Source organism: Nakamurella flavida (genome assembly GCF_030811475.1).
In the GTDB taxonomy this organism is placed as follows: Bacteria; Actinomycetota; Actinomycetes; order Mycobacteriales; family Nakamurellaceae; genus Nakamurella; species Nakamurella flavida.
In genome coordinates this window covers 2,903,358-2,960,376 of the sequence record NZ_JAUSQV010000001.1, presented here as the reverse complement: position 1 = coordinate 2,960,376, position 57,019 = coordinate 2,903,358, and the positions used below count along the sequence as shown (strand labels likewise).

General features: G+C 72.8%; 50 protein-coding genes and 1 tRNA gene (2 of these 51 only partly in view). 29 read left to right on the top strand and 22 right to left on the bottom strand.

Annotated features, from left to right (window positions below; all coding sequences use genetic code 11):
• The 4 genes from J2S58_RS13080 to J2S58_RS13065 form a co-directional block, all read right to left on the bottom strand.
• Positions 1–1,357: the 5' portion of a hypothetical protein gene (locus J2S58_RS13080; RefSeq protein WP_205256687.1), read on the bottom strand. It extends 209 nt beyond the left edge of the window; the window shows 1,357 of its 1,566 coding nt (coding positions 1–1,357); it begins with the start codon at positions 1,355–1,357; its stop codon lies beyond the left edge, outside the window.
• 61 nt (positions 1,358–1,418) lie between these two features.
• Positions 1,419–3,743, bottom strand: a complete 2,325-nt coding sequence (locus J2S58_RS13075; RefSeq protein ID WP_306828506.1) for a heavy metal translocating P-type ATPase — start codon at positions 3,741–3,743, stop codon at positions 1,419–1,421.
• 93 nt (positions 3,744–3,836) lie between these two features.
• Entirely contained in the window at positions 3,837–4,052 is a 216-nt protein-coding gene (locus tag J2S58_RS13070) for a heavy-metal-associated domain-containing protein (RefSeq protein ID WP_205256688.1), read from the bottom strand.
• A 56-nt stretch (positions 4,053–4,108) separates the two neighbouring features.
• Positions 4,109–4,429 (bottom strand): metal-sensitive transcriptional regulator, encoded by a 321-nt coding sequence (locus J2S58_RS13065; RefSeq protein ID WP_344470323.1) that lies wholly within the window; start codon positions 4,427–4,429, stop codon positions 4,109–4,111.
• Between the two features lie 100 nt (positions 4,430–4,529).
• Between J2S58_RS13065 and J2S58_RS13060 the strand changes: the two genes are divergently transcribed.
• Positions 4,530–6,530 (top strand): glycoside hydrolase family 15 protein, encoded by a 2,001-nt coding sequence (locus J2S58_RS13060; RefSeq protein WP_205256689.1) that lies wholly within the window; start codon positions 4,530–4,532, stop codon positions 6,528–6,530.
• 42 nt (positions 6,531–6,572) lie between these two features.
• Here J2S58_RS13060 and J2S58_RS13055 read toward each other — a convergent pair whose 3' ends face one another.
• A complete protein-coding gene (locus J2S58_RS13055; RefSeq protein ID WP_205256690.1) occupies positions 6,573–8,486 on the bottom strand; it encodes a hypothetical protein in 1,914 nt (637 codons plus the stop codon).
• A gap of 257 nt (positions 8,487–8,743) precedes the next feature.
• Between J2S58_RS13055 and J2S58_RS13050 the strand changes: the two genes are divergently transcribed.
• Both J2S58_RS13050 and J2S58_RS13045 read left to right on the top strand, forming a co-directional pair.
• Positions 8,744–10,912, top strand: a complete 2,169-nt coding sequence (locus J2S58_RS13050) for a TPM domain-containing protein (protein ID WP_205256691.1) — start codon at positions 8,744–8,746, stop codon at positions 10,910–10,912.
• A 121-nt stretch (positions 10,913–11,033) separates the two neighbouring features.
• The gene (locus tag J2S58_RS13045; protein ID WP_205256692.1) at positions 11,034–11,675 is read left to right on the top strand and encodes a DUF2231 domain-containing protein; all 642 of its coding nucleotides are present in this window, start codon (positions 11,034–11,036) and stop codon (positions 11,673–11,675) included.
• A 43-nt stretch (positions 11,676–11,718) separates the two neighbouring features.
• Here J2S58_RS13045 and J2S58_RS13040 read toward each other — a convergent pair whose 3' ends face one another.
• A complete protein-coding gene (locus J2S58_RS13040) occupies positions 11,719–12,930 on the bottom strand; it encodes a discoidin domain-containing protein (protein ID WP_306828502.1) in 1,212 nt (403 codons plus the stop codon).
• A 309-nt stretch (positions 12,931–13,239) separates the two neighbouring features.
• On the opposite strand from J2S58_RS13040, the gene J2S58_RS13035 reads away from it, so the two are divergent.
• The 5 genes from J2S58_RS13035 to J2S58_RS13015 all read left to right on the top strand — a co-directional run bounded on the left by J2S58_RS13035 (position 13,240) and on the right by J2S58_RS13015 (position 16,439).
• Positions 13,240–13,500 carry a mycoredoxin gene (locus tag J2S58_RS13035; protein WP_205256953.1) on the top strand — a complete coding sequence of 87 codons (261 nt, stop codon included), beginning with the start codon at positions 13,240–13,242 and terminating at the stop codon, positions 13,498–13,500.
• Between the two features lie 106 nt (positions 13,501–13,606).
• Positions 13,607–13,918 carry an EthD family reductase gene (locus tag J2S58_RS13030; RefSeq protein ID WP_205256694.1) on the top strand — a complete coding sequence of 104 codons (312 nt, stop codon included), beginning with the start codon at positions 13,607–13,609 and terminating at the stop codon, positions 13,916–13,918.
• Between the two features lie 49 nt (positions 13,919–13,967).
• On the top strand, positions 13,968–14,954 hold the full coding sequence (locus tag J2S58_RS13025; RefSeq protein WP_205256695.1) for an acyl-CoA/acyl-ACP dehydrogenase: 987 nt from the start codon (positions 13,968–13,970) through the stop codon (positions 14,952–14,954).
• Between the two features lie 90 nt (positions 14,955–15,044).
• Positions 15,045–15,800, top strand: a complete 756-nt coding sequence (locus J2S58_RS13020) for a VIT1/CCC1 transporter family protein (protein ID WP_205256696.1) — start codon at positions 15,045–15,047, stop codon at positions 15,798–15,800.
• 90 nt (positions 15,801–15,890) lie between these two features.
• A complete protein-coding gene (locus J2S58_RS13015; protein WP_205256697.1) occupies positions 15,891–16,439 on the top strand; it encodes a dihydrofolate reductase family protein in 549 nt (182 codons plus the stop codon).
• Between the two features lie 37 nt (positions 16,440–16,476).
• On the opposite strand, the gene J2S58_RS13010 is transcribed toward J2S58_RS13015, so the two are convergent.
• The 3 genes from J2S58_RS13010 to dcd form a co-directional block, all read right to left on the bottom strand.
• Positions 16,477–18,687, bottom strand: a complete 2,211-nt coding sequence (locus J2S58_RS13010; RefSeq protein WP_306828495.1) for a (Fe-S)-binding protein — start codon at positions 18,685–18,687, stop codon at positions 16,477–16,479.
• 169 nt (positions 18,688–18,856) lie between these two features.
• Positions 18,857–20,485: a purine-cytosine permease family protein gene (locus J2S58_RS13005; RefSeq protein ID WP_344470407.1), complete on the bottom strand. Its 1,629-nt coding sequence runs from the start codon at positions 20,483–20,485 to the stop codon at positions 18,857–18,859.
• 225 nt (positions 20,486–20,710) lie between these two features.
• Positions 20,711–21,292, bottom strand: a complete 582-nt coding sequence (gene dcd, locus J2S58_RS13000; RefSeq protein WP_205256700.1) for a dCTP deaminase — start codon at positions 21,290–21,292, stop codon at positions 20,711–20,713.
• A 91-nt stretch (positions 21,293–21,383) separates the two neighbouring features.
• Here dcd and J2S58_RS12995 point away from each other — a divergent pair, with 91 nt between their 5' ends.
• The 3 genes from J2S58_RS12995 (at position 21,384) to J2S58_RS12985 (ending at position 22,129) form a co-directional block, all read left to right on the top strand.
• Positions 21,384–21,584, top strand: a complete 201-nt coding sequence (locus J2S58_RS12995) for a hypothetical protein (protein ID WP_205256701.1) — start codon at positions 21,384–21,386, stop codon at positions 21,582–21,584.
• A 63-nt stretch (positions 21,585–21,647) separates the two neighbouring features.
• Positions 21,648–21,718, top strand: a tRNA-Gly gene (locus J2S58_RS12990).
• A 108-nt stretch (positions 21,719–21,826) separates the two neighbouring features.
• On the top strand, positions 21,827–22,129 hold the full coding sequence (locus J2S58_RS12985; protein ID WP_205256702.1) for a DUF1905 domain-containing protein: 303 nt from the start codon (positions 21,827–21,829) through the stop codon (positions 22,127–22,129).
• Here J2S58_RS12985 and J2S58_RS12980 read toward each other — a convergent pair whose 3' ends face one another.
• On the bottom strand, positions 22,130–22,669 hold the full coding sequence (locus J2S58_RS12980; protein WP_205256703.1) for a DinB family protein: 540 nt from the start codon (positions 22,667–22,669) through the stop codon (positions 22,130–22,132).
• A gap of 75 nt (positions 22,670–22,744) precedes the next feature.
• The gene (locus J2S58_RS12975; RefSeq protein ID WP_306828490.1) at positions 22,745–24,028 is read right to left on the bottom strand and encodes an MFS transporter; all 1,284 of its coding nucleotides are present in this window, start codon (positions 24,026–24,028) and stop codon (positions 22,745–22,747) included.
• Positions 24,029–24,194: 166 nt separating this feature from the next.
• Between J2S58_RS12975 and J2S58_RS12970 the strand changes: the two genes are divergently transcribed.
• The 6 genes from J2S58_RS12970 (at position 24,195) to J2S58_RS12945 (ending at position 30,498) form a co-directional block, all read left to right on the top strand.
• Positions 24,195–25,184, top strand: coding sequence for a LacI family DNA-binding transcriptional regulator (locus tag J2S58_RS12970; RefSeq protein ID WP_205256705.1), 990 nt, complete (start codon positions 24,195–24,197; stop codon positions 25,182–25,184).
• A gap of 191 nt (positions 25,185–25,375) precedes the next feature.
• Positions 25,376–26,341, top strand: coding sequence for an alpha/beta hydrolase (locus J2S58_RS12965; RefSeq protein WP_205256706.1), 966 nt, complete (start codon positions 25,376–25,378; stop codon positions 26,339–26,341).
• A 68-nt stretch (positions 26,342–26,409) separates the two neighbouring features.
• Positions 26,410–27,813, top strand: a complete 1,404-nt coding sequence (locus tag J2S58_RS12960; RefSeq protein WP_205256707.1) for an ABC transporter substrate-binding protein — start codon at positions 26,410–26,412, stop codon at positions 27,811–27,813.
• 6 nt (positions 27,814–27,819) lie between these two features.
• Positions 27,820–28,773 (top strand): carbohydrate ABC transporter permease, encoded by a 954-nt coding sequence (locus J2S58_RS12955; protein WP_205256708.1) that lies wholly within the window; start codon positions 27,820–27,822, stop codon positions 28,771–28,773.
• Positions 28,770–29,594 (top strand): carbohydrate ABC transporter permease, encoded by an 825-nt coding sequence (locus J2S58_RS12950; protein WP_205256709.1) that lies wholly within the window; start codon positions 28,770–28,772, stop codon positions 29,592–29,594. Before J2S58_RS12955 ends, J2S58_RS12950 begins: the two co-directional genes overlap by 4 nt.
• A gap of 40 nt (positions 29,595–29,634) precedes the next feature.
• Positions 29,635–30,498 carry an SGNH/GDSL hydrolase family protein gene (locus tag J2S58_RS12945; RefSeq protein ID WP_205256710.1) on the top strand — a complete coding sequence of 288 codons (864 nt, stop codon included), beginning with the start codon at positions 29,635–29,637 and terminating at the stop codon, positions 30,496–30,498.
• A 124-nt stretch (positions 30,499–30,622) separates the two neighbouring features.
• Here the strand turns inward: J2S58_RS12945 and J2S58_RS12940 are convergent, their stop codons facing one another.
• A complete protein-coding gene (locus J2S58_RS12940; protein WP_205256711.1) occupies positions 30,623–30,820 on the bottom strand; it encodes a hypothetical protein in 198 nt (65 codons plus the stop codon).
• A gap of 108 nt (positions 30,821–30,928) precedes the next feature.
• Positions 30,929–31,315, bottom strand: coding sequence for a hypothetical protein (locus tag J2S58_RS12935; RefSeq protein WP_205256712.1), 387 nt, complete (start codon positions 31,313–31,315; stop codon positions 30,929–30,931).
• A 194-nt stretch (positions 31,316–31,509) separates the two neighbouring features.
• Here J2S58_RS12935 and J2S58_RS12930 point away from each other — a divergent pair, with 194 nt between their 5' ends.
• The 7 genes from J2S58_RS12930 (at position 31,510) to J2S58_RS12900 (ending at position 40,373) form a co-directional block, all read left to right on the top strand.
• Entirely contained in the window at positions 31,510–32,160 is a 651-nt protein-coding gene (locus tag J2S58_RS12930; protein WP_205256713.1) for a response regulator transcription factor, read from the top strand.
• Positions 32,157–34,064 carry a sensor histidine kinase gene (locus J2S58_RS12925; protein WP_205256714.1) on the top strand — a complete coding sequence of 636 codons (1,908 nt, stop codon included), beginning with the start codon at positions 32,157–32,159 and terminating at the stop codon, positions 34,062–34,064. The genes J2S58_RS12930 and J2S58_RS12925 overlap by 4 nt, the downstream gene beginning before the upstream one ends.
• Before the next feature lie 240 nt (positions 34,065–34,304).
• Positions 34,305–35,957, top strand: coding sequence for a serine hydrolase (locus J2S58_RS12920; RefSeq protein ID WP_370881870.1), 1,653 nt, complete (start codon positions 34,305–34,307; stop codon positions 35,955–35,957).
• A 183-nt stretch (positions 35,958–36,140) separates the two neighbouring features.
• The gene (locus tag J2S58_RS12915; RefSeq protein WP_205256715.1) at positions 36,141–36,380 is read left to right on the top strand and encodes a hypothetical protein; all 240 of its coding nucleotides are present in this window, start codon (positions 36,141–36,143) and stop codon (positions 36,378–36,380) included.
• Between the two features lie 107 nt (positions 36,381–36,487).
• Positions 36,488–38,419 carry a copper resistance D family protein gene (locus J2S58_RS12910; RefSeq protein ID WP_205256716.1) on the top strand — a complete coding sequence of 644 codons (1,932 nt, stop codon included), beginning with the start codon at positions 36,488–36,490 and terminating at the stop codon, positions 38,417–38,419.
• Between the two features lie 128 nt (positions 38,420–38,547).
• Complete coding sequence (locus J2S58_RS12905; protein WP_205256717.1) at positions 38,548–39,330, top strand: hypothetical protein; 783 nt, start codon at positions 38,548–38,550, stop codon at positions 39,328–39,330.
• 197 nt (positions 39,331–39,527) lie between these two features.
• Complete coding sequence (locus J2S58_RS12900; RefSeq protein ID WP_205256718.1) at positions 39,528–40,373, top strand: class F sortase; 846 nt, start codon at positions 39,528–39,530, stop codon at positions 40,371–40,373.
• Between the two features lie 4 nt (positions 40,374–40,377).
• Here J2S58_RS12900 and J2S58_RS12895 read toward each other — a convergent pair whose 3' ends face one another.
• On the bottom strand, positions 40,378–42,027 hold the full coding sequence (locus J2S58_RS12895) for a bifunctional 3'-5' exonuclease/DNA polymerase (protein ID WP_205256719.1): 1,650 nt from the start codon (positions 42,025–42,027) through the stop codon (positions 40,378–40,380).
• A gap of 3 nt (positions 42,028–42,030) precedes the next feature.
• Positions 42,031–42,330, bottom strand: a complete 300-nt coding sequence (locus J2S58_RS12890; RefSeq protein ID WP_205256721.1) for a hypothetical protein — start codon at positions 42,328–42,330, stop codon at positions 42,031–42,033.
• A gap of 193 nt (positions 42,331–42,523) precedes the next feature.
• Here J2S58_RS12890 and J2S58_RS12885 point away from each other — a divergent pair, with 193 nt between their 5' ends.
• Positions 42,524–44,386: an acyl-CoA dehydrogenase gene (locus tag J2S58_RS12885; protein ID WP_205256722.1), complete on the top strand. Its 1,863-nt coding sequence runs from the start codon at positions 42,524–42,526 to the stop codon at positions 44,384–44,386.
• Between the two features lie 94 nt (positions 44,387–44,480).
• On the opposite strand, the gene J2S58_RS12880 is transcribed toward J2S58_RS12885, so the two are convergent.
• Positions 44,481–45,551, bottom strand: coding sequence for an isopenicillin N synthase family dioxygenase (locus tag J2S58_RS12880; protein ID WP_205256723.1), 1,071 nt, complete (start codon positions 45,549–45,551; stop codon positions 44,481–44,483).
• A 223-nt stretch (positions 45,552–45,774) separates the two neighbouring features.
• Here J2S58_RS12880 and J2S58_RS12875 point away from each other — a divergent pair, with 223 nt between their 5' ends.
• From J2S58_RS12875 to J2S58_RS12865, 3 genes are read left to right on the top strand one after another with little or no spacing between them, the layout of a single operon-like run.
• Positions 45,775–46,932 carry a zinc-dependent alcohol dehydrogenase gene (locus J2S58_RS12875; RefSeq protein ID WP_205256724.1) on the top strand — a complete coding sequence of 386 codons (1,158 nt, stop codon included), beginning with the start codon at positions 45,775–45,777 and terminating at the stop codon, positions 46,930–46,932.
• 48 nt (positions 46,933–46,980) lie between these two features.
• Positions 46,981–48,024 carry a Gfo/Idh/MocA family protein gene (locus tag J2S58_RS12870; RefSeq protein ID WP_205256725.1) on the top strand — a complete coding sequence of 348 codons (1,044 nt, stop codon included), beginning with the start codon at positions 46,981–46,983 and terminating at the stop codon, positions 48,022–48,024.
• On the top strand, positions 48,021–49,034 hold the full coding sequence (locus tag J2S58_RS12865) for a Gfo/Idh/MocA family protein (protein ID WP_205256727.1): 1,014 nt from the start codon (positions 48,021–48,023) through the stop codon (positions 49,032–49,034). The genes J2S58_RS12870 and J2S58_RS12865 overlap by 4 nt, the downstream gene beginning before the upstream one ends.
• 4 nt (positions 49,035–49,038) lie before the next feature.
• Here the strand turns inward: J2S58_RS12865 and J2S58_RS12860 are convergent, their stop codons facing one another.
• Positions 49,039–50,532, bottom strand: a complete 1,494-nt coding sequence (locus J2S58_RS12860; RefSeq protein ID WP_205256728.1) for a fused MFS/spermidine synthase — start codon at positions 50,530–50,532, stop codon at positions 49,039–49,041.
• A gap of 65 nt (positions 50,533–50,597) precedes the next feature.
• Between J2S58_RS12860 and J2S58_RS12855 the strand changes: the two genes are divergently transcribed.
• On the top strand, positions 50,598–50,957 hold the full coding sequence (locus J2S58_RS12855) for a TraR/DksA family transcriptional regulator (RefSeq protein WP_205256729.1): 360 nt from the start codon (positions 50,598–50,600) through the stop codon (positions 50,955–50,957).
• Between the two features lie 5 nt (positions 50,958–50,962).
• Here J2S58_RS12855 and J2S58_RS12850 read toward each other — a convergent pair whose 3' ends face one another.
• The 5 genes from J2S58_RS12850 to J2S58_RS12830 form a co-directional block, all read right to left on the bottom strand.
• Entirely contained in the window at positions 50,963–52,513 is a 1,551-nt protein-coding gene (locus tag J2S58_RS12850) for an amino acid permease (RefSeq protein ID WP_205256730.1), read from the bottom strand.
• Between the two features lie 264 nt (positions 52,514–52,777).
• Positions 52,778–53,746: a TerD family protein gene (locus J2S58_RS12845; protein ID WP_205256731.1), complete on the bottom strand. Its 969-nt coding sequence runs from the start codon at positions 53,744–53,746 to the stop codon at positions 52,778–52,780.
• Positions 53,747–53,763: 17 nt separating this feature from the next.
• Positions 53,764–55,197 (bottom strand): Si-specific NAD(P)(+) transhydrogenase, encoded by a 1,434-nt coding sequence (gene sthA / locus J2S58_RS12840; protein ID WP_205256732.1) that lies wholly within the window; start codon positions 55,195–55,197, stop codon positions 53,764–53,766.
• A 290-nt stretch (positions 55,198–55,487) separates the two neighbouring features.
• A complete protein-coding gene (locus J2S58_RS12835) occupies positions 55,488–55,637 on the bottom strand; it encodes a hypothetical protein (RefSeq protein WP_205256733.1) in 150 nt (49 codons plus the stop codon).
• Positions 55,638–55,844: 207 nt separating this feature from the next.
• Positions 55,845–57,019, bottom strand: partial view of a dihydrolipoamide acetyltransferase family protein gene (locus tag J2S58_RS12830; protein ID WP_205256955.1) — the 3' portion only. The gene runs 250 nt beyond the window's last position; only the last 1,175 of its 1,425 coding nucleotides appear in the window; the start codon falls outside the window, past its right edge; it ends in the stop codon at positions 55,845–55,847.

Here is a 57,019-nt window from a genome sequence, read left to right as displayed (position 1 = left end):
CCTCCCCGAGCAGGGCGAACATCCCGCTCCGCGAGTAGGTCGGGAACCCGGCCCGCTGTGCCCGGCGGACCAGGTCGACGTCGGCCGGCCAGGGTCGGCCCGGGCGGGTGTCGGTCCACAGGCCGTCGACCTCGATCGCGCACCCGGTGACCCGCATGGCGCGCAGCAGATGGCGGGACCGGACCCGGTCCGGCTCCAGATGATCGACCCCCGCCCGGAGCGCGCTGAGCGGCAACGGCCCGAGCGCGCGGAGCATGCGGACCACGGTGCGCGCCATCCGGCGATCGCGGTACGTCGGTAGGTGCCGCCACTGGGTGATTCCCAGTCGGCTCGCCGCGGCCTCCCGGCCCTCGACGTACTTGGTGAACCCGCTGGCCGTCGTGGCCAGCAACCCGCCCCAGGTCAACGCGACCACGATGGGCGTCTTCAGCTGGGTGAAGAGGTCGTCGGTGCCGATGTCCGCGTCGCTCTCCAGCACGGCGGACGCGACGACGGCGATGCCCATCAGGGTCCACAGGGCGGCCAGGGCGCGCCCGGCCTCCCCGGCCTTGGCCCGGCCGACAGCGTCCGAACCCGGGTGCTCGCCGACCGCGTACGCCCAGCGGGCGGCGACGAGCACGCAGACGGCGTGCACCGCGAACGCCATCAGGAACAGCCGCTCCGTGGGGGTGAACTCGTTGTCCTGCAACGATTTCCACGCCAGATAGGCCGCCGCGCCCAGGTCGCCGTTCACCACCAGCGCGAAGCCGACCCATCCGGCCTGGTCCCGCCGGGCCGTGCCCACCGCGGCCAGCAGCACGCCGACGAAGAGCCCGAATCCGACCCACCCCATCGAGGTCGGGAGCGCGCCGCGACACGAGCCGTCGAACAGATCGAGCGCCACCCACCCGAACAGCAGCGAGGCGGTGAGGACGACACCGGCGGTCAACCGCAGGGCCACCCCTTGGACGACCCGGCTCCAGATCGGCCGACGGTGCTTGGCCCACCGGTCGGCGGCCAGCAGGATCGCGGCCGGCACGACCAGGACGAACACCACGAACAGCAGCAGCAGCGTGCGCGCCCCCTCCAACGGGGTGTCGGAGAGGACGATCTCGACCTCGCCGAGCGAACAGTCGGAGACGTCGGGGAGCGCGCTGCGGACGACCACGAACCCGACGAACAGCAGGGCGAGCACAGCAGCCGGCACCGCCAACCACGGGCTGTTGAGCAGACCCAGCCGGCGGGCGCGATAGCGGACCACCCAGCGGGCGAACCGGCGCGACGGGCGGTTCCACGTCAGGTCACCGGCGCACTCGGCGTCCCCGGCGTCCCCGGCCAGGGCATCGACGGGGCCGAGACCGTGCTGCTGCTGACCCACGTCCGACAGCCCCCGGTCACCCCACGGCCCGGCCGTTCTCCGGACTCAACGTGATGGGACGTTACCGTTCGTGATTGAGGTCGGTGTCAACTCCGCCGGATACGGACGATCCCCGGGCGGCGACCGGACGGGGCCGGAAGCCGCGCAGCCGCAGGCTGTTGGTCACCACGAACACCGAGGACAGCGCCATGGCCGCACCGGCCAGCATCGGGTTGAGCAACCCGAGGGCGGCCACCGGCAACGCGGCCACGTTGTAGGCGAACGCCCAGAACAGGTTGCCCTGGATGACGGTGAGGGTCCGGCGGGACAGGGCGATGGCGTCCACCGCGACCTGCAGGTCGCCCCGCACCAGGGTGAGGTCCGAGGCCTCGATGGCCACGTCGGTCCCGGTGCCCAGGGCGATGCCCAGATCGGCGGTGGCCAGGGCGGCGGCGTCGTTCACCCCGTCGCCGATCATCGCCACCACGGCCCCGCCGGCCTGCAGATCCGCCACCACGGACGCCTTCTGCACCGGCAGCACCCCGGCGATCACATCGGCCGGATCGATGCCGACCCGCGCGGCGACCGCCCGAGCGGCCGGGGCGGAGTCACCGGTCAGCAGGACCGGGCGCAGCCCCAGCGCGCGGAGGCCCCGGATCGCCCCGGCCGAGGTCGGCTTCACCGTGTCCCCGACCACCAGCAGACCGCGCACCAGGCCGTCCCAGGCGACGGCGACCGCGGCGAGTCCGTCGGCCTCGGCACGATCCCGGGCGTCGCGCAGCTCCGGCGGGAGGGCGAGCGACCAGTCGTCCAGCAAGGCGGCCCGACCGACGACCACGGCCCGACCCTCGACGACCCCCTGCACGCCGAGGCCGGGCCGGTTCGCGAAACCGTCCACCCCGGGCAGGGGACCGGCAGCAGCGGCCGCAGCGGCCACCGCCCGACCGACCGGGTGCTCGGAGGCGGCTTCCAGTGCCCCGGCCGTGCGGAGCAGCTCGGCCGTGTCGACCCCGGCGACCGGGACGACCGTGTGCAGGGTCATCACCCCGGTGGTCACCGTGCCGGTCTTGTCCAGCACCACCGTGTCCACCCGCCGGGTCGACTCGAGCACCTCGGGTCCCCGGATGACGATGCCGAGCTGCGCCGCCCGGCCGGTGCCGACCATCAGCGCGGTGGGCGTGGCCAGGCCGAGGGCGCACGGGCAGGCGATGATCAACACCGCGACCGCGGCGGTGAACGCGGCGGTCAGTCCGCCGCCGGTGAGCAGCCACCCGGCCAGCGTGCCCAGCGACAGGAGCAGGACGATCGGCACGAACACCCCGGAGATCCGGTCGGCCAGCCGCTGGACCTGGGCCTTCCCGTTCTGCGCGTCCTCGACCAACCGGGCCATCCGGGCGAGCTGGGTGTCGGCGCCGACCTGGGTGGCCCGGACGACGAGCCGCCCGCCCACGTCGACGGACCCGCCGGCGACGACGTCACCGGGCCCCACCTCCCGCGGGACCGACTCACCGGTCAGCTGGGCGACGTCGAGGGCGGACGACCCCTCCACCACCTCGCCGTCGGCGGCCAGCCGTTCGCCCGGACGCACCACGAACTCGTCACCGACCGCGAGCTCGTCGACGGGCAGCCGGTGCTCCCGGCCGGCCCGCAGCACGGAGACCTCCTTGGCCCCGGACTCCAGCAGGGTGCGCAGGGCCGCCCCGGCCTGCCGCTTGGACCGCGCCTCGGCGTACCGGCCGGCCAGCAGGAAGGTGGTCACCCCGGCCGCCGCCTCGAGATAGATGGCGTCGGTCCCGGCGCCGGCGGTCACGCCGAAGGTGAAGGCGTGCCGCATGCCCGTCATCCCGGCGTGCCCGAGGAACAGGGCGTAGAGCGACCACCCCAGGGCCGCCAGGGTGCCGAGGGAGACGAGCGTGTCCATGGTGGCGGCGCCGTGCCGCAGATTGGTCCAGGCGGCACGGTGGAAGGCGGCACCACCCCAGACGACCACCGGAGCGGCCAGCACCAGCGAGAGCCACTGCCAGTTGGCGAACTGCCACGGCGGCACCATCGCCAGCACCACCACCGGCAGGGTCAACGCGGCGGACACCAGCAGTCGGAACCGCAGCGCCGCCGTCGCCGACGGGCCGACCCCGGCCGGCTGCGGATCACGCCGCTCCCGATCGATCACCCGGGCCTCGTACCCGGCGGCCTCGACCGCCGACAGCAGAGCCGCGGGCTGCACCGACTCGGGCACGAGCACCCGGGCCTTCTCGGTGGCGTAGTTGACGGTCGCGGCGACGCCGTCGACCTTGTTGAGCTTGCGCTCGATGCGGTGGGCGCAGGACGCGCACGTCATCCCGGTGATCGCCAGTTCGACCTGGCGCAGGCTCTCGGTGGGACGGGCGGGGGTGGCGGAGACCGTCACGGGTCCTCCTCGGGGCAGTGCAGTGCGGGATCAGGCAGGGCAGATGGTGGACAGGGGTGCGGGAGGCACCGAGCCGGCAGGTCCGGACGGTGGTCAGCCGGCCAGGTGGTAACCGGCCTCCTCCACGGCACCGCGTACCTGGTCCTCGGTGACGGACGCGCCGACGACCGTCAGCAGGCCGCCGGCCAGGTCGACGGAGACGGACTGCCCCCCGGCGAGCTCGGTGACCTCCTCGGTGACCGAGGCGACGCAGTGCGCGCAGGTCATCCCGACGACCCTGTACTCGTGGACGGACTCGTTCTGCGCCATGGGTTCTCCCTGGATGTCGAGGTCCGCCGGACAGCTGTCAACGGCGGGTGGTGCGGTCAGGAACGGACGAGACGGGCGATGGCCTCGGAGGCCTCGCGCACCTTCTCCTCGGCCTCCGCGCCACCGACGGCGGCCGCCCGGACCACGCAGTGGCTCAGGTGGTCGTCCAGCAGACCCAGGGCGACCGACTGCAGTGCCTTCGTCATCGCGGAGACCTGGGTGAGGATGTCGATGCAGTACTTCTCGTCCTCCACCATGCGCTGCAGGCCGCGAGCCTGGCCCTCGATCCGGCGGAGGCGCTTGAGCACGTCGTCCTTGTTGCCGAGATAGCCGTGCCCCGCATGCCCCGTCGTCACCGCGGTCGCGTCCTCGTCCACGTCTCGACCATACCCCCCAGGGGTATCGACGGCAACGGAGCCGCTGGGCGGCGGGTGGCCGGCCCTTCTCCCCCGGCGTCCGGTGATCGACAATGCTCCGATGACGGACTCCGCCACCACCTCGATCCCGCCGCTGTCCACGCAGGACATGACGCCACCGGGTGACGGCCACATGGATCTCGGCCACCACCCGCGGACCGAGGACAGCGCCACCGTCTTCACCTCGTCCGGCAACTTCCCGAACATCGCGGACTACGCCTTCCTGTCGGACTGCGAGGTGAACTGCCTGATCGCCCCGTCCGGCGCGGTGGAGTGGATGTGTGTGCCGCGCCCGGACTCCCCCAGCGTGTTCACCCAGCTGCTGGACCGCTCGGGCGGCTCGTTCCGCATCGGTCCGTTCGGCGTCCAGGTGCCCACCGCGCGCCGCTACCTCCCCGGCACCCTCGTGCTGGAGACCACGTGGCAGACCCCGACCGGCTGGCTCACCGTCCGGGACACCCTCGTGGTGGGGCCCTGGCACAACATCGCCGAGCGGTCCAAGACCCACCGGCGCTCGCCCACCGACACCGACGCGCGTCACGTCCTGCTGCGCACCATCAAGTGCGTCAACGGCACCGTCGATCTCTCGGTGTCCTGCGAGCCGGTCTTCGACTACGCCCGGATCGGTGCGACCTGGGCCTACCCGGGTGAGGACTACGGCACCATCGTGGCCACCGCCGACGGCCAACCCACCCTCACGCTGACCAGCTCGCTGCGCATGGGCGTGGAGGGCCGGCTGGCCATGGCCCGCAGCACGATGAAGGCCGGGGACAGCCACTACGTGGCGCTGTCCTTCTCCGACCTGCCCGGCCCGGTGGACCAGGCCGACGCCGAGCAGCAGCTCTGGCGGACCGGGGAGTTCTGGCGCGACTGGCTCAGCCGCGGCACCTTCCCCGACCACCCCTGGCGCTCGTACCTGCAGTCCTCCGCCCTGGCCCTGAAGGGACTGTCGTACGCGCCCACCGGCGCCCTGCTCGCCGCGGCCACCACCTCGCTGCCGGAGACCCCCGGGGGCGCCCGCAACTGGGACTACCGGTTCTCCTGGATCCGTGACTCCACGTTCGCCCTGTGGGGGCTATACACGCTCGGCTTCGACCGGGAGGCGAACGACTTCTTCTTCTTCATCCACGACGTCACCCGGGACAACCCCAACGACCTGCAGATCATGTACGGCGTCGACGGGCAGCGGACGCTCACCGAGTCGACCCTGGACCACCTGTCCGGGTACGACGACGCCCGACCCGTCCGCATCGGCAACGGCGCCTACGACCAGCAGCAGCACGACGTGTGGGGAGCCCTGCTCGACTCGATCTACCTGCACACCCGGTCGCGCGAGGGGCTGGCCGAGGAGCTCTGGCCCATCGTCCAGGCCCAGGTCGAGCAGGCCGCCGCGCACTGGCGGGCGCCGGACCGCGGCATCTGGGAAGTGCGTGGCGAGCCGCAGCACTTCACCTCGTCCAAGATCATGTGCTGGGTCGCCCTGGACCGCGGGGTGCGCCTGGCCCGCATCCACGACTCGCACGACACCGCCGACAAGTGGCAGAAGATCGCTGACGAGATCCACGAGGACATCTGCACGAACGGCGTCGACGAGCGCGGTGTCTTCGTGCAGCGGTACGGCTCCGACGCGCTGGACGCTTCCCTGCTGCTGGCCCCGCTGCTGCGCTTCCTGCCGCCGGAGGACGAGCGCATCCGCCGCACCGTGCTCGCCATCGCCGACGAACTGACCCACGCCGGACTCGTGCTGCGCTACAAGGTCGACGAGACCGACGACGGGCTGGCCGGCGAGGAGGGCACGTTCACCATCTGCTCGTTCTGGATGGTGTCCGCGCTGGTGGAGATCGGCGAGCTGAACCGGGCCCACCAGCTGTGCGAACGGCTGCTCGCCCTGGCCTCCCCCCTCGGGCTGTACGCCGAGGAGCTCGACCCGGCCACCGGACGGCACCTGGGCAACTTCCCGCAGGCGTTCACCCATCTCGCCCTGATCAACGCCGTGACCCACGTGATCCGGGCGGAGCAGAGCCAGAGCGCGTTCGGGTTCAACCCGGCCAACCGGCACTGAGCCGCGCTCCCGCCGGACCGGACCGGTCCGGCGGGAGGACCGTCAGCGGTGAGCGCCGCGGGGCCGGCGGCCGAGCAGGAGCAGACCGGCGCCCACGAGGACCAGCACCAGGGCCGGCACCACCGCGGTCAGCGACACCCCGGTGGAGGCCAGGGCAGCATCCGTCCGGGCAGCCGCGGCGGGCCGGTCCGTGGCTCCGCCCCAGCGGTCCGCTCCGGCCACCCTGGTCGTCACCACGCGCCAGGGGCCGCCCGACCCGTCACCCGGCCGGGCCGCGCCCACCCCGGCATCCCGCCCGTCGGCCAGGACCTGCAGGCTCACCTGCCGGGTCGACGTGACGGTCGTGGTGGCGGTGCTGGTCACGGTCGGGGTGCTGGGCGTGGTCTGGGTGCTGGGCGTGGTCTCCGTGCTCGGCGTCGTCTCGGTGCTCGGTGTGCTGTCGGTACTGGGCGTGGTGTCCGTGCTCGGCGTGGTGTCCGTGCTCGACGTGGTCTCCGTGCTCGGCGTCGCCTCCGTACTCGGCGTGGTGTCCGTGCTCGGCGTGGAGGTCGGCGGGCACGGCGTGGTCGTCGAGGCCTGCCGCGTCACCCGGATCACGGTGGGGTCGGCCGGACGCGCGGGCAGCGCGACGAAGCCCTGGGGATCGATGGCCGGGTACCCGGGAATCGTGCCGATCTGGACCATCTGCAACCGGGTGCCGCCGGCCGTCGCCCCCTGCACCTCGATGTCCAGGCAGCCGTCCGCTCCGGTCGCGAGCAGCGGGGGAGACGCGATCGCGTACGGGTACCCGCCGGGATCCTGCACCGCGAACGGCACATCGGCCAGGCCGGCGCCGGTGTCGGCGTCGACCAGGCACAGGCCCACCCAGGCGGTACGGGCGCGGATCATCACGAACTCGTACGTGGACGGGTCGTCCGTCGGGCCTGTCCGGATGTCCGTGGGACCGGAATCGAACGGCAGGTAGTCCTGCACGGTGCCGACCAGGGCGACCCGGACCGGGGCGCCCGGCGGGATGCCCGGCAGCTGCACCGCCGCCCCCTCCCCGGGGGTGCTGAACGGGGACGGCCCCACCCGCACCGTCACCCCGGTGGCGACATCGGTGACGTCGAAGAAGGCGCCCTCGACGGGAAGGGCCCCGGTTCCCTGGTCCAGCGGGACGAGGAAGAGGGCGGAGTCCGTCTCCCCGTCCTGCGGCTGCAGCTGGACGACCGGTCGCTGATCACCCAGCGGGGCCGGAAAGGCCACGAAACCCGTGGGCGCGATCCGCGGGTACCCCGGAACGTCGTTGCTCTGCACCATCACCAGCCGGGTCCCGCCCGGATAGGCCCCCTGCACCTCGACATCGATGCAGCCGTCCGTACCGGTGGCCGAACCCGGGGACACGGCCGGGTAGGCGGTACCGCCGTCGTCCTCGATCCCGAACTCGATGCCGGACACCCCCGCGCCGGTCACCGCGTCGACGACGCACAGACCCACCCAGGCCGTGGACGACCCCAGCACCACGAACCGGAAGCTCCCCGGCTCCTGCGGGGTACCCGTCCTGATCTCCGTCGCACCGGAGTCGTACGGCAGATGCCCGGCCAGGGTCCCGACCTGTCGGATCCGGACCAGCGCACCGGCGGGGATGCCGGGCAGCAGGGTCGGCCGCCCCTCCTCCGCCGCAGGGAACGGGGTCGGACCGACCTGCACGCTCACCCCCGTGGCCACGTCGGTGACAGAGAAGACGGCGCCGTCCACCTCGAGCGCCGCGGTGCCCTGCTCCCGGGCGTCCAGGTAGAGCGCGGACACGTCGCCGGGCGCCGCCGACGCCGTCCCGGCCGCACCGAACGTGCCGAGGGACACCCACCCCAGCACCACGGCCGCGGCGAGCAGCAGGGCGGCCGCCCGACGCCCGCGCGCCGCGCCGCGACCGCGTCCCGGCGGGACCGATGCAGGAGGATTCTCTCGATCCGACACGTGTGCCCCCAGGACGTCACCCGAAAGAACGTCTGCCGCCCCGAAGACGCCAGTACGCACCCCCCGATCCGGTCGATCGAATCCTCGACCAACCCGGCCGGGGGATACATCGCTGGTGACCTGGATCACAAAGATGAGAAGAGGGCAGGTCGCCTGGGTATGGCGGCGGGGCGGCCCGCCACCCTCCGGTCGCTAGGGTTCGTCGTGGTGCCTGGAGGTGGACTGTCCTCCGCCGGGGCGCCCGAGGAGGAACGCTCATGCCGCAGTCGCCCAGGTCCATGCCGTCGACGGGTCGCTGGGGCCGCGCCTGCGCGGTCGCCGCTCTCCTGGGCCTGGCCGGGCTGGCGCCCGCGCCCTCGGCACTCGCCGACCGGATCTCCGGTGACGGGTCCGTCGCTCTGCATGCCGCGGCCGAACCACCGTTCCGACTGGCCGAGCGCATCACCGACGAGTCCGGGGTGCTCTCCGGCAGCGAACGCACCGAGGTGCAGACCGCGCTGACCCAGCTGCAGGACGAGGATCAGATCCAGCTCTGGGTCGTCTTCGTCGACGACTTCGCCGGGCAGACGGGCACGGACTGGGCCGAAGCCACCGCCGACGTGTCCAACCTGGGTGCGAACGGTGTCGTCCTGGCCGTCGCACCGGGCTTGAGGGAGTACGGCTTCGCCGTCGGTCCAGGTTCCTCGCTGTCGCTGAGCGCGCAGCAGGACATTGCCGTCCAGGACATCGAACCCCAGTTGAGCAACGAGGATTGGTCGGGCGCAGCCATCGCCGCTGCCGACGCGTTGCGCTCGCAGATCGGTGGTTCTACCTCGGGATTCAATCCTGCCCTGATCGCAGGGGGGGTGGTCGTCGTCGGCGGTGGTGGGTACCTGCTGTACCGACGGGGCCGGAAGAAAGCCGGCACCGCGGCCGCCGACGGCACCGATCCCACCACCCCGGTGGGCGAGCCGGAGGAGCCTTACCAGCAATTGTCCGACCGCAGCGTGAGCACCCTGATGGCCACCGACGACGCCGTCCGGCAGAGCGAGTTCGAGCTGAACGCGGCGCGCGACCAGTTCGGCGTCGAGGCCACCGAGACGTTCCGGGTGGCCTTCGAGCAGGCCCGCGCCGAGCTCACCGCGGCCTTCGAGATCCGCCAGCGGATCGACGACGAGGTCGAGGAGAGCGAGGCCGAGCGGCGCGCGATGATGGCGCAGATCCTCACCCGGTGTGAAGCCGCCGACGCGGCCCTGGACGAGCAGACCGAGCGCTTCGAGGCCCTGCGCGATCTGCGCAGCCGCCTGCCCCAGGTGCTGTCCGAGCTTCCCGCCGGGATCGATGCGCAGCGGTCCCGCCTGCCCGGGGCACAGTCACGGATCGACTCCCTCGCCCAGCGGTACTCGCCCGCCGCGCTGGCCGCGGTGTTCGGGAACGTCCCCGAGGCGGGCCACCGCCTGGACTTCGCGGCGGAGTCGCTGCAGGAAGCGACGCGGGCGTCGGCCGCCGGCACGGCTCCGAGCCCGGCCCCGACCTCACCCGGTGCCACCACGGCCACCGCGCCGGAGGGCATCCCGCTGCCCGGCGCCCCGGGCGGAGGCCCGGCCACCGCGCAGCCGCCGGTGGACCAGGTGCTCGCCGCCCGCACCGCGCAGGAGGCGCTGCAGCAGGCCACCACCCTGCTCGACGCGATCGAACGGGCTGACACCGAGCTGTCTGCTGCCGTCACCCGACTCGCCGGGTACCGCTCCGAGGTCGCTCAGGAGCTGACCTCGGTCCGTGGTGCGCTCGCGGCGGCCCCCGCGGGCCCGGCCACGGCCGATCTCTCCGGGCGGTTGGACGCGGTGGCCACCGTGATCGACCTGGCCGGCACCCCGGGGGCCGCAGCCGATCCGGTCACCGCCCTGCACAAGCTCGAGGAGGCCGATCAGGCCCTCGACGTGATCCTGGCCAACGCGACCAACGCCCAGCAGTTCCAGCAGCGGTCGGTGGCCCAGCTGCGTCAGGTGCTGAGCACGGCGCAGTCCGAGGTGGCCACCGCGCAGGACTACATCGGGACCCGACGGGGGGCCGTGCAGAGCCAGGCCCGCACCCGGGTCGCCGAGGCGCAACGACACCTCGACCAGGCCCTCGCCCTGGCCGACACCCGGACCGACGTCGCGCTCACCGAGGCGAACGAGGCGAGCCGGCTCGCCCGGGAAGCGATCTCGCTGGCGCAGTCCGACCGGGACCAGTTCGGCTCCTCCGGTGGAGGCGGCAACCTGACCGGGGCCATCCTGGGCGGACTCATCGGCGGCATGGTCAGCGGCGGCTCCCGCGGCCGTGGGTACGGCGGCGGGGGATTCGGCGGCGGGGGGTTCGGGGGCGGCTTCGGCGGCGGGTCCCGCGGCGGTGGCGGCGGCTTCGGCGGCGGCGGTGGGTCTCGAGGGGTCGGCGGGCGCTTCTGACGATCCGCTCGGCGCCGCCCGGGGCGGAACGTCGATCGGTGTTTCAGCCCCGCCCGCCAGGGTTATCTGCGATGTGTGCAGGCCCGGCCGGGTCGGTGATCGCCCGCAGACGGGGACCTGAATGACCGAGATGACGCAGGCCTGGCCGGCCAGGGCCGTACGACCTCTGGAGCGCATGACCTCGCTCGACCGGCCGGCGGACCTCATCGACCACGCCATCGACACCGTGCCCAGAGCCGTCCGCCGCGTACTGCACGGCACCTGGCTCGGGCACCCGGTCCATCCGATCCTGATCACCGTCCCGATCGGGTGCTGGACGTCGGCCGGCCTGTTGGACATCGGCTCGAAGAACCACGCGGCGGCCAAGAGGCTGGTCGGGGCGGGCCTGATCGGGGCGGTCGCAGCGGCGGCCACGGGCTGGGCGGACTGGCGGGAGACGACGGGGGCCGCCCGTCGGGTGGGGCTGGTGCACGCCTCGGCCAACGCCGTGGCCGTCGGTCTCTACTGGCGGTCGTGGCGACTCCGAGCGGCCGGGCGGCACGGAGCGGGAGCGCTCGGGGCGCTGGCGGGAGCGGGTGCCATGGGTCTGGGCGGCTTCCTCGGCGGGCACATGTCCTACGCGCTGGGCGCGAACGTCGGCTCGGCCAACCCGGCCCGGGCCGCCGGTCCCGCCCCGGTCGTGCCCGACCCGGTCGTTCCGGCTCCCGCTGCTCCCGACCCGGCCGTCCCCGGCCCGACCGCGACGGGACCGGTCGCCGGGTAGGACGTGCTCGTCCCGGCGGGTCCGCGTGGAGATCCTGGGAGGGTCAGTAGGTCAGCCCGGCGAACGCGACCTCGCTGACCGCGGTGGCGTCGACCGCGCCCCATTCCACCCCGGCGTTGTCGGTGACCGTCGTGCCCGGCCGGGTCTCCAGGATCTGCAGCTGCACCGTCTGGGTGGTGACCTGGACCGGTGTGGTCTGCATCCCGCGGGCACCGTTGGGGGCGACCTCCAGGGTGCTGCCGTCGTCGAACACCCACCGCGCGCGGACGACGGTGCGGCCCTGGGCGAAGCGGTCGGCCCCGTCGACCGGATCGATCTTGTCGTACCCCGGCACCAGGCCGACGGAGGTCAGCAGCACGGGCTGACCGAGGTCGAAGGTGACGGTCTGGCCGCTCGCGTCCCCCGCGCAACGCCATGCGGTGTCCAACGCGCCGTCGAACGCCCGGCCGACCTCGTAGGTCTGTGCGGCGCCGGCGGCGTCCACCCCGGGTGGGGCCTCGCAGGTGGCCTGCCCGGACACCGGCACCGGGGTGATCGGCACCGTCGGTGCGGTCGAGGGCAGCGGGTCGGTCGGTGTGAAGCCCTGGTCGTCGAACTCTCCGGTGGTGGGGTCCAGCGGGACACCCGGGTCGACCGTGCTCGCGCTCGGGGTGCTCCGGGGGGACGTGGCCGCCGCGCCCTGGGCGGCGGTGACGGGCCGCCCCACCTCCTGGTTGCGGTCCGACCACAGGTAACCGCCGACCCAGGCGGCGGAGATCAGCACGGCGGCCAGCACGCCCCAGACCACGGCCCGCCCGGCGGTGTTCCGCTGCGCCGCGACCGGGACGACCGGCAGCAGGGCGACCGGGGTGACACCGGGAACGACCGCGGCGGCGGGCGCCCCGGGCACCGCCCCCTCGACGGGAACGATCGCAGCGGGAGCGGCGACAACAGCGGGAACGGCCTCAGCGGGGGCAGCGGGAACGGCAGCCGGCGGGACGTCCGCGGCCTCGACCGGGACCACTCCCACCGGCGGAGTCAGCCCCACGACCGGCACCGCGCCGAACGGCGGCGTCAGTCCCACCACCGGCACCGCGGCGACCGGCGGCGGCGCCATTCCCACCGGCGGCGGCCCGACCACCGGAGCCGCGCCGGGCGGCGGCGGACCCATCACGGGTACCGCACCCCCGGCCGGACCGGGCGAGATGGATCCGCAGTGCAGGCAGACGGTGCCATCGGTGGTCGGCGATCCGCAGACGGGGCAGGGCACGCTCATCGCCGGCCCCCGGTGGAGCGGGACACGGCTGCGGGTGACACGGCCGCGGACCCGCTCGGGACGGAACCGGCCGATCGCCCGGCATGCGGAGATCCGGACCCGGGGTGCCCGGTCGGCCCTGCGTCGCCCACCCTCATGATCGTTCCCCCCACGTCGGCGGCCCATCCGTCTCGCGGGCAGTGACCCCCGGACGGCGTGCTGTGACCAGCCAAGCACACTCGGCTGTACCACCGGGTGAACCGTCCCCATCCCGTGATCGCGACCCCGGAGGATGGAATGCCCGTCGACGGCCGGGCGTTCGACCCGTTCATGACCACCTCCACGCCCCAGTCCGCCGCCCCGACCGTCTACCTGACGAGCTGGTGCCCCTTCTGCGCGCGACTGGTCCACGGCCTGGACGCCGCAGGCATCGCCTTCACTCCCGTCGACGTGGACGAGGACGAGCAGGCCGGCGAGTTCGTCAAGTCGCTGAACAACGGCAATCGCATCGTCCCGACGGTGGTGTTCGCCGACGGCAGCTCGCTGACCAACCCCCCGGTCGCCCAGGTCGCCGCCCGCCTGGCGTCCTGAAGATCGAACTCCGCGTAGTGATTGTGTGACGTCTAGTGTTGTCACTACCCGAAAGGTGCACACCCACCGTCCGCCGCTGCGGCGTCGGCCGAGCCGGAGAACCGTCATGTACCAGATCACCGTGACCTACGGCGTCCCCGCGGACCCGGAGGCGTTCGACCGCTACTACCGGGACACCCACCTGCCCCTGGCGTCGCAGATCCCCGATCTGCAGTCGCTCACCGGCGGACGCTGCTACTCCGCGGACGGGCAGCCGATCGGCGCCTACCTGGTCACCACGCTGACCTTCGACTCCGAGGAGGTGGCCGTCAGCTCGATGGCCACCCCCCAGGGCGTGGCCGCCGCGCAGGACATCGCCAACTTCGCCACCGGCGGGGCCAGCATCGTCTACACCGACGTCGCCTACCGCCTGCCCTGACCGGCACGGTGCGTGGACGACCGGCGGGCTGGGCTGACACCCTGGCGTCATGACGCTCGCCCCCTCCCATGCCGTGGACGGTGGCCCCGCAGCCGCCCGCCGGATCGCCGATGACCTGTTCGCCTCCGCCGCCGAGGTGGACAGCGCCGGCCGGCTGACCCGGGCCCGGCTGGACCGGCTGGCCGACGCCGGGCTGTACGGCGTGAGCCTGCAGGGTGACTTCGCCGATCTCGGCGACGTGGTCGCGGCCCTCGCCGGTGGGTGCCTGGCCAGCACGTTCATCTGGCTCCAGCACCTGGGGACGGCGCCGGCCGTCGCCGCCAGCACCACCCCGGGCATGGCCGACCGGGTGCCCGCGCTCCGCAGCGGCGCCCTCCGCGCCGGGGTGGCCCTCTCCGGCTTGCGGAACGGGCCGATGCAGGTGTCCGTCGAGCCCGTCGAGGGCGGGTTCCGGGTCGACGGCACGGTGGGCTGGCTCACCGGCTGGGGGCTCATCGACGTCGTCCAGCTCGCCGGGCGCGGCCCCGACGGCACGGCCTACTTCCTGCTCGTCGACGCGGTGCCCGATCCCGCCGTCGAGGTGCGCCCCCTGGACCTCCTCGCCATCCAGGCCAGCTCGACCGTCTCGGTCACCTTCCGGGGCCTGTTCGTCCCCGAAGACCGGCTGATCCGGACCGAACCGGTCGACACCTGGGCCGCCGCCGACGCCCGCGGATCCGCACTGAACGGCTTCCTGGCCCTGGGGGTGGCCCAGCGGTGTGCCCGACTGCTGGACGACGACTGGACGGCCGAGATCGACCAGGCCCGCGACGACCTGCTGGCCGCCGCCGACCAGCCGGACCTGGTGCCCGCAGCCCGGGCCCGGAGCGCGGCCCTGGCCTGGCTGGCCGCCGGGTCACTGATGGCGGCCACCGGCGGCCGGGCCGCCCTGGCCGGCGGCCATCCGCAACGCCTCGCCCGGGAGGCCGCCCTGCTGCTGACCTTCGGCACCCGCCCGGCCATCCGGGCCGAGCTCACCGACCGCCTGCACCCCTGATCCGCCCCCCGATCGGGTCGCGATGCCCGGGATCGGCCGCCGATCGGGCACTGTGATCCCGCCGCCGCCGACGGCGCGAGAGGAACCCCCGTGAGCCCAGCCGAATCCGTCCCGACCCCCGCCGACCCCCCGGTCATCCGGGAGGCACATGCGGCCGGGTGGTCGCACCGTCATCGCGACGTGTCCGGCGGGTGGCTCCGACCCACCGTCTTCGGCGCCGTGGACGGGCTGGTCACCAACGCGGCGTTGATCGCCGGGGTGGGTGGGGTCGGCGTCTCGTCGCACACCATCGTGCTGACCGGGCTGGCCGGACTCGTCGCCGGAGCGTTCTCCATGGGTACCGGCGAGTACGTGTCGGTGACCAACCAGAACGAGCTGGTCCAGGCCGAGGTGGCCGTCGAGAAGCGGATGCACGCCCAGTTCCCGGCGGCCGAGCAGGCCGAGCTCACCGCGACGTTCCGCAGCTACGGCGCGGACACCGAGACCGCCGCCCGGATGGCCGCCGCGGTCTCCGCCGACCCGGCGACCGCATTGGCCTTCCACACCCGGGAGGAACTCGGCGTCGACCCCGACGACCTGCCGTCCCCGTTCGTCGCGGGCGGCGCCTCGCTCGCCGCGTTCTCCCTGGGCGCTCTGCTGCCCCTGCTGCCGTACCTGCTCGGCCTGGCGAACCTGCTCGTCTCGATGCTCATCACCGCCGTGGCCCTGACCGCCGGCGGCGCCGCCGTCGGCCGGCTGACCGGGCGCTCCCTGGTGAGGTCCGGTCTGCGTCAACTCATGCTCGGCGCGTTCGCGGTGGCCGTGACGTTCCTGGTCGGCCGACTGATCGGGTCACCGGTGGGTTGAGCGGCGCTGGGCGACCGATGACTTCCGGGCAGCTCCGGCGTCCACCACCCCACGAGCGGCGGACCACCCGCCCCACTCCTGGAGGACCCCATGCGCGCTGTCACCGCCGGCCTGTTCACGTCCGTGGACGGGGTCGTCGCCGACCCGCACCTGTTCCAGGGCGACAGCTTCGACGACGATCTGGGCCGGGGCATGGACGCGATGATCGCCCGTACCGACACCGTCGTGCTGGGCCGCACCAGCTACCAGGAGTGGTCGCAGTACTGGCCGGGCAACACCGGCGACGGGTTCGGGTCGTTCATCAACCCGGTCCGCAAGTTCGTGGCGTCCCGCACCCTGACCGGTCCGCTGGACTGGCAGAACTCCAGTCTCATCCAGGGTGACCTGCTGGACTTCGTCCGCGAGCTGAAGCAGGGCGAGGGCGGCGAGATCGCCGTCACCGCCAGCATCTCGGTGGTTCGTCAGCTCCTGTTCGCCGGTCTGCTGGACCGGCTCATGCTCATGGTCCACCCGGTCGTCGCCGGCGCCGGGCGGCATCTGTTCGAACCGACCGACCCGCCCACCCGGCTGACGCTGCTGAAGTCCGAGATCACCGCGAAGGGCAACGCGGTGCTCGAGTACGGCCTGCGCACCGACTGACCGCGCCCCGCAGGAACCGGCCGCCGTCGGACCTGGGTCAGTTCCGGCCCTTCACCCCGGCCAGCAGCATCTGGGCCACGTCCAGCACCTCGACCCCGGAGATGTCCCGGCCGCCGTCGGCCGGTGCTTCGTTCTGCCGGGCGGTCAGCCCGTCGGTCATCATCACCTTGCAGAACGGGCAGCCCACCGCGATCTGCTCGGCCCCGGTGGACAGCGCCTCGTCGGTGCGGTCGAGGTTGATGCGCTTGCCGGTCTTCTCCTCCATCCACATCCGCGCGCCGCCGGCGCCGCAGCACATGGACCGGGACGCGTTGCGGGGCATCTCCTTCAGCGTCATCCCGGACGCCTCGATGAGCTCCCGCGGCGGGGTGTAGACCTTGTTGTGCCGGCCCAGGTAGCAGGGGTCGTGGTACGTCACGTCCCGGCCGACCGGGGCCACCGTGACCAGGCGCTTCTCCCGCACCAGCCGGTTGAGCAGCTGGGTGTGGTGGATGACCTCGTAGTGCCCGCCCAGGTCCCCGTACTCGTTGGACAGGGTGTTGAAGCAGTGCGGGCAGGTGACGACGATCTTGCGGGTGGTGCGGTCGCCGAAGGCGCCGTTGATGTTCTCCACGGTGCCCTGCGCCAGGGTCTGGAAGAGGAACTCGTTGCCGGCGCGGCGGGCCGGGTCACCGGTGCAGGTCTCGCCGTTGCCGAGGACGGCGAACCCGACGGCGGCCAGGTGCAGCAGCTCGGCGACGGCCGCGGTGGTCTTCCGGGCCCGGTCGTCGAAGGCGCCGGCGCAGCCCACCCAGAACAGGTACTCGTGGTCGGGATCCAGGGTGTCGGTGACCACGGGGACCTCGAAGTCCAGGTGCTTGGCCCAGACCATCCGGTCGCGGTCGTTCTGGCCCCAGGGGTTGCCCTTGTTCTCCAGGTTGCGGAACAACCCGCCCAGCTCGGACGGGAACTCGGACTCGATCATGACCTGGTAGCGCCGCATGTCGATGATGTGGTCGACGTGCTCGATGTCCACCGGGCACTGCTCGACGCACGCCCCGCAGGACGTGCAGTCCCACAGCACCTCGGGGTCGATGATGCCGCCGATCTCGCGTCCCAGCTCGTCGGTCTCCTGCGGCCCGACGAGCGGCCGGCCGGCCTCGAGCATGGCCAGCGGATCGGCGTGCGCGAAGGCGGCGAGGTCGGCTTCGCTCAGCTTCTCCTCACCGTCCGCGGTCAGCCCACCACCCGCAGCCAGGTACGGCGCCTTGGCGTAGGCGTGATCGCGCAGGGAGAGCACGAGCAGCTTGGGCGAGAGCGGCTTGGCCGTGTTCCACGCCGGGCACTGCGACTGGCAGCGGCCGCACTCGGTGCAGGTGGAGAAGTCCAGCCAGCCCTTCCAGGTGAAGTCCTCGACCTTCCCGACGCCGAAGGTGTCGACCTCCGGGTCGGCCTCCTCCAGGTTCAGCACCTCACCGTTGCTCATCATCGGCCGCAGGGCGCCGAGCGCGGTGCGGCCCGAGTCCTCGCGCTTGAAGTAGATGTTGAAGAACGCGAGGAACCGGTGCCAGGCCACGCCCATCGTCAGGTTCCGGGCGATGACGATGGCCCACACCATCGACAGCACCACCTTGACGAAGGCGACGATGCCGATCGCCGCCGGCCAGGCCGGCAGGACCGAACCCAGCGCCGTGGAGATCGGCGCGGCCCACGTCGGGAAGGGCAGGATGCCGACGGACGACTCGAAGCCGCGGATCAGGAAGATGCAGATCGCGATGCTGCCGATGATGAACTCGACGAAGTACGCGAAATGGAAGTTCGATCCGGCGAACCGTGACTTCCGCTCGGCCCGGCGCGGGTGCGCCCGCTGTCGGATCACGATCAGCACGCCGATGCCGATCAGCGTGGTCAGCGCGATGAACTCGACGAACAGCCCGTACCAGGCCTGGTGGCCCAGCCACGGGATCTCGAACCGGTAGTTCCAGGTCTGCCCGACGGCCTGCACCAGGGTGAGGATCAGGGCGCCGAAACCGACCATGACGAACCAGTGCGCGGCGCCGACGACGCCCCACTTGAGCATCCGGGTGTGCCCCAGCGACTCCTTGGTCATGGTGGTCAGCCGGGCCAGCACGGGCCCGGCCCGGTGCGGATCGGGCTGCCCCAGCTTGAGCGTCCGGTAGATCTGCACGGCGGCCCGGCCCAACAGGCCGAAACCCACCACGATCAGGATCGACGCCAGCGGCCCCGTCACCCACGACGTTGCGGTCACGCCGTTCACCGTCCCTGTCTGCATCCTCGCCGACACGCCTCGCGTGGCCGGGCCCGGCCCGATGATGCGGCGCGGTACCTCGACGCTACGAGGTTACCGGTGAGTAACCTTCCAGCACGGCGTGCGCTGCGACACCCCGGCCGGCCCCTGGCAGACCGCGGCGGGCACCTCAGCCGGTGGGCCTGACCCCGGCCCCGGTCTGGGCGGGCAGCACGTGGTCGCCCACCTTGTCCGTCGACAGGTCCAGCGAGCAGACGTAGGCGTCGTGGGTCAGGCACTTGGCCATGTCCGGCCGCTCGTAGTCGATGCCGCAGACGTGGCAGGTCAGGTGCTCGCCGGACGGGTTGCCGTCCGCGTCGAACATCGGCAGGTCGATACCGTCGTCGGTGCGCCGCAGGTAGTACTTCCCCTTGGTGACGATCGCGATGAGCGGCGTGAGCACCAGGGCCAGCACGATGGCGACGATCGGCGAGAACGGCTGGATGCCGGACCCGAACACCCCGAAGAAGACCAGGATGGACAGTCCGGCGGAGACCACGACCGAGCCGAAGCCGACCGGGTTGATCGCGTGGAGCATGCCGCGGCGGAACTCCGGGACGGTCGGCGAGATCTTCAGCAGGCCCTTGTTGATGACGATGTCCGCGGCCACGGTGACGACCCAGGCCATGGCGCAGTTGGCGTAGAAGCCCAGGATCGTGTTCAGGACGCTGAACATGTTCAGCTCCATGAGCAGCAGTGCGACGGCCAGGTTGAACAGGACGAAGACCAGCCGGCCCGGATAGGTCTTGGTCACCCGGGTGAAACTGTTCGTCCAGGCCAGCGAGCCGGAGTAGGCGTTGGTGACGTTGATCTTGATCTGGCTGATGACCACCAGGATGACGGCCAGGGTCATCGCGGCCCAGCCGGGCAGGAACTGCTCGTAGACGGTGAGGAACTGGTGCACCGGCTCGTTGGCGGTGGCCGCGGCGTCCGGGGTGAGCCGGGCGATGATGTAGACCGCGACGAACAGCCCGACCACCTGCTTGATCGCCCCGAAGACGACCCAGCCCGGTCCGGCCAGGATGACCGCACGCCACCAGGACCGCCGGTTGGCGTCGGTCTTCGGCGGCATGAAGCGCAGGTAGTCGATCTGCTCGGCGATCTGCGCCATCAGCGACAGGCACACCCCGGCGGCCAGCATCATCGAGGCGAAGCTGGGCGCCCCGTCCCCGTCGGCCCCCTGGTAGGCGAAGAAGGTCTCCACCGAGTCGGGGTGGCTGATCAGCAGGTAGACCATCGGGATGACGAACAGCACGAGCCACAGCGGGGTCGTCCAGACCTGCAGCTTGGCCAGCGCCTTCATCCCGTAGATGACCAGCGGGATGACCATGATCGTCGAGACGGCGTAGCCGAGCCACAGCGGGATGCCGAGCCCGAGCTCGAGGCCCTGGGCCATGATCGAGCCCTCGAGGGCGAAGAAGATGAAGGTGAACGTCGCGAAGATGACGTTGGTCAGCACCGAGCCGTAGTAGCCGAAGCCCGAGCCGCGGGTGATGAGGTCGAGGTCGATGTTGTACCGGGCCGCGTAGTAGGCCAGCGGCACGCCGGTCACGAAGATGATCACCGCGGCGATGGCGATGCCCCACAGCGCGTTGGTGGTGCCGTGGGCGATGCCGATGTTGGCGCCGATGGCGAAATCGGCCAGGTAGGCGATGCCGCCGAGCGCCGAGGTGGCGACGACGCCGGTGCTCCAGCGGCGGTAGGACCGCGGGGCGAACCGGAGGGTGTAGTCCTCCAGCGTCTCCTTGGCCGCGTCCATGCCGTGGACCTGCTCGCCGGACGATGCGCTCGCGGCGGCCGGTGTGGCGGTGGCGTCCGGTACCGACTGTGTGGTCATGGGGTCCCCCGTCGACGGACCGACGGGGGCGTCACGGTGCTGGGCGCCCACCCAGGAGCCGGTCAGCGCGAAAAGTAGGCCCGCCTTGTTACCGCCCCCACCCGTCCGCGTTACGAACGCGCTACGCGGTGCAACGATTCGGGCGGATCAGCGCTGGGTGTCGGCCCGGCTGAAGTTCAGGTACGCCCGGGACGGGGTCGGGCCGCGTTGTCCCTGGTAGCGGGACCCGTAGGTGGCCGAGCCGTAGGGGTGCAGGGCGGGCGAGGCCAGCTGGAACAGGCACAGCTGGCCGATCCGCATGCCGGGCCACAGGGTGATCGGCAGGTTCGCCACGTTCGACAGCTCGAGGGTGATGTGCCCGCTGAACCCCGGATCGATGAAGCCCGCGGTGGAGTGGGTGAGCAGCCCCAGGCGGCCGAGGGAGGACTTGCCCTCGAGGCGGCCGGCCAGCTGGTCGGACAGCGACACGACCTCGAAGGTGGACCCCAGGACGAACTCCCCCGGGTGCAGGACGAAGGCGTCGTCCCCCTCCACCTCGACCAGGGTGGTCAGCTCGTCCTGCTGGATCTGCGGGTCGATGTGGGTGTACTTCGAGTTGTTGAAGACCCGGAAGAAGCGGTCGAGCCGGACGTCGATGCTCGACGGCTGGACCAGCGCGGGGTCGTAGGGATCCAGGCCCAGGTTCCCGGCCTCGATCTCCGCGTGCAGGTCGCGGTCGGACAGCAGCATCCGCGCAGCCTAGCCAGATGCGTGGCCCGACCGGGCACCGGGCAGACTGAGCAGGACGGCACACCGACGCGCCGACAGGTAGGAGACCCCCATGACGTCCGCTGGCTCGAACACCGATCCGTCCACTCCCCACGAGGTCGACCCCGACGACGCCGCCCTGCCCGACGAGGGCGTGGCCGGCGGCGGCCGCGACACCATCCCCGGCCTGCAGACCGGCGTCGGCATCGGCTCCGGCGAGGCCGACACCTTCGAGCCCGAGGAGAACCCGGACTCCGTACCCGACGCGGGCTGATCCGCCCGGGCGACGGCGTGGGCCCGCGGAGCGCGGGGGTCGGGTAACATGGCCCCTGCCTCTGCGGGCGTAGTTCAGTGGCAGAACTTCAGCTTCCCAAGCTGATAGCGCGAGTTCGATTCTCGTCGCCCGCTCTCGTGATCGTCAGGCCCGGCCACTGCGGCCGGGCCTGACGTGTCTCTCCCCTCTCGACAGGTGCCGTCCTCCGCGCGACGCTGGCACCCGGCGGCGAGGAGGCGGGCGTGGAGGTCGAGTTCACCGGCGAGATCGTCGAGTGGCGCGGGCCCGCGCCGTTCCACTTCCTCGTCCTGCCGCCCGACGCGGTCCAGGACATCGCCGAGGTGGCCCGGGCGGTGACCTACGGCTGGGGCATGATCCCGGTCCGCGCCGTCCTCGGCAGCGTCACCTTCACCACCTCCCTGTGGCCGCGGGCGGGCGGCTACGTCCTGCCCGTGAAGGACGCGGTGCGGCGGCCGCAGGGCCTGGAGCTGGGCGACGTGGTCACCGTCCGGATGACGGTCCGGGAGGGTCGGGTCCGACCGTGATCAGGACGCGATGTCGTGGGCGTGGTGCACCAGGTCGTGCAGGTAGTACAGGCCCACTGTCCGCACGGTGAAGACGGAGCCGTTGCTGCGCCGCCCGGTGCGGATCCACTCGCCGTCCCCCACCGCCGCGAAGCGGTCGGCGGTGTCCCAAGCCGCGGCGGCCAGCGCGGCGGAGACCGTGATCGGGTCCTGCGTCCAGTAGCGCTCGGCCACGGCGGTGGCGTCCTGGTCCCAGTTGTCGAACAGCGGGTCGTCCTGCGTGAGCATGGCCGCCAGCCGGCGACCGAAGATCAGGTGCACGTCCCGGACGTGGCAGCTGTACTCGAGCACCGACCAGACCTGCGGCGACGGCCGGGCCGCGGCGTCCGGCGCGGCAAGCGCAGCTGTCCAGGTCGGGACGTGCGCGCGGATCCGCTCGCCGATCTCGGCCGCGGGGACGGCCGCGGCGTCGTACCCGCAGTCCGGGCACGGCACGTCCAGCACCCAGGTCCAGTCCTTGTCGTCGGGCTGGGGGGCGGGCGGTGCGGTCGGGCTGTCCATGGGCTCTCCTCGCGGCGTGCTGCGTCGGAGGTGATTCTGACGCCCGTGGTGGGGTGCCGGTCCCCGCGGCACCGGTCAGGGACGCGCCGCCGGCTGCGCGGGCGGACGGGGCGGCAGGGTCTCGGGGGCGCGGAACCACAGCGGGACGGTGGCCAGGACGACCGCGGCCCCGACCCCGAGGGCGACCCCGAAGCCGTTGGCGTCGACGAGCAGGCCGGCCACGATCGGCCCGACGACCGCCCCGACGTCGCCGGTCATCTGGTAGACCGCGAGGACCGACCCGCCCGGGCGGCCCCCCATCACGTCGGCGACGACGGCCTGCTGGGCCGGGGTGATCAGACCGGAGCCCAGGCCCCCCAGCAGACACAGGGCCAGCAGCTGCCACACCTGGGTGCTGATGCCCAGCAGGCCCAGGGACGCGGCGGACACGACCAACCCGATGATCATGGGTCTCCGGCGACCCACCCGGTCCACCCACCGCCCGACGACGGTGAGCACGGCGGCGTTCCCGATCGCGAAGACGGTCAGCGCCCACCCGGCCATCGCCTCCCCCGCGTCGAGCACCTGGACGACGAACAGCGGGACGAGCGCCATCCGGATCCCGAACACCGACCAGCCCACGGCGAAGTTCGACGACAGCACGGCCTGGAAAGCGTTCAGCCGCAGCGTCTCCCGCAGATCGACGGGGACGACGGTGCTGTCCCGCACCGGGTTCGGGATGCGGCGGAGCGAGAACTGCACCACCGCGGCGGCCACCACCAGCAGCGCCCCGTAGCCGAGGAACGGGGCCCGGATCGACCAGGTGGCCAGCAGTCCGCCGACGAGCGGACCCGAGATGCCGCCGAGGAGGAAACCCGTCGCGTACATCGCCGACGCCCGGCCGCGGAGTGCGGCCGGGGTGACCCGGACCAGGAGGGCCAGCCCGGAGATGGTGAACAGGGCCGACCCGATCCCGCCGGCGCTGCGGGCGATGAGCAGACCGGAATAGCCCGGCGAGTAGGCGATCGCGACGCTGGACGCGGCGACGATCAGCAGCCCGGCGAGATAGAGGGGTCGCTCGGCCAGGCGACGCAACAGGCGACCGGCGAACGGCGAGAACAGCAGGCGGGCAAGGGCGAACGCCGACACGATCACGCTGACCGCGGTGGTGGACACGCCGAAGCCGGACGCGTAGGCGGGCAGGACCGGCGCGATCAGGCCGTACCCGACGGCGACCAGGAACGCCGCCCCGACGAGTACGACGACCTCGCGCGGCATCCGGGGCTCCTGGGCCGGGGCGGACGAGGGGAGCGAGGGCAGGACCGGCGGGCCGCCCCGCCGCTCCAGGGGGTCGGACGGGTCGAGCGGGGGCGGTGGCACCGACCGGACACTACCCAGCGGCGGCGGTGCGGCCCCGTCGCCGGACAGGTGGACTCGCCAGGGGCCCGGGCATCACGGCGGGAGCACCGCCGACCCGCGTAGCGTCCTCGCGCGAAGCCATCACCAGCCCGCCGGAATCACCGGACCCGAGGACGAGAGGGTCGACGTGCAGCCCGATCGCATCACCATCTACGAAGTGGCCGAGCGGGCGGGCGTCAGCATCTCCACCGTCTCCAACGCGGTGAACCGACCCGAGCGGGTCAGCGCCGCCACCCGGCAGCGGGTGCTCGCCGCGGCCGACGAACTGGGTTTCGTCCCCAAGGTGCAGGCCATGGATCTGGCCCGCAAGGGCACCGGGCGGATCGGCGTGATGGCCCCGTTCACCTCCTACCCCTCGTTCCTGCGGCGGCTGGCCGGGGTGCTCGGCGCGGCCCATGCCGCGGGGACCGAGATCGTCGCGTTCGATCACGAGTCGGCCGCCTCCACGTCCTCCCCGACGCTGGCCAGCATGCCGATCCACGGTCGGCTCGACGGGCTGATCGTGATGGGCCTGGGCATCGAGCAGGACATCGCCGAGCGCTTCCACCGCCGGGGCCTCCCGACGGTCGCCGTGGACGCAGCGAGTGACCTGTTCAGCCGGGTCGTGGTCGACGACGTCGAGGGGGGCCGGTGCGCGGCACGGCATCTCGTGGCCCGCGGACACACCCGGTGCGGCTATCTCCTGGAGCACCAGGTCGCCGACTACCGGTCGCAGGCGATCGAACGGCTGACCGGGTTCACCGAGGTGATGGCCCCCTTCGGCCCCGCCGCGGTCGTCACCGCGACGAGCGACAACTCGGTGGACGGCGCCCGGGCGGCCGCCGCGCAGTTGCTGGACCGGCCCGACCGACCGACGGCCGTCATGGCCCATCACGACCTGCTCGCGGTCGGGGTCCTGCTGGCCGCCCGGGACCGCGGCCTGCGGGTGCCGCAGGACCTCGCCGTGATGGGGTTCGACGACGGCGAGTCCGCGGCCGCGGCCGATCTGACGACCGTGCGGCAGCCGTTCGAGGAGTCGGGCCGGGCCGCGCTGCGGCTGCTGCTCGAGAGCGGCGGCACCGCCGTCCGGACCACGACCGTGCTCGACCTGGAGCTCGTCCCGCGCTCCACCACCTGACGGCGCCCGACCGGGGCCGAAAGCGTCCGGGTCGGTCATAAAAGTGCTTCTAACAAACCACTTGACGAGTGCCGTCGCGATGGGGTTTCCTCTCGGGGACGACGACGTGCACCCTCCCGGCCGGCCCCGCGCCCCCGGCGGGATCCGCTCCGGCGTCGACCGACGACGCAGTCCGGACGGGAGGGCCAGCCGTGGATCTCGACGCACCCGTCCGGGCCTTCCTGGACTTCAAGCCGGACGCCGGCACACCGGACGTTCCCGTGGCGCAGCGGCGGCGGGCCATCCTGGCCGCCTCCGACGAGATCTTCCGGCGCTTCGGCGAGCCCGCCCCGGCCGGCGCCGACCTGACCCGCCACGTGGTGGACACCCCGACCGGGCCGGTCCGCGTGCACGTCTACCGGCCCCGGACCGCGACGGGCCCCCTGCCCCTGCACCTGTTCGTGCACGGCGGCGGCTTCTGGCTCGGATCGGTCGACGAGCTCGTGGTCGACGCCACCTGCCGCGAGCGCGCCGCCGCGGCGGACTGTGTCGTGGTCGCCGTCGACTACCGCCTGGCCCCCGAACACCCGTTCCCCACCCCGTTCGACGACTGCCTCGCCGCCCTGCTCTGGGTTCATGCGCACGCCGCCGACCTCGGCGGCGATCCGGACGTGCTGACCATCGGCGGGGTGTCCGCCGGTGCGACGCTGGCCGCCGCCGTGGCGCTGGCCGCCCGGGACCGCGGCGGTCCCGCCATCGCCCTGCAGGTGCTGGAGGTCCCCGCCCTGGACCTGACCCTGGATTCCATGCGGGCGTCCGGAGTGGGCGACGAGTACGGCATCACCGTCGCGGACATGCGGGCCGGCATGGAGCTCTACCTCCCGGACCCGGACGGGGCGACGGACCCGCGGGCCTCACCGCTGCACGCCGCGGACGTCGCCGGCCTCCCCCCGACCCGGGTGATGACCGCGGAATGCGACCCCCTGCGCCACGAGGGCGAGCTGTTCGCCGCCCGCCTGCGTGCGGCGGGCGTGACCGTCGAACACCACCGCTACCCCGGGGCCGTGCACGGCTCCCTGGCCCTCACCGGCACCTGGGAGCCCGCCCGCACCTGGCGCGCCGACGTCCTGACGGCGCTGCACCGGGCCCACCACCCCGCGCCGGTCGCCGGCGCCTGACCCGTTCCGCACCACCCGGCGGACGGTCCTCGACCGCCGGTGATTCCCCAGACGAAGGAGTTCGGAGAATGACCCACGCACTGCGCCGGCGCCGCGCCGGTACCCCCGGCCTGATCGCCACCGCCCTCACCCTGGGCAGCCTGCTGGCCGTCGTCGGCTGCTCGGCCCCGGGCGGCTCGACCGCGGCGTCCACCAGCGCGGCCGCCGGAGCCGCGACGTCCGCCGGCTCCACCGCCACCGCCGCGAGCGGGCCCGTCGACTGCGGCACCGACCCGGTGACCATGAAGGCCTACTTCGAGACCGGCTTCCCGCTCCCGAAGGACCTCACCGACGAGTTCACGAAGCAGTACCCGAACGTCACCTGGGACATCCGCGAGGACCAGTTCGCGGTCATCACCCAGAACGCCGCCCGCACCCTGGCCGACAGCCCGCCGGACCTCATCCGCCTGCCGCAGCTGTCCTCGCTCGCCGCAGACGGCCTGCTCAAGGACCTCGACGGGTACGCCGCGTCGTTCGGCTGGGACGCATGGCCCGAGTCGCAGCTCTCCCAGCTGCGCGTGGCCGAGGACGGGACCCGGGGCAGTGGACCGCTTCTCGCGATGGGCCTCAACTTCTCCATGACCGGCGTGTTCTACAACAAGGAACTCGCGGCCAAGGCCGGCATCACGGCGGCCCCGACCACCCTGGCCGAGCTGGACGCCGACCTGCAGAAGGCGAAGGACGCCGGCATCGTCCCCATCGCCCAGTTCAACGGCGGCGCCACCGGCGGCCTGGCCTTCCCGCTGCAGGACCTGATGGCGGTCTACGGCTCCCCGACGGACATCAACGACTGGATCTTCGGCAAGTCCGGCGCCACCATCGACACCCCGGCCAACCAGCAGGCCGCCCAGCACCTGAAGAAGTGGATCGACGCCGGCTTCTTCGCCGACGACATCAACGCGATGGACTACGCGACCATGATGAGCCGCTTCACCGGCGGCGAGAGCCTGTTCATGTTCAACGGCGACTGGGAGTCCGGGAACCTGGACAAGCAGATGCCCGGCAACGTCGGCTTCTTCCTCACCCCGCCGGTCGAGTCCGGGGGCGCGCAGGCCGCGATGTCCGCGCCGCTCACCTACGGCATCGCCGCGGGCGCCGAGCACGCCGACTGCGCCGCGTTCTTCCTGAACTGGGTGGCCACGAACCAGACCGCCCGCGACATCGGCGTCACCGTCGGTGGTTCGCACCCGATGGGCCCGGCCGATGCCTACATGCCGACGGTCGAGGCCGGTTCGGTGACCGCGCAGACCCTGGAGGCCGGCGCGAAGGTCGGCCAGGACAACGGCGCGATGGACTTCATCGCCAACGCCAACGGCTCCATCTACGCCAAGAGCTGGACCCCGCAGCTGCAGTCGCTGGTCGCCGGCCAGCAGACCCCGGAGGGGCTGCTCACCTCGGTGCAGGCCGACTACGTGGCCGACCAGGGGAACTGACCGACCATGGCGAGCCCGCTGACGTCGGTGCGGTCGGACACCGCGCCCCCGCCACCCGTGCCCACCTCCCGGCGCCGCGCCCGACGCGCGCGGCGCCCGGGGGCGTGGCTGGGCTGGCTGTTCGCCGCACCGGCGGTGGTGGTCTACGCCGTGTTCGTGCTGCGCCCGCTGCTGCTCACGGTGCAGTACTCCTTCTACCAGTGGAACGGCATCGGCGCCTCGACGTGGGTCGGCCTGGACAACTACCGGCGGGTGGTCACCGATCCGGAGCTGTACGGCTCGATCCTGAACGCGTTCGAGCTGATCGTGTTCTTCAGCTTCATCCCGGTCATCCTGGGACTGCTGGTGGCGGCCACCATCCGGCGCATCGCGGAGAGCCGGCTGGCCGTCGTCGCCCGGACGGTGCTGTTCCTGCCGCAGGTCATCCCGCTGGTCTCCGCGGGCATCATCTGGACGTGGCTGCTGTCCAGCCGCGGGCTGGTCAACCAGCTGCTCGACCTGATCGGACTGGGCGGGACGACCCGGGCCTGGCTCGGTGACTTCGACACCGCCCTGCCCGCCGTGGGTGTCATCGGGGCGTGGGTGCTGCTCGGGCTGTGCACGCTGCTGCTGCTCGCCGGCATGAGCAAGATCGACCCGGGTCAGTACGAGGCGGCCCGCATCGACGGCGCCGGCGCGATCCGCGAGTTCTTCTCCATCACGCTGCCGAGCCTGCGGGCCGAGATCAGCGTCTGCATCACGCTGACCGTCATCGCCGCGCTGGCCAGCTTCGACATCATCTACATCTCCACCCAGGGCGGGCCGGGCGGTTCGACCATGGTTCCCGGCCTGCAGATCTTCTACCTGGCGTTCTCCGACCGTCGGATCGGCGCGGCTTCCGCCCTGGCGGTCGCCCTCGTCGTGCTGGTGCTCGTGGTCGTCATCCCCATCCAGCGCCTGGCCAAGGACAACACCGCATGATCGTCACCTCCCGCGAGGCGTGGACCGGACGCGTGCTGCTCGTCCTGCTCATGGCCTTCACCATCGTCCCGTTCATCAGTCTGTTCGTCACCGCGCTGCACCCGTCGGGCACCTACCCGTCGGGGATCCAGTGGCCGCAGGATCCGCAGTGGGGCAACTTCGGCCGGGCGTTCACCTCGGCGAACATGGGTGAGCTGCTGTGGTCCAGCGGACTCATCGTGCTCGGGGTGGTGCCCGCCGCACTGGTGCTGGGCACGATGGCCGGGTTCGCGTTCGGCCACCTGCGGGTGCCCGGGCACCGCATCGGTTTCTTCGCGTTCGTCCTCGGCCTCACCCTGCCGTTCGAGGGCATCATCACCCCGCTCTACTACCAGGTCCGCGACATGGGGCTGCTGAACACCCGGTGGGCGATCATCCTGCCGCTGCTCGGCCTGTTCATGCCGTTCTCGGTGATCTGGATGCGCGCGCACTTCGCCGGTATGCCGAACGACCTGTCCGAGGCGGCCCGGATCGACGGGGCCAGCACCTGGCAGTTGTTCTGGCGCGTGCACGTCCCGCTGGCCCGGCCGGCCATCTCGGCCCTGGGCATCCTGCTGTTCCTGTGGACGTGGAACCAGTTCCTGCTGGCCATCGTGCTGGTGGACGACCCGGCGAAGCGGACCATGGCCGGCGCGCTGGGCGCGTTCCAGGGGCAGTACGGCACCGACATCCCGCTGCTGTGCGCGGGTTCGCTGCTGATCCTGGCGCCCACCGTGATCGTCTTCGTCATCTTCCAGCGGCAGTTCACCGCCGCGCTCCTGCAGGGAGCCCTCAAGGGATGAGCCGGCGCCCCACCCCCGCCTCCCCGGTGCGGGGACCGCGATGACCGCCCCGCGCACCCTGCCCGAGGACGAACGGATGCAGCTGATCCGCTACACCCGACCCGAGAGATGGCCGCTGCTCGACCGTTTCGCCGTCTCCGGGCACCTGGCCGGACGCATCCTGGCCGAGGTGGTCGGGGAGGGCACCCGGGAGGTCGACCGGCGGATCGACGCCCTGGACGGCCGTGCCGACACCGCGGCGGCGCGCCTGATCGCGGACGCCGGCTACCGGGAAAGGCTGGCGGCCCTGCCGTTCCGCGCCGACGACCGGGTGATCGGGCTGGGCGACTCGCTCACCGCCGACCGCCTCGGCTGGTTCGGTCTGCTCACCCGCACCCTGCGGCTCGCCGACCGACCGGTGCCGACGGTCCACAACCTGGGGCTCAGCGGCAACACCACGGCGGACGCCATCGAACGCTTCGACCTGGTGGAGGCACTGGCCCCCACGCACGTCCTGATCATGCTGGGGACGAACGACGCCCGGCGGCACGGGCACGGTGTCGGCCACCGCATGGTGTCCGCCGGGGAGACCGGGCGGAACCTGTCCGTGCTGCGGGACCTGATCACCGGCCTCGGCGCCCGGGCCGTGTTCATCACCCCGCCGCCGGGCGATCAGACCCGGATCGACGCGTTCTTCGCCGACGCCGCGCTGCGCTGGAGCGCCGCCGACCTGGACGGGGTCGCGGACGCCGTCCGCGCGGTGACCCCGGAGCACATCGACCTGCACCGCGTCCTGCACCGCCTCCCGGGGGCCGCCTACCTGGACGCCGACGGCGTGCACCTGAGCGAGCACGGACAGCAGCTCGCCGTCGTCGCCGTCGTCAACGGGCTCGTCGGCGCCGCGCAGGTGGCCCGGCAGGGCTGACCGGCAGGGACGGACCGGCAGGGACGGACCGGCAGGGACAGAACGATGCCGGCGCCGACGGGATCCGTCGACACCGGCATCGGGCACTGCTCGGCAGCGGTGGGACGAAGGTCCCGGCTGCGGACTACAGGTCGTTCGCGAACTCGTCCGGCTCCTCGACCTTGGGCTTGGAGTTGGTCGCCTCCTCGCGGGCGACGTCGTGGGTCTTGGCGTGCTTGGCGTCCGGGCCGCCCTCCTCCGAGTACGGCGCGCGCTTGTCCCCCGCGGTGTGGTCGTCGGACTTGCCGTCCTTGTTGATGTCGCTCCGGCCGATGCCGCTCATGTCGACTCCCTCGTCGGTGGGTGATGAACCCCCCGAACATATCCGGGCGCGAGCGGTACCCGGCCCCGTCCGTCGGACCCCCCGGGACCGGCGGACGGGGCCGCGGGGTCAGCGCCGGGAGCCGAAGAACGCGTTGGCCCTCGGGGTGTAGAGGACGACCAGGACCAGCACGGCGAAGACGAGGGTGCCCCAGGCGGAGGACACCCGGGTGGTGTCGGTGTTGGTGCCGACGATGGTGACGATCGCCAGGACGCTCTGCACGACCGACACCGCGGCCGCCACGATCCGGGCCGTGGGATTGCCGTCGAGCAGGCCCTTGGCCACCGCGAAGTAGGCCAGTGCGATCACCGCCTGCAGGATTCCGGGCCAGACGGCGCTGTTCTGCATGGTCAGCAGGAGGACGGCCGTGAGCGCAGCACCGATACCGCCGAGGACGACGAAGACCACCAGGACGGTGATCAGGACCGGACGACGTGCGGTGGGAATGGTGGTCATGACGCGGGACCTTTCGGGAGAGAGGTCTCCGCTCCGGGTGACCTGACCGTCGATCGCGAGATTCGAACATCCGGACGGTAGGACCGGGGCCCACGATCGGGCGATAGACCTGGGTCTATTCCGCGGCGGCCGATGGGTCGACACTGTGACCCGGGCACGGGTCCCCGCGCGTCCGTGCCGAGCCCGGGAGCTGCATGAAGGTCGTCATCGGAGAGGACGAGGCCCTGCTGCGACGCGGCCTCATGCTCGTCCTGGAGAACGCCGGGATCGTGGTGGCGGCCGCCGCGCAGGACGCCGTCGATCTGGTCGCGCTGGTCGACGAGCACCGCCCGGACCTGGTCATCACCGACGTGCGGATGCCGCCCACGCACACCGACGAGGGCATGGTCGCCGCCCTGCAGATCACCCGGCGGTTCCCCGACATGGCCGTGGTCGTGCTGTCCCAGTACGTCCAGCGGCGCTACGCCGTCGAGTTGTTGTCCGAGAAGCGTCGGGGCGTCGGCTATCTGCTCAAGCAGCGCATCGCCGATGTCGACACCTTCTGCGCCGACCTGCACCGGATCCACGCCGGCGGGGCGGTGATCGACCCCGAGGTGGTGGCCATCATGGTCGCCCGGGCCCGGCAGGACGACGGCCCCATCGCCCGCCTCACCCCCCGGCAACGTCAGGTCCTCACCCTGGTCGCCGAGGGCCGGAGCAACAGCTCCATCGCGGCCGAGCTGGTCGTCACCGAGAAGGCGGTCGTGCAGCACACCTCCCGCATCTACGACGCCCTGGGCCTGGCCGCCGACGACGACGGCCACCGCCGGGTGCTGGCGGTGCTGAAGTACCTGGCCCGCGAATGAGCAGCGGACCCGGCGGCATCCCCGGGACCCGGGCGGTGCGCGCCGTCCCCGCTCCGGAGGCCGGCCGTTCCCGGCCACCGCGCTCGGACCTGGTCGGGTCCCTGCACCGGGCCCTGCTGTTCCTGGCCACCGGGTTGCTGACCGGCAGTGGATTGCTGCTCGCCGTGATGATCGACGAGGCCGTCCAGCCCGCCTGGTGGTTGACGGTCTACTTCGCGACCTGCGTGCTGTGGACGGTCACCGGGATCTTCGCCTGGTGGCGCCGACCGAGCAACGGCATGGGCGCGCTGCTCGTGTGGGGCGGCCTCGGGCTCGTCCTGGCCGGGGCCGGCACCAGCACCGTGCCGGGTATCGCCACCATCGGAGCCGTCTTCGCGACCGCACCCCTGGCCGTCCTGGTCCACCTCGTGCACGCGTTCCCGTCCGGTCGGGTGCGCGGGCGCTTCTCCATCCTCACCGTCGCCGGTGGATACGTGGTCACCTACCTGCTCCAGGTGCCGCTCTACGCCTTCGACCCGCAGTTCGCCGCACTCCCGCTCTTCGTCGCCGACCGGCCCGACCTGCTCCGCACGCTGAGCGGCGTGCAGTCCCTGGCCGGGACCCTGGTGATGATCGGCACGACGATCGTGCTCGCCGGCCGGCTCCGCCGGGCCCGACCGTTCCAGCGCCGGGTCCTGATCCCGCTGTTCGGCTACGGCATCCTGGCCGTGCTGTGGGTGCCGCTGTCGGCCAACGTCCTCGGGCCCTGGCTGGACCTGCCCTTCGCGGTGGTGGTGAGCAGCCAGCTGATCGTGCTGGCCGGGGTGCCGATCGCGTTCGCCCTGGCCGTGTTCCGCGGCGGGTTCGCCCGCACCGGCGAGCTCCAGGAACTCTCCGGGTGGATCGGCGCCCGGGAGGAGAGCCGGTCCGGCCTGGACCGGGCGCTGGCCTCGGTGCTGGGCGACCCCACCCTGGAGCTCGCCTTCTGGGTCCCCGAGGAACGGCTGTACGTCGACGCCGACGGCCGCCCCGTCACGCTCCCGGTGGCGACGGCGTCCCGCAGGTGGGTCGAGATCGAGCTGTCCGGCGAAGCGGTCGGGGCCATCGTCTACGACGGCGACCTCCTCGACGACCCGGACCGGGTCCGCGCCGCCGGCCGGGTGGTCGCGCTGGGTGTCGACCGGGAACGATTGACCGCGGCGCTGCGCGTCACCGAGCAGTCGCTGCGCCGTTCCCGCGAGCGCATCGTGGAGACCGCCGACCGGGAACGCCGCCGCATCGCCCAGGACCTGCACGACGGTCTGCAGGTCAAGCTGGTGCTGCTGGCCCTGGAGGCCCAGCAGCTCGCGAACACGATGGATCCGGGGGCGCCCGTCCGGGACGAGGTGACCGACCTGCGGCTGGGCATCGACGCGGCCGCGGCCGAACTGCGCGCCCTGGTGCACGCCGTCATGCCGTCCGCCCTGGTCGAACGGGGTCTGGCCATGGCGACCGAGGACCTGCTCGACCGGCTGCCCATGCGCTCGACCCTGCACGTCGACGGCGTCCGCCGGCTGCCGCTGCCCGTGCAGAGCACCGCGTACTTCGTCGTCGCCGAGGCGGTCGCCAACGTGGTGAAACACGCCGGAGCCCGGACGGTGTCCGTACGGGTGCAGGAGGAGAACGGCACCCTGACCATCGACGTGCAGGACGACGGCGTGGGGGGTGCGTCGATGGACCGCGGGACCGGCATCCGCGGCCTGCTGGACCGGGTGGACGTCCTCGGCGGGAGGTTGGAACTGACCAGCCCGCTCCGCGCCGGGACCCGACTGTCCGTCACCCTCCCCGTGTCTCAGGCAGGTCCCGACCCGGAACCCCGACCCGAGGCGCCAGGTCGACCTGATCGGGTGACCGTGGGTCCGACCGCTGGCGACCCAGGTCCATAGCGCCGCTCCGGCCCCGTCGAGAGGATCGGGGGGTCGTCCGATGTGCGTCGAGCTGTCCGTCGCGTTCCGGCCGACCGGTCGCCCGGGTCCGGGCCACCCGCCCAGTCGCCGGAAGGAACTCGCGTGACGCGACGCCACCATCTCGCTGCCGCACTCGCGGCGGGTCTCACCCTGCTGGCCGCCTGCACGGGCGGGAGCACCGCCGCCGTGAGCTCGGCCGGCGGCCGCTCGGCCACGTCGGTGTCGGGGGCGTCGGGGGCCCCGGCCTCGTCCGGGCCCGCCTCCTCCCCGTCGAGCTCGTCGTCCCCGTCCGCATCCCCGACCACATCCCCGACCACATCGCCGCCGGCCGCGCCACCCGCCGGTGGGGGGAACCCCGGGGCGGTCCCGGGTGTCCCCACCGATGAGCAGCGGGTCGCCGACGCCATCGCCGGGGTGGACGCGCTCGCCCAGGACGTCTTCGACCGGTCGGGTCTGCCCGGCATGGCGGTCGCCGTGGTCCACGGCGGGGAGACGGTCTTCGCCCAGGGCTACGGGGTGCGCCGTGTCGGCTCCCCCGAGACCGTCGACGCGGACACGGTCTTCCAGATGGCCTCGCTGTCCAAGCCGGTCGGCGCGACCGTCGTGGCCAAGGAGGTGGGGGACGGCACCGTCACCTGGGACACCCCCGTCGCCGACCACCTGCCCGGGTTCACGCTCTCCGACCCGACGGTGACGGCCCAGGTCACGATCGCCGACATGTACTCCCACCGGTCCGGTCTGCCCAACCACGCCGGGGACGACCTGGAGGACCTGGGCTACGACCAGCAGCAGATCCTCGACCGGCTGCGGTACCTGCCGCTCAACCCGTTCCGGGCCGTCTACAACTACACCAACTACGGACTGACCGCGGCGGGCGTCGCCGTGGCCGATGCCGCGGGAACCGACTGGTCGACCCTGTCGCAGCGCGACGTGTACGGCCCGCTCGGGATGGACGACACCAGCTCGGACTACGCCACCTTCGCCGCCGCGCCCAACCACGCCGCCGGGCACGTGAAGGTCGACGGGCAGTACGCCGCGGCCTGGCTGCGCGACCCGGACGGGCAGTCCCCGGCCGGTGGACTCAGCTCGACCGTGAACGACTTCGCCACCTGGATGACCATGGTGCTGGCCGGGGGGAAGACGGCCGACGGGACCCAGCTCATCGACGGGGCCGCCCTGCGCGCCGCGCTCACCCCGACGATGCGGGCGGCCGACGGCAGCCCCGTGCCGCAGACGATCGACGCCCGCACCGGCTTCTACGGGCACGGCTTCGGGGTCTCCAGCGATGCCTCCGGCCGGGTCCGGCTGAGCCACTCGGGGGCGTTCGGCGCCGGGGCCGGGACCTCGTTCCTGCTCATCCCCAACCTCGACCTGGGCATCGTCGTGCTGACCAACGCGGCCGCCGAGGGGTCGGCCGAGGCCATCGTCAACGAGTTCGCCGACGCCGCCGAACTCGGTGCACCGCAACAGGACTGGTACACCCTGTTCCACGACGCGCTGGCCGGGGTGACGGCGCCGCAGGGCGAACTGGTCGGGCAGACCCCGCCGGCCGACCCGGCGCCCGCCGCGGCGAACAGCACGTACGTCGGCACCTACCAGAGCGACTACTTCGGGCCCGCCACCGTCAGCGAGGTCGACGGCGGCCTGGTGCTGACGGCCGGACCCCGCGGGGACACCTTCCCGCTCACCCACTGGGACGGGTCCACCTTCACGCTCGAGCCGGTGGGCGACCGGAAGGCCGACACCCCGGCCGGCGAGAACGTGGCCGACGGCAGCATCTCGCAGGTCACCTTCACCCCGGCCGGGGACACCGCCGGTTCGGTGACCGTCGAGGCCTGGGACAAGGAGGGACTCGGCACCTTCACCCGGTGACCGTCCCGCACCGCACCGCACCGGCCGGGGCCGGCCGTCCAGGGGGTCGGCCGGCCCCGTCCCCGTCCCCGTCCCGGTTCGGGTCACCGCCGGATCTGACACGGCGTCACACCGTTCTCACGGAGAGTGTTTACGTTCACGTCCTACGACGGGTCCTCTCCCGAGACCGAAGTGAGGCACGTGATGGACAGCGACGGCAACGACGCCCCGCGCGGACGACTCATCCTCTGCGACATCGACGGCGGCCCGGCGGACGGGACCCAGGTCCGGCTGACCCCCGATCCGGACGCACCCACCCTGCCGGCTCCGACGGTGACCATCCTCATCGACGACCGGAACGACTGCCCGACCCCCGTCCTGCAGTACCGGCGGTGCGAGCTCAGCCCGGACACCCATCGCTGGGTGTACCGGCTGGCGGGCTGAGCTCGACCGGTCCCCACCAAACCCCGCCCGCCCCGGCTCCGGATACCCCCATGTCGGCGCCCACCGGGTGCCCAGGTGTGGGCTGCCACCCGGACGGAGGCGTCGCGATGGTCATCTGGCCGGCCGAACGCACGCGGTCCCCGATCCGGGTCGGCACGGTCCCGCCCGCAGCGGAGCGCACGGCCACCTCGTGGGTGCTGCCCGCCGTCCTGCTCTGCGGCCTGCTCGGTCTGGCCGCCGCCCTCGTGCTGGGTGGCGCCGCCGCACCGACCCTGGTCGCCGGGCTGCCCGACGCCGGCGGCGCCACCACCTGGGCTTTACCGGCAGCCGTCCACCTCGCGCAGGCGGCCGCCGTGCTGAGTCTCGGCGCACTGCTCGTGCCCGCACTGCTCCGGGGGCTCCCCGCCGACCGGGTCGTCACCCCCGTGGCGCGCGCCCAGCACACCGCGGTCGCCGCCGGTGCCGTCGCCGTGCTGACCACCGTGCTCGTCTACGGCCTCACCCTGTCCGATCTCGTCGGCCGGCCGCTGCTGGCCGCGGTCACCTCTGCCGGCCTCGCCGAACTCGCCGACTTCCGGCCCGGCCGCGTCCTCATCGTCACCGCGCTGCTGGGGTTGGCCGCCACCGCGGCCGCGGCGGGCCGATCGGTCACCGCACGCCGGACGGCGCTCCCCCTGGCCGCGGCGGCGCTGGGCAGCTGGGCGCTGGGCGGGCACACCGCGCAGGGTTCCGAGGACATCACCGCGCCGGCGATGCTCGTGCACGTCCTCGCGGCCGGCGCGTGGGTGGGCGGTCTCGCCGCCGTCGTGCTGTTCCTGCGCGCCGGGGTGCTGGCCCACGCCCTGCCCCGGTTCTCCGCGCTCGCCCTCGGGTGCTGGATCGCGGTCGGCACGTCCGGGGTGATCGTGGCGGCCGTCCGCCTCGGCTCGTTCTCCTCGCTGCTCGGCTCGGGCTACGGCCGCGTGGTCCTGGCCAAGCTGGCGGCGTTGCTGGTGCTCGGCGGCTTCGGCCTGTGGCACCGCACCCGGCTCGCCGCCGCCGTCCGCGAGGGCGCCACGGGGACCCGCCGGGCCGTGCTCCGGCTGGCCGGTGTGGAGCTGCTGGTCATGGGGGCCACCATGGGACTGGCCGCCGGACTGTCCCGCACGCCGCCCCCGGCCGCCCACCTGACCGGCCACGACTCCGCCCACGGCACCCCCCGCATCGAGGGGATGCTCGGACACAAGATCCCCGTGGTCTCGGTGGAGAACGTCGCGATCCTGTGGCGCCCGGACGTGCTCGTCCTCACCCTCACCGCCCTGGCGCTGGTCGGGTACCTCCGCTCCGCCCGCCGCGCCGGCACCCTCCGCACCGCACCGACGGCCGCCGCCCTCGCCGCCGCCGTCGTACTGACCCTGGTCACCAGCAGCGGGGTGGCCACCTACAGCAGCGCCGTCTGGAGCATCACCGTCGGCGTGCTCACCGTGTCGGGCGTGCTCGTCCCGGTGCTGATCGCCCTGGCCCGCCCCGCCGGGTCGAGCTGTCCGCGCCTGCTCGCGCGGCCGGCCCCGGCCGTGCTGGCGGTCGCGGCCCTCGCCTGGTCCGCCGCCTGGCTGCTCACCCCGCTGGCCCGGCTGGCCACCTCGACCCCGCTGCTGTTCACCGTCGCCGTCCTGGGCGCGGTGCTGTGGGGATCGGCCTTCCTGATCCGGCTGGCCGGAGCGCCGGCCGGGCCGTCGACCCGGACGGCGGCCGGCCTCTGGTGGGGCGGGCAGGCGCTCATCGGGGTCGCCCTGCTGGTCGGCGGGGCGGCCGCGGCCCGGCCGTGGTTCGCCGAGCTCAACCTGGCCTGGATCTACCCGGGTGACGACGAACGCACCGCGGCCCTGCTGTGCCTGGGCATCCTGGCCGCCGCGCTGGTCCTGCGCCTGCTGACCACCCCCGCCGCCCCCCGGACCGGTGCACCGCCGGCCGAACCACGGAGGACGGCGACCGGGGTCGAGCCCACCCGGAATTCCTCGGGATCCTCACCCATCGTTCACCCGGTCGGGGCCGAATGACCTCACGTCACACCGTCGTGCCGTCGCCTCCCCCGGCGCAGCGCACGCGGAGTGACCGCCCGGAACGGAACGGCCCGGCATCCCGCCGGGAAGACACGGCCGATCGGCCGTCACCGAGAGGAAACCGTATGAAGAAGAAGCTGCTCGCCGTGGCCGGTGTGTCGGCCTGCGCCCTGGGCCTCGGCCTGGGCGTCCCCGCGATGGCGTCCGCCTCGGCCGCCGCCGTCTCCTACGAGGCCACGCTGAACCCGATCGCCGCCAACAAGGTCACCGGCAACGGCACCGCGTGGGTCACCCTGAACGGCAACTCCGCCGAGATCAAGCTCCAGGTCAACGGGCTGCTCGAGGGCGCCCCGCACGCCCAGCACATCCACGTCGACGCCCTGGGCCAGTGCCCCGGCGACGCGCAGGCCAAGGACCACAACGGCCAGCGGTCCATCAACGTGGCCGACGGTGTGCCGCTCTACGGCGCCATCGGCACCTCGCTGACCACCGAGGGCGACACCTCGCCCGCGGCGGCCCTGAACGTCGCGGCCTTCCCGAGCAACGGCTCCTACACCTACACCCGCACCATCGACCTGGACCCGAACGTGGTGGCCAACCTGCAGAAGGGCACCGCCGTCCTCGTCGTGCACGGCATCGACTACAACGGCAACGGCACCTACGACGGCGTCCTGGGGGCCAGCGAGCTGGATCCGAGCCTGCCCGCCGAGGCCACCGACCCGGCTCTGTGCGGCGCCTTCAAGCCGATGCAGATGGCCGGCGTGCCCGCCGGTTCGGCCGACACCGGTGGCGGCGCGACCGCTTCCGGCATGAGCAGCACCGAGGTCGCCGCGGGCACCGCCGCGGTCGTGGCGATCGCCGGGGCGGGCCTCGTGGCCTACCGCCGTCGTCGTCCCGCCCAGGACTGATCCCGCTCCCCGTCCCTCGGACGGGACCGGAGCAGGACACCCCGGCGCTCCCCGGGCCCGGTCGGACCTCCGACCGGGTCCGGGCCCGTCCTGGGGGCATGATGGAGGTGACTCTCGGGTCGCTCGTCATGACTTGACGTGAACCGTGACCGTCCGGGTGGGCGCCCGCCGCCCACCCACCGTCCAGGGAGTGATCGATGACCGGCCTCGACCGTCAGCCCACCACCGGCCCTGACCGGCGTCGCGCGCGGCGGTGGCTGGCCGCGGCCGGCACGGCGGGCGTGCTGCTGCTGGGCGCCTGCGGGTCGCCGCAGACCACCGCTCCCCAGCCCGGCGCCGACGTGGCCGGCACGCTGGCCCCGCGTTCGTCGACGGTCGCCGCGGCTCCCTCGTCCAGCGCCCCGGCGTCACCCACCCCCGCGGTCGATCCGCCGTCGTCGGTGTCCTCGGCCGAACCGGCTCCCGACACCACCCCGCCCGCCGACACCCCGGCGGCCGACCCGGCTCCCGTGGGCGACACCGCGGCGCCCGTCCCGCCGACCGCGCCCGCTCCGGAGGCCGTCGCGCCCCTTCCTGAGTCACCCCCGGTGAGCCTGTCCGTCCCGGCCATCGGGGTCACCTCGGCCCTGCTCGACCTGGGGCTGAACGACGACGGCACCGTCGAGGTCCCGCCGCTGGACGAGCCCGAGAGCAAGGCCGGCTGGTACCGCAACTCCCCGGATCCGGGGTCCCTCGGGCCGTCGATCATCCTGGGTCATGTCGACTCCAAGAAGTACGGACCGGGCGTCTTCTACGAGCTGGGCGCACTCAAGCCGGGCGACACCATCGAGGTGACGCGGCAGGACAACACCGTCGCGGTCTTCACCATCGACGCCGTCCGCTCCTACCCCAAGTCGGACTTCCCCACCCTGGACGTCTACGGCAACCTCGACCACGCCGGCATCCGGCTGATCACCTGCGGCGGCGAGTTCGACCCCGCCGCGAGCAGCTACGAGTCCAACATCATCGCCTTCGGCACGCTGACCTCGTCCCGCCCGGCCTGACCGGTCATTTCGCGTCGGCGTAGCAGCCGACGGCGACCGGATCGACGGGCGTCCGGACGGCCGAACCGGGGAACACCAGCGCGCGGGCGTCCTCCGCGGCCTGCCGCAGCACCTCGCCGACCGCCGGAGCGTGCTCGGCCGGGCAGTGCACGACGAGCTCGTCGTGCTGGAACAGCACCAACTCGGCCCCGGGCAACCCGGCCAGGTCACGACGCACCCCGGACAGCCAGACCGCGGCCCAGTCGGCCGCCGAGGCCTGCACCAGGAAGTTCCGGGTGAACCGACCCCGCTCGCGGGCGACCTGACGGGCCCGCCGGGCCGCAGCCTCCCCCGCCTCGGGCACCGACCCGGCCAGGACCGCCTCGCTCCACGCCGCGGACGGTGCGGGCGCCTGCCGACCGAGCACCGACCGCACGGTGCGGCCGCGCTCACCCGCCTCCGCCGCCGCCTGCACGCAGCCCATCGCCTGCGGGTACTGCCGGTACAGCACGGGCACCAACCGACCCGCCTCGCCGGCCGTCGCCCCGTACATGGCGCCGAGGACGGCGGTCTTCGCACTGTTCCGGTCACCGCCGAACCCCTCCCGGGCCACCACCCCGTACAGGTCCTCCGCGGCCGAGGCCCGCTGCAGCGCCTCGTCCCCCGACACCGCGGCCAGCACCCGCGGTTCGAGCTGGGCGGCGTCGGCCACCACCAGCAGATGCCCGGGGTCGGCCCGGACGGCGGTCCGGAGCAGCCGGGGGATCTGCAGGACGCCGCCACCCCGCGCGGCCCACCGCCCCGACACCACCCCGGCCGGGACGTAGCCGGGGTGGAACCGGCCCTGCTGCACCCACTCGTCCAGCCACGCCCACCCGTTCGCGGTGTGCAGCCGCGCCAGCTCCTTGTAGGCCAGCACGTCCGGCACCGCCGGGTGGTCGACGGACTGCAGCACCCACGCGCGCGTGCTCTCCACGTCGTGCCCCACCCGCTGGAAAGCGCCGCGCAGGTCGACGGCGGAATCGGGGTTCACCGGGAAACCGAACGCGGCGTCGATGCGCTCGGCGAGTTCGCGCATCCGCGGGGGCCGCCGGCCCGTCGGGGGGCGGGCGCCCAGGGCATCGGTGAGCAGCCGACCGTGCACCGCGGCGTCCCACGGCAGGCCGGCCCGGGTCATCTCCACCGCGGCCAGCGCCCCGGCACTCTCCGCGGCGACCAGCAGACGCAGGGCGTTGTCGTCACCGATCCGGCGGACCTGATCGGCCCAGACCCGGCCGAGCCCGGTCGGGTCCGTCGTCCCCGAGCGGCGGGGCACCGCGGCGAACAACTCGGGATGGCCCTCCGGCACCACGGGCGGCGGATCCGCGGGGACGGGACTGCCGGCCAGCCGGGCCAGGACGGCCGCAGCCGACAACGGCTCGCCGTGTCGCCCCTCACGGCCCAGCAGGAGGCGCTCGGTCAGGGTGATGTCGTGCACCCGGGGGATCCGGGCGCCGGCGGCGAGTGCCGACGGATAGACGGCGTCGGTGGCGTCCCACAGCACGCGCCCGGCGAGGCCCGTGACGGCGGCGGCGTCCACCGGCGGTCCGGTCGGGCCGGGTACCCCCGCGGGGTCGAGCGGGGTGCACGTCCAGGCCGGTGGCGTGTCACCCACCTGCTGCAGGACGGTGACCACCGCTCAGGGACGACCGTCCGCCGGGCGGATGGAAGCCCGGATGCGGGCCAGGGCCGCGGCCGCCGCCCGCTCGCGGTCCTCGTCGGTCTGCTGCCGGGCCCGCCCCTGCGCGGACTCCGCGGCCAGCTCGGCGCCGCCCAGGGCGGTGGCGTGCCGGCCCTCGATGCGGTCGCGCACGTGGTCCAGGGTCGGCACCCCGGCGTCGGTGTAGTCCAGCGCGGGCACGGTGGTGTCGCGCTCCGGACCCGCCTCGGCGGGGGTGGCGGCGGGTTCCGGTCGGTAGGGCATGGGTGACGGGGTCACGGGCGATCCTCTCGACGGGTCTTCACGCGGCGGGACGTGTACGCGGCGAGGCCCACCGTACGACCCCGGGCCGACAGCCACCCTTGCGCAAGTTACTGGCCAGTAATATCGTCGACCTACTGGCCGGTAACTTGTCCGGCCGGCCTGCGTCCGCCGGTGGACCCACCGGGAACGACGATCTCGGGAGCACACCATGAGTCACTACCGTTCCAATCTCCGTGACCTGGAGTTCGCCCTGTTCGAGGTGCTCGGCGCCCAGGACCGGATGGGTGTCGGGCCGTTCGCGGAGATGGACGAGGAGACGGCCCGCGGCGTCCTGCACGAGCTGGAGACGGTGGCCGTCGGACCGGTGGCCGCCTCGTTCGTGGACGGCGACCGCAACCCGCCGGTGTACGACCCGGCGACGTTCTCGGTGACCATGCCCGAGTCGTTCCGCAAGACCTACGAGACGTTTCACGACGGCGAGTGGTTCCGCCTGGAGCTGCCGAGCGACCTGGGCGGCTACGGCGCGACCCCGAGCCTGCGCTGGGCGGCGGCCGAGCTGGTGCTGGGCGCGAACCCGGCATTGTTCATGTACTCCGGCGGGCCCAACTTCGGTGTCGTGGTCCACCGCAACGGCACCCCGGACCAGCAGAAGATCGCCGGCCACATGATCAACCGCAACTGGGGTTCGACCATGGTGCTCACCGAGCCCGACGCGGGCAGTGATGTCGGCGCCGGCCGGACGAAGGCCGTGCGTCAGGCCGACGGCACCTGGCACCTGGAGGGCGTGAAGCGGTTCATCACCTCCGGCGACCAGGACATGACCGAGAACATCATCCATCTGGTGCTGGCCCGCCCCGAGGGCGAGGGCATCGAGCCGCGGCCGGGCACCAAGGGACTGAGCCTGTTCGTCGTGCCCAAGTTCCACTTCGACCTGGAGACCGGGGAGAGCGGCGAGCGCAACGGCGCCTTCGTGACCGGCGTGGAGCACAAGATGGGGCTCAAGGTCTCCACCACGTGCGAACTCAGCCTGGGTCTGAACGGCACCCCCGCCGTCGGATACCTGTTGGGCGACAAGCACGACGGCATCGCCCAGATGTTCCAGATCATCGAGTACGCCCGGATGCTGGTCGGCACCAAGGCCATCGCCACGCTGTCCACCGGGTACCTCAACGCGCTGGAGTACGCCAAGGAGCGCGTCCAGGGCGCCGACCTGACCCGCGCCTCGGACAAGACCGCGCCACGGGTCACCATCACCCACCACCCCGACGTCCGCCGGATCCTGATGAAGCAGAAGGCGTACGCGGAGGGGCTCCGCGCGGTCTACCTGTACACCGCGGGCTGGCAGGACCGGATCGCCCTGGAGAGCGAGGCGGGCGGCGAGTCCGGCGCGACCGTGCGCGCCCGGCAGGTCAACGATCTGCTGCTACCCGTCGTCAAGGGCGTCGGCTCCGAGCGCGCGTACGAGAACCTCGCCCTGTCGTTGCAGGTCTTCGGCGGCTCCGGCTACACCCAGGACTACCCGATCGAGCAGTACATCCGGGACGCCAAGATCGACACCCTGTACGAGGGCACCACCGCCATCCAGGCCCAGGACTTCTTCTTCCGCAAGGTCGTCAAGGACAACGGCAAGGCCCTCGGTGTCGTCGCCGGTGAGATCGGCGAGTTCATCGCCCGCACCCGCGCCGCCGACACCGACGGGGCGTTCAAGAACGAGATGGCCCTGCTGGAGACGGCTCTCGGCGACGTGCAGACCATGATCGGCACCATGGTCGGCTTCGCGATGGCCTCGATGAGCACGCCGGAGTCGGTCTACCAGGTCGGCGAGCACGCGGTCAGCCTGCTGATGAGCGTCGGCGATCTACTCATCGGCCACCTGCTGCTCCGTGAGGGCACCGTCGCCGCGGCCGCGCTGGCCGGTTCCCCCGTGGCCAAGGACGTCGACTTCTACACCGGCAAGGTCGCCGTCTCCCGCTGGTTCGCCCGCAACGTGCTACCCGAGCTGACCGCCCGCCGCGCCATCGTGGCCGCCGCCGACACCTCGCTCATGGAGGTGCCGGAAGGGGCGTTCTGAACCTCTGGGCGACCGGGGAGTGACGAGGGGTGTGCGCCCCGGGACAGACTGCGCGGCAGCCGGTCCCGGGGCGTTCCGCTGTGCGGGGGCGGTCTCAGGACTTGGCGGACAACACCCGGGCGGCCTCCCGCTCGGCGGCGGTGTTGCGCTCCCCGGCCCGGGATCCACGGAGCTTGGCCCGGATGTGCTCCCCGACGGTGATGTCCGGGTAGTGGGCGCCGTCCTGGCCGATGCAGGACCCGATGGTGGAGATGACGGCGTCGATGTTGCCGTCGTGGAAGAACGCGGCGGAGCGGCGGCGGCGAATGGTGCCGTCGACCACGGGCGGCTTGACCCGGTGCAGGGTGGACATCCAGCGCTCGTTGGTCCAGCGGGCGGTGAGGTCACCGAGGTTGACCAGCAGCCCGCCCTCGATCGGGCTGACGTCGTGCCAGTCGCCGTCGGTGTCCAGCACCTGCAGCCCGGCGACCCGGTCGGCCCACAGCACGGTGACGATGCCGTAGTCGGTGTGCTCGCCCATCCCGGTCAGTTCGCCGTCCAGGTCGACCAGGCCGGGCGGGAGCGCGTAGTTGTTCATCCGCAGCACGTCCAGCGAGTGGTCGGTGCGGGTGGCGAAGAAGTCGGCGGGGACGTCGAGCGCGTCGGCGAACACCCGGGTCAGCGTGCGGGCCACCCGGCGGGCCTCGACGAAGTAGGCCTGGACAGCGGCGCGGTAGGCCTCGCCGTCGAACCCCGCCGTCGCGGCCGGCCAGAGGTTCTCGGCGTAGTCGTCGGCGCTGTCCTCGGGGGTGACCCCGGCCGGGTAGTCCGAGCGGGCCGCGCCCACGTTGAACGCCTCGAAGAAGTCGTTCATCCGGGTGGCCGCCTCGACCCCGAGGGACAGGCTGAGCGATTCGCTCTTCGGCGGCGCGTACCCGCGGTTGATGTGCGGCGGCGTGCGGTAGGTCTTCTTGACCTCGAGGTCCTGACCGAAGAAGTCGTCCATGGCACCCGCCAGGCCGTCGGTGACCTGCGTCGGCACCCCGTGGCCGAGGATCTGCACGAAGCCCACCGTCCGGCAGGCCGCATCCATCTCGGCGGCCACCCGCGCCCGGTCGGCGGGGCTGCCATCGTCCCGCACGTAGGGGCCGATGTCGACGACGGGGACGGTGAAATCGACGCTCACGGCAACTCCCGGGGTGGGCGGGGTGGGACGGTGCCACCCTCCCACGACGGCCCGCCCACCGAACAGTCCGGCTCCGCCGCCCGCGGGCCGTCGGTGCCGTCCACTAGCGTCCTGCACGAGGCGCGGCCCCACGGGGACGTGCCACCGGTCGGTGTCGACCCCGTTCCCGCCGACGACCTGCAGGACGACGACGGGCCCACGGCCCGGCAGCGGAGGAGACGACATGGCGGTACGGGCGGCGACCCTGGTGGGCCCCGGCGCGATCGAGGTGCGGGAGTACCCGCTCCCCACCGAGCTGGAACCCGGCGCGATCCTGCTGGACATGATCGCGTCGGGCATCTGCGGGACCGACAAGCACACCTTCCGCGGCGAGACCGTCCAGTACGCCGGGACGGCCAAGGAGCGCCGCACCCCGTTCCCGATCATCCAGGGGCACGAGAACATCGGCACCGTCCGGGCTCTCGGCCCGGGCGGGGCCCTCGCGCACGACGGCACCCCGTTGCGCATCGGCGACCGCGTGGTGCCTGCCCCGAACCGGGCCTGCGGGACGTGCCGCAACTGCCAGCGCGGTTTCCCGTACTACCTCTGCGCGAACCTGGAGAACTACGGCAACTCGCTGACCTCGACCACCGCCCCCCACCTGTTCGGCGGCTGGGCGCAGTCGCTCCACCTGCTGCCCGGGACGGCGGTGTTCCGCGTCCCGGAGGACCTGCCCTCCGAGGTCGCGGTGCTGACCGAGATCTTCGCCGTCACGCACAGTCTGGAGCGGGCGGCCGCCGTCCGACGCCCCGGCGGATTCCTGCCCGGCGACACCGTGGTCGTCGTCGGGGTCGGTTCCCTGGGCATGGCCCACCTCGTCAAGGCCCACCTGATGGGAGCCGGTCGGGTCATCGCCGTGGACCGGTCGGCCAAGCGGTTGGCGCTGGCCCGCCGGTTGGTCGACGCCGACACCGTGCTCGTGGGCGAGGACCCGGCCTCGGTGCGTGCCGAGGTGATGGCCCTGACCGACGGCGACGGGGCGGACCTCGCGGTCAACGCCACCGGCTTCCCCGGCTCGTTCGCCACCGCGATCGGCCTGGTCCGGGACGCCGGCACCATCGTCGAGGTCGGCGCATTCGTCGACATGGGCGCCGAGGCGTTCAACCCGGCGGTGATCTGCGGCCGCAACCTGACGGTGATGGGCACCGGCGGGGAGGACCTGCAGGCCTACGCCGGCACCCTGGCCCTGCTCGCCCGCCACCACACGAGCATCCCGTTCGCCGAGATGGTGTCCCACGTCTTCCCGATCGCCGACGCGGCCCTGGCCGTCGAGACCTCCCTGGACGCGGAGAACGCGACCAAGGTGCTCGTCTCCGACGTCCTGCCCGCCCGGACCCCCTGATCCCGCCCTCCACCCGCCCCTCCTGATCGCCCCGAGAACGGACACCTGATGAGCACCGCATCGACGAACCCGACCACCCCGCTGGGCATCGGCGTGCTGGGCGCCGCCCGCATCTCCACCGACGCCCTGATCGACCCGGCCCACGAGATCGGCGCCCGCCTCGTCGCCGTCGCCGCCCGGGACCGGTCGCGTGCGACCGAGTTCGCCTCCCGGCACGGCGTGGAGCACGTCGTGGACGACTACCAGGCCGTCATCGACCACCCCGACGTCGAGGTGATCTACAACCCGCTCACCAACAACCTGCACGCCCCGTGGAACCTGCGGGCGATCCGCGCCGGCAAGCCGGTGCTGACCGAGAAGCCCTCCGCCGCCGACGCTGTCGAGGCGCGGACGGTCCGCGACGCCGTGCGGGCGGCGGGGGTGCCCGTCATCGAGGCCTTCCACCACCTCCACCACCCGCTGATGCACCGGATGGCCGAGCTGGCCCTGGGTGGGGAGCTCGGCGACCTGCAGTACGTCGAGGTGCGGATGATGATGCCCCCGCCGCCGGCCGGTGACCTGCGGTGGGACCCGGCCCTGGCCGGCGGCGGGCTGATGGACGTCGGCTGCTACGCCGTCCGGACGACCCGGGAACTCGCCCACCGCCTGGGCGGCGAGCCGGAACTGACCGGCGCGCGCGGCGGCGAGCTCACCGAGATCCCGGGGGTGGACGCGTGGATCGCCGCCGACCTGCGTCTGCCCGGCGGGGTGCCCGTCCACCTGGAGTCGAGCATGACCCACCACAGCGTGGACTTCTCGCTGCGGGTGGTCGGCAGTCGGGGCGAGGCGTTCGCCCCCAACTACGTCAAACCGCAGGAGGACGACCGCATCGTGATCACCCGCGGCGGCGGCCAGCAGGAGGAGCGGATGGGTACGCGGTCGAGCTACGCCTACCAGCTCGAGGCGTTCACCGACCTGGTCCGCAACGGCACGCCGATGTCCACCGACGCCGACGACGCCGTGCTCACCATGACGCTGATCGACGACATCTACCGCTCCGCCGGGATGGCCCCGCGCACGGCCACCCCCGACGCCGCCGGGGCCGGCGCATGAGCATCCGGGTCGCCGTCATCGGGGCCGGCGTGATCGGTAGCGCGCACGCGGTCAGCCTCGCCCGGGGGATCTCCGGGTCCACCGTCACCGTCGTGCACGACTTCGACCCGGCGCGGGCCGGCGCGCTGGCCGAGCAGATCGATGCCCGCCGAGTCGACGAGCTGGCCGACGTGTTCACCGCGGACGACGTCGACGCCGTCCTCATCGCCTCCCCGGACGCGGTGCACGCGCAGCAGCTGCTCCTCGGACTGCCGGCCGGCAAGCCCATCCTGTGCGAGAAGCCGCTGGCCACCACCGAGGCGGACGCCCGGGCCGTGGTCGACGCGGAGATCGCCCTGGGCCGGCGGGTGCTGCAGCTGGGCTTCATGCGGCGCTTCGACCCCGGGTACGTGCAGCTCAAGGACGAGCTCACCGCCGGGCGCATCGGCGAGCCACTGATCGTGCACAACATCCACCGCAACACCCGGGCGCCGTACGGGCTGCGGACCGAGCAGACGCTGACCAACATGGTGGTGCACGAGTTCGACATCGGCCGGTGGCTGCTGGACGAGGAGTACGCGTCGATCACCGTGCTCACTCCCCGGCCCGGACCGCTCACCCCGGAGGGCCAGCACGACCCGCTGCTGGTCATCCTGCGCACCCGCAGCGGGGTGCTGATGGAGGTGGAGGCCTTCGCCAACGCCCAGCTCGGATACGAGGTGACCTGCCGGGTCACCGGGTCGTCGGGCCAGTCGGTGATGGGCGACGGCGCCTTCATCACCCGGTCCGCGGCGTTCAGCCGCGGCGTCGACATCCCCGAGCTGTGGTTCGGGCGGTTCGCCGAGGCCTACCGCGTCCAGCTGCAGAGCTGGATCGACGCGCTGCGTCACGACACCCCGCTGCTCGGGGCGAATGCGTGGGACGGCTACGCGGCCACCGTGGTGTCCACCCGGGCGATCGAGGCCTACCGGACCGGGACGACGGTCGACATCGAGCTGCCGGAGGTGCCGGAGCTGTACGCGAGCGGATGAGGACTCAGGAGCGGCGGAGCAGCTGATCGACGGGCGCGTGGTCGTCGGTGAGCGGCGCCGCATCCGCGACGAAACCGGTGACGTCGTCGCCCGCGAGGGCGGCATCGGTCCCACCCCGCGCGCGGTTGACCGCCAGCAGCGCTGCGGCGTCGATCGGCCGGTGGGCGGCGACGATCACCAGGTTCCCGCCCGTCGTCCCGGCGAGCCGGTCGGGCGGACCCAGCACGGCCACCGACCCGAACACCTGGCGCAGCGTGGCGAGCTCGGCGCGGGCGAAGCGGTACGGCGGGTGGTCGATGAGGTTCAGGACGTACATCCCGTCGGGACGCATCACCCGGTCGACCTCCTGAGCCCACTCGACGGTGGTCAGGTGCCAGGGCACGGCCAACCCGCCGAAGGCGTCGCCCAGCACGACGTCGGCGGAGGAGTCGGGCAGCTCCCGCAGGGCCGTGCGGGCGTCCCCGACCCGCACCTGCAGATCGGCCGAGCGGACCAGACCCAGCTGCTGCTCGGCGATCTCGACCAGGGTCGGGTCCAGCTCCAGGACGACGTTCGTCGAACCCGGGCGGGTGGCCTGGACGTAGCGGGGCAGGCTGAACCCGCCGCCACCGACGTGCACGACGTCCAGCGGGGCGTCGTCCGGACCGGCCACGGCCAGCGTGTCGGCGAACAGCCGCGCGTAGGAGAAGTCCAGCCGGGCCGGGTCGTCGGGATGGATGCAGCTGTGCCGCAGCGTGTCCAGGTACAGCGTCAACCCGTCCGGGCAACCGGCGAGATCGGGCACCACGCGGGCGCAGAAGTAGGCCGACTCCCGTTCGCACGGGTCCAGCGCGGCGTTCAACCGCTCGACCCCCAGCCCGCCGCCCGCACCCACCAGCACGACGACGGCCGCCAGCGCGGTGGGGAAGGTCTGCCGGGTCGAGCGGCGCAGCCCGATCTCGACGGCCACCCCCATGGCCAGGACGACCACGGCCACCCCGATGAGGATCGGCGTGGTGGGCCAGGCGGCCACCAGCAGGAACCCGGTCAGGAAGGTGCCGACGATGGCCCCGGCCGTGCCCAGGGCGGACAGCCGGCCCACCGTGCGACCCGTCTCGCCCAGATCGGCGAGCTGCATCTTGATCACCGCGGGCGGTACCGCGGACAGCACCGCCGCCGGGAGGAAGAACGCCATGGCGACCAGGAGCACCACGGCGCCCGGACCGGTCCCCCAGGACAACGAGCCGATCAACCGCACGATCGGCACGATGAGCAGCGACAGCGCGCCGCCCAGCAGCAGGATCGGCCCGAGCAGCAGGTGCGGCCGGCGCCGGTCGGCGAGCTTGCCACCCAGCCAGGTGCCGACCGCGATGGCGGCCAGGATCGTCCCGATGATGCCGGTGTAGGTCTCCAGCGTCACGCCGACGTAGGGCGCGAGCAGCCGGGCGGCGAGGATCTCCATCACCAGCACCGCCGCCGACGTGACGAAGACCAGGACTCCGGCCGGGAAGGGTCGCATCCGGGCAGTATGCCCAGCGCCGGACCCGATCACTCCCGGGTGCGCCCCGCGGTGATGATGGTGGGATGTCCGACCCCGAACCGACCACCGACCCCCGTGCACGACTGCTGCAGCTGCGGGCCGATCTCGTCGCGGAGTCCGACGACACCCACCGGGCGCTGCAGGAGATCCGGCGGCTGCGGCTGGACCGGTCCGACGACGACGAGCACGACCCGGAGGGCGCGCCGCTGTCCGGGGAGTGGTTCCGGGTGGACGGCCTGCACACCGCCGCCCGGCAACGGGTCCGCGACGTCGACGAGGCCCTGGCCGATCTGGACGCCGGCCGCTACGGCAGCTGCCGCCGCTGCGGTGAGCCGATCGCGCCGGGCCGACTGGAGATCATGCCCACCGCCACCCGCTGCGTGCGGTGCGCCGGCAAGCCCTGACCTGCTCAATCGCGGTCGCGGTCCTTCCGGGTGCGCCCCTTCTCGTCGGCGAGCGGCCGCGCGGCCACCACCGGGAACGCCCCGGTGTAGCCGGAACGCTCCTGCGCGATGGCGGTGATCCGGTCGCGGCAACGGAACCAGCCGAAGACCAGCAGCGGCACGATGATCACCAGCGAGGCGATCGTGTACGTGCCGATGGGGTAGTCGAAGGCGATGAGGACGAGCACCGCGCCGAGGAAGAGCAGCGTCAACCAGCCGGTGTACGGGGAACCGAACAGGCGGAACGAGGGGCGTTCCAGTCGCCCCTGCTTCGACCACGAGAACAGCTTGAGCTGGCACAGCACGATGGTCGCCCAACTGCTCAGGATGCCCAGCGACGCGACGTTCAGGACGATCTCGAACGCCTCCGCCGGGACGATCGCGTTCAACCCGACGCCGAGCAGGGTGACCACCGCGGTCAGAGCGATGCCGCCGTACGGCACCCCGGCCCGGTTCATCCGCGCCGCGAACTGCGGTGCGGACCCGGCCTTGGCCATCGAGTGCAGGATGCGGCCGGTGGAGTAGAGCCCCGCGTTCAGCGAGGACAGCGCGGCGGTCAGCACCACGAGATTCATGATCACGCCGATGCTGTCGACGCCGATCGAGGAGAAGAACGTGACGAACGGGGACTCGCCCGCCCGGTAGGCCGTGTACGGCAGCAGCAGCGAGAGCAGCAGCACCGACCCGACGTAGAACACCGCGATCCGCCAGATGACCGTGTTGATCGCCTTGGGCATGACCTTCTCGGGGTTCTCCGTCTCCCCCGCCGTCGTCCCGACCAGCTCGATGGCCGCGTAGGCGAACACCACGCCCTGGATGATCACGATCGCCGGGACGAGGCCGTTCGGCAGCCAGCCGCCGTTGTCGGTGATCAGGCTGAACCCGACCTGCTGCCCGTCGACCGGCGTCCCGAAGATCACGAAGTAGATGCCCACCAGCAGGAAGGCGACCAGCGCGACCACCTTGATCAGCGCGAACCAGAACTCCATCTCGCCGAACACCTTGACCGACACCAGGTTCAGCCCGAGCACGATGACCAGGGCCACCAGCGCCCACACCCACTGCGGCACGGAGTCGATGAACGTGGAGTACTGCCCGAAGAACTTCATGTACAGCGCGACCGCGGTGACGTCGACGATGGAGGTCATCGCCCAGTTCAGCCAGTACATCCAACCGGCGGTGTACGCGGCCTTCTCGCCGAAGAACTCCCGCGCGTAGGACACGAACGACCCCGACGACGGCCGGTGCAGCACCAGCTCGCCCATGGCCCGCAGCACCAGGAACGCGAAGAACCCGCACAGCGCGTAAATGAACACCAGCGCGGGGCCGGCCTGGTTCAGTCGCCCGCCCGCGCCCAGGAACAACCCGGTGCCGATGGCGCCGCCGATGGCGATCATCTGGATCTGCCGCGACTTCAGCCCCTTGTGGTACCCGGCCTCCTCCTCGGCGAACCGGCCCGGATCGGGCCCGGCCGGGGGCGTGCGGTCGACCGGCGGTGGGGTGTCGTGCGTGGCCATGGGCAGGATCCTGACGGCGGCGGGGCGGGGGCGTGGGCCGTCGACGGGTGGGGACCCCGCGGCGGCCCGGGACGGGCGACCGCGCCGTGATCATGGTGACGACATCGGCACAGTGTGCGACCCGACCGCGACGGCGGCAACGGGAGTCCCGGGACCGCTCACCGCCGGTTCACCCGGGACGGCCGTCCGGCCACCGTCCCGGCGCCGAGGGTGCGGAGGCGCACCCGCCCGGGCCCTACCCGGGAACAGCGCCCGTCGAGGAGGTCAGCCGGTGCTGCCGGGGGGCGGGAACCCGCCGACCAGGGCCGGCACCCGGTCCCGCGGGGCGGGCGGCGCATCGCCACCGGGCGGCGGGAAGCCGCCGATCAGTCGGGGCAGGGCGGCCGGGTCGTGCGGTGCGGGCAGGGATCCGCCGGGCGGCGGGAAGCCCCCCGGCTGCGGCAGTCGGTCGCCGGGCGGCGGGCCGGGGCGGTGCGGGGCGGCGGGTGTCCGGTCCGCGGGACGGGCGCCGTACCCCGGGGGCGGTGCGCCCGGGGAGGTCGGGCCGCCCGGCCGGGAGTACCCGGCCGGTGCGGGCGCGGTCGGCGGTGCCGGCCGGGAGTACCCGGTCACGGCGGGCGGGGTGGGCGCGGTCGGCGGTGCCGGCCGGGAGTACCCGGTCGGCGCGGGCGCGCCCGACGGGGGTACGGCCCGTGGAGCAGCGGCGGGCCCGGTCGTGGTGGCCGGGGCTGCCGGTTCGTCGACGTCCACGCCGTACTCCCGGGCCAGCGCGGCCGTGCCCTGCGTCCAGCCGGCCGACACGCTGCGCACCTTCCAGGTGCCGCCCCGGCGGTAGACCTCCACCAGGACGGCGGCCCGTTCCGTGGTCAGGCCGGACGCCGACGCGGTGACCGGCACACCGGAGCGCTGGTCCACCCGGACGGACAGCTCTCCCTGCGCGGTCAGCGGGCCGGCCACGCCGTCGTCCACCGCCACGCACACCGCGATCGTCTCCACGGCCGCGGGCACGCGGGCCGGATCGATCGACAACCGTTGCCCGTCGAGCAGTCTCACCGCACCCTCGGGCGAGGTGGGCTGGTTGAAGAACACGAGATCGGCGTCGCTGCGCACCGTTCCGGCCGCGGTGATCTGGAAGGCCAGCACGTCCACCGCACCACGACGGGCGCCGGACACGGTGATCTCGACCGGGCCGTCGGACAGCGGCGCGTTCGCCCCCTTGGTCAGCTGCGTCATGTCCCCACTCCCGTCCCTCACTCCGGCAGCGGCCGGTAGTCCCCGGTCTGGGTCACCTTGGCGATGGCCCGCATCTTGTTCACCGCGTCCAGCGCCGCGACCTTGTACGACTCGGCGAGCGTCGGGTAGTTGAACACCGCGTCCACCAGGTAGTCGACGGTGCCGCCGCACCCCATCACCGTCTGCCCGATGTGCACGAGCTCGGTGGCGTTGGTGCCGAACACGTGCACGCCCAACAGTTCTCGGGACTCGGCGTGCACCAGCAGCTTGAGCATGCCGTAGGAGTCACCGAGGATGGCGCCGCGGGCCAGTTCCCGGTACCGGGACACCCCGACCTCGAACGGCACGTTCTCGCCGGTGAGCTGCTCCTCGGTCCGCCCCACGTAGCTGATCTCGGGGATCGTGTAGATGCCGATGGGCTGCAGGTCGCCCAGCTTGCCGCCGACCGACTCGCCGAACGCGTGGTAGCTGGCGCGGCGGCCCTGTTCCATCGACGTGGCCGCCAGGGCCGGGAACCCGATGACGTCACCCACGGCGTAGATGTGGCCGACCTCGGTCTGGAAGTGCTCGTTGACCTCGATACGGCCACGTTCCCCCGCGGACAGTCCGGCCGCCGGCATGTCCAGGGCGTCGGTGACCCCCTGCCGGCCGGCGGAGTACAGCACCGTGTCGGCGGGGATGCGCTTGCCCGATTCGAGCAGGGTGACCGTGCCGGCCGGGTGCCGCTGCACCTCCTTGACCGACTCGGAGAACCGGAACGTCACGGCGAGATCGCGGAGCTGGTACTGCAGGGCCTCGACGATCTCCCGGTCGCAGAAGTCCAGCATGCTCGACCGCTTCTCGACCACGGTCACCTTGGTGCCCAGCGCGGCGAACATGGAGGCGTATTCGATCCCGATGACACCGGCGCCGACCACCACCATCGAGGTGGGGACGTGGGCCATCCCGAGGATCTGGTCGGAATCCATGATGGTGGCGCCGTCGAAGTCGACGCTGGCCGGGCGGGCCGGGCGGGTACCCACGGCGATGACGATCTTGTCGGCCCGTACCTCGCGGTGGTCGCCGTTGTCGTCGGCCACCTTGAGGGTGTGCGGGTCCAGGAAGGTGGCCGTGCCCGGCAGCAGGGCGACGTGGTTGCGGGAAAGCTGGTTGCGGATGACGTCGATCTCCCGCGCGATGACGTGCTGGGTGCGGGCGGAGAGGTCGGCGACGGTGATGTCGTTCTTGACGCGGTAGGACTGGCCGTAGAGCTCCCGCTGGCTGAGTCCGGTCAGGTAGAGCACCGCTTCGCGCATCGTCTTCGACGGGATGGTGCCGGTGTTGATGCACACGCCGCCGACCATGTCCCGACGCTCCACCACGGCCGCGCGGCGACCCAGCTTGGCCGCGGCGATGGCCGCCTTCTGTCCCGCCGGGCCCGAACCGATGACCACCAGGTCGTAGCTGTCCATGAGCGCACACTCCCCTCCCGGCACGCCGGGCTCGCGGTGCGGCGAATCATCCCGCACGCGCAGGCGCAGCGGGTCACCGGAGGGTGAACTTCCCGCGCAGGGCGACCCCCGGTGGTGAACCGCGGGTCGAGAGCGGGGCGTTCGCCCCGGAGACGCAGATGACTCCGGACGGCCGCCAGGTCGGGGGTCTGGCGGTAGTCCGGAGTCGTCTGGTTCGTCGTCCTCCCCCCGGCGGTCGTTACAGACGCGAAGGGATCTGACGAGTGAAGTTCACACCACGGAACGTGAGATCAGCGGATCTCGAGCGAGCGGCGCTGGGCGAACTGGGCCAGCTCGCCGCGCTGCGCCGGGGAGAACGAGCTGTCCATGGCCCGGTCCAGCGCACGGCGGGTGCGGCGGATCTCGCGACGGCGGCTGACGGTCTGACGCAGGGAAGACATGATGGCGATCCTTTGCTGCTGCACTTGCCCACTGCAGGGTGTTGCGGTGGAGAACGGTCGGACGCCGGTGGGCGCCACACCCTGTATGACGTGCGAGCGGCCGAAAGTATGCCTGTTCCGCCGGTGACCTGCCGCACACGCCGCTGATCGTCCGGTCAGGCTGGCAATCGGAACTGGATTCATCGGCGCACGACCGCGGATGTGTGGTCAGAAGGTGATGGCCAGGCCCGGGTCGGCCAGCAGCGCCGCCACGTCGGCCAGGAACTGCGAACCCTGCTGACCGTCGACGATGCGGTGGTCGAAGGACAACGCGAGATGGCAGACCTTCCGCACGGCCAGGGCGCCGTCCACGACCCACGGGGCGTCCTTGATCGACCCGAGGGCCAGGATGGCCGACTCCCCCGGATTGAGGATGGGCGTGCCGGAGTCGACGCCCAGCACGCCCACGTTGGTGATGGTGAACGTGCCGCCGGCGAGCATTGCCGGAGTCGTCCGCCCGGCGCGGGCCGTCTCGGTCAGCTCGCCGAACGCGGTGGCCAGCCCGAGCAGGTCCAACCGGTCCGCGTCGCGCACCTTGGGCACGATCAGCCCGCGGTTGGTCGCCGCCGCGATACCCAGGTTGACGTACTGCTTGTAGACGATCTCCTGGGTGTCCTCGTCCCAGGTCGCATTGACCTCCGGCGTGCGGCGGACGGCCAGGCACACGGCGCGGGCCACGAAGGCCAGCGGCGTCAGCTTGATCCGGGCGTACTCCGGTCGCTTCCGCAACCGCTCCCGGAGCTCCATCATCGGCGTCACGTCCACCGCGACGAACTCGGTGACATGCGGTGCGGTGAAGGCGGACTGGGTGACGGCGGTGGCCGTGGCGCGCCGGATACCGCGGATCGGCACCCGCGACTCCCGGGTGGCCGGGTCGTAGTCGGGGTTGCGCAGTGCGGGCAGCCGGGGATCGGCCGGCGGGTTCTCCACCGTGGTGGCGGCCGCCTCCAGCGCCGCGTGGGCGGCCGCGGCGGCGTGCACCTCGGCGCGGCTGATCACCCCGTCGGGCCGCTCGGCGACCACATCGGCCAGGTCGACGCCCAGCTCCTTGGCCAGTTTGCGCACCGGCGGGGTGGCCAGCGGGGCGCGGGCACCGGCGTCCGGCGCGGTCGGCGTCACCGGCTCCGGAGTGGCCGGAGGGACGGGCGCCGGCGCGGCCGGGGGCACGGCACCGGCCACCGGCCGGCGCGCGCGACGGGTGGCCCCGCCGGACGGGGTCAGATAGCCGACCAGCGTGGCGATCCGGCCGTCGGCCATCGTCTCGCCGATCTTCGCGCCGGCCGTGTCGTCCGGCCGGACGGTGTACTCGCTGGACAGGGACTCCGCGGCCGCCGGAGCCACCC

Bases quoted from the DNA above. Each gene is read 5' to 3' on its own strand.
- J2S58_RS13070 (WP_205256688.1), bottom strand. From the start codon at position 4,052: ATGGCGCAGAACGAGTCCGTCCACGAGTACAGGGTCGTCGGGATGACC.
- J2S58_RS13060 (WP_205256689.1), top strand. From the start codon at position 4,530: ATGACGGACTCCGCCACCACCTCGATCCCGCCGCTGTCCACGCAGGAC.
- J2S58_RS13050 (WP_205256691.1), top strand. From the start codon at position 8,744: ATGCCGCAGTCGCCCAGGTCCATGCCGTCGACGGGTCGCTGGGGCCGC.
- J2S58_RS13045 (WP_205256692.1), top strand. From the start codon at position 11,034: ATGACCGAGATGACGCAGGCCTGGCCGGCCAGGGCCGTACGACCTCTG.
- J2S58_RS13040 (WP_306828502.1), bottom strand. From the start codon at position 12,930: ATGAGCGTGCCCTGCCCCGTCTGCGGATCGCCGACCACCGATGGCACC.
- J2S58_RS13035 (WP_205256953.1), top strand. From the start codon at position 13,240: ATGACCACCTCCACGCCCCAGTCCGCCGCCCCGACCGTCTACCTGACG.
- J2S58_RS13030 (WP_205256694.1), top strand. From the start codon at position 13,607: ATGTACCAGATCACCGTGACCTACGGCGTCCCCGCGGACCCGGAGGCG.
- J2S58_RS13025 (WP_205256695.1), top strand. From the start codon at position 13,968: ATGACGCTCGCCCCCTCCCATGCCGTGGACGGTGGCCCCGCAGCCGCC.
- J2S58_RS13015 (WP_205256697.1), top strand. From the start codon at position 15,891: ATGCGCGCTGTCACCGCCGGCCTGTTCACGTCCGTGGACGGGGTCGTC.
- J2S58_RS13005 (WP_344470407.1), bottom strand. From the start codon at position 20,485: ATGGACGCGGCCAAGGAGACGCTGGAGGACTACACCCTCCGGTTCGCC.
- dcd (WP_205256700.1), bottom strand. From the start codon at position 21,292: ATGCTGCTGTCCGACCGCGACCTGCACGCGGAGATCGAGGCCGGGAAC.
- J2S58_RS12995 (WP_205256701.1), top strand. From the start codon at position 21,384: ATGACGTCCGCTGGCTCGAACACCGATCCGTCCACTCCCCACGAGGTC.
- J2S58_RS12980 (WP_205256703.1), bottom strand. From the start codon at position 22,669: ATGGACAGCCCGACCGCACCGCCCGCCCCCCAGCCCGACGACAAGGAC.
- J2S58_RS12960 (WP_205256707.1), top strand. From the start codon at position 26,410: ATGACCCACGCACTGCGCCGGCGCCGCGCCGGTACCCCCGGCCTGATC.
- J2S58_RS12955 (WP_205256708.1), top strand. From the start codon at position 27,820: ATGGCGAGCCCGCTGACGTCGGTGCGGTCGGACACCGCGCCCCCGCCA.
- J2S58_RS12950 (WP_205256709.1), top strand. From the start codon at position 28,770: ATGATCGTCACCTCCCGCGAGGCGTGGACCGGACGCGTGCTGCTCGTC.
- J2S58_RS12945 (WP_205256710.1), top strand. From the start codon at position 29,635: ATGACCGCCCCGCGCACCCTGCCCGAGGACGAACGGATGCAGCTGATC.
- J2S58_RS12940 (WP_205256711.1), bottom strand. From the start codon at position 30,820: ATGAGCGGCATCGGCCGGAGCGACATCAACAAGGACGGCAAGTCCGAC.
- J2S58_RS12935 (WP_205256712.1), bottom strand. From the start codon at position 31,315: ATGACCACCATTCCCACCGCACGTCGTCCGGTCCTGATCACCGTCCTG.
- J2S58_RS12930 (WP_205256713.1), top strand. From the start codon at position 31,510: ATGAAGGTCGTCATCGGAGAGGACGAGGCCCTGCTGCGACGCGGCCTC.
- J2S58_RS12925 (WP_205256714.1), top strand. From the start codon at position 32,157: ATGAGCAGCGGACCCGGCGGCATCCCCGGGACCCGGGCGGTGCGCGCC.
- J2S58_RS12915 (WP_205256715.1), top strand. From the start codon at position 36,141: ATGGACAGCGACGGCAACGACGCCCCGCGCGGACGACTCATCCTCTGC.
- J2S58_RS12910 (WP_205256716.1), top strand. From the start codon at position 36,488: ATGGTCATCTGGCCGGCCGAACGCACGCGGTCCCCGATCCGGGTCGGC.
- J2S58_RS12905 (WP_205256717.1), top strand. From the start codon at position 38,548: ATGAAGAAGAAGCTGCTCGCCGTGGCCGGTGTGTCGGCCTGCGCCCTG.
- J2S58_RS12900 (WP_205256718.1), top strand. From the start codon at position 39,528: ATGACCGGCCTCGACCGTCAGCCCACCACCGGCCCTGACCGGCGTCGC.
- J2S58_RS12885 (WP_205256722.1), top strand. From the start codon at position 42,524: ATGAGTCACTACCGTTCCAATCTCCGTGACCTGGAGTTCGCCCTGTTC.
- J2S58_RS12875 (WP_205256724.1), top strand. From the start codon at position 45,775: ATGGCGGTACGGGCGGCGACCCTGGTGGGCCCCGGCGCGATCGAGGTG.
- J2S58_RS12870 (WP_205256725.1), top strand. From the start codon at position 46,981: ATGAGCACCGCATCGACGAACCCGACCACCCCGCTGGGCATCGGCGTG.
- J2S58_RS12865 (WP_205256727.1), top strand. From the start codon at position 48,021: ATGAGCATCCGGGTCGCCGTCATCGGGGCCGGCGTGATCGGTAGCGCG.
- J2S58_RS12860 (WP_205256728.1), bottom strand. From the start codon at position 50,532: ATGCGACCCTTCCCGGCCGGAGTCCTGGTCTTCGTCACGTCGGCGGCG.
- J2S58_RS12855 (WP_205256729.1), top strand. From the start codon at position 50,598: ATGTCCGACCCCGAACCGACCACCGACCCCCGTGCACGACTGCTGCAG.
- J2S58_RS12850 (WP_205256730.1), bottom strand. From the start codon at position 52,513: ATGGCCACGCACGACACCCCACCGCCGGTCGACCGCACGCCCCCGGCC.
- J2S58_RS12845 (WP_205256731.1), bottom strand. From the start codon at position 53,746: ATGACGCAGCTGACCAAGGGGGCGAACGCGCCGCTGTCCGACGGCCCG.
- sthA (WP_205256732.1), bottom strand. From the start codon at position 55,197: ATGGACAGCTACGACCTGGTGGTCATCGGTTCGGGCCCGGCGGGACAG.
- J2S58_RS12835 (WP_205256733.1), bottom strand. From the start codon at position 55,637: ATGTCTTCCCTGCGTCAGACCGTCAGCCGCCGTCGCGAGATCCGCCGC.